The organism is Reella acinonychis, assembly GCF_052384575.1.
In the GTDB taxonomy this organism is placed as follows: Bacteria; Pseudomonadota; Gammaproteobacteria; order Enterobacterales; family Pasteurellaceae; genus JBQSUQ01.
On sequence record NZ_JBQSUQ010000019.1, the window covers coordinates 57,672 to 115,342 of the forward strand.

A 57,671-nucleotide genomic window follows, 5' to 3' on the forward strand; every position below is an offset into this window, starting at 1 on the left:
CCAGACAATGGAGAGCAAGCATTAGAAATCTGTGATGCCCTTGTACGTTCAGGTGCAGTTGATGTAATCATCGTGGACTCCGTAGCCGCTCTCACACCAAAAGCAGAAATTGAAGGTGATATGGGCGATGCACATGTAGGTTTACAAGCGCGTTTAATGTCTCAAGCATTGCGTAAATTAACAGGACAAATTAAAGCCTCTAACTGTTTAGTTGTATTTATCAACCAAATTCGTATGAAAATTGGTGTGATGTTTGGTAACCCAGAAACTACGACTGGTGGTAATGCATTAAAATTCTATTCTTCAGTGCGTTTAGATATTCGTCGTGTAGGCTCAGTAAAAGATGGTGAGCAAGTTATTGGTAATGAAACACGCGTTAAAGTCGTAAAAAATAAATTAGCAGCGCCATTTAGACAAGTTGACTTCCAAATTCTCTACGGAGAAGGTATTTCAAAAAATGGCGAACTAATTGAATTAGGCGTTAAGCATAAATTATTAAATAAATCAGGTGCTTGGTATTCCTACAATGGTGAAAAAATTGGTCAAGGTAAAGCCAATGCAATGAAATGGCTTGCGACCAATACCGCAATAGCTAACGAATTAGAAGCGAAGATTAGAGCTGAATTAGTGGCTAATCCAGAACAAGCCTTATTGGCGGATATTGAATCCAATTCTGATGAATCTGAAACCTCAGATTTTGAATAACTCATCACAAAAAAGTGCGGTAGAAAATACCGCACTTTTTCTTTTCATCAAAATAAGGAAAAGCCATGTCGTCCCTCGCATTAGGATATGTCTTAAGTTTATTAGCTAGACGAGAATACAGCGAATTTGAAATTCGCTGCAAAATGCAAGAAAAAGCCTTTTCAGAACAAGAAATAGAAGACACTATCAATCACTGCCAACAAAAAAATTGGCAAAACGATCTACGCTTCGCGGAAAATTACTTAAATTATCGTGCACAACGCGGTTTTGGTGTCAATCGGATTAAACAGGAACTTAAACAATTAAAAGGGATAAGATCCGAGGTTATTCAACAAGCTATTGAACAAAGCGAAATTGATTGGAGCCAAATTGCAAAACAAGTGCTACAAAAAAAACGACTACAATTTCCATTAGATCAAAAAGCCAAGCAAAAAATCTGGCGATATATGATATCCCATGGTTTCTATGCTGAAGATTTCGCAGACTTAATTGATAACGTTGAGTGGGAGTATTGAGAAATATGGGGTTAAGAAAATTAAATGAACTGGCGGAAGGTCATGGGAGTTGAACCCACCCAGGACTGCTGGCAGCCCTAACAGGATTTGAAGTCCTGCCGCCTCACCGGAAACGACGACCTTCCTTTGCATCACTGGGAGCAACTTTAGCCTAATTTTCTTTCTTATTCAAGTCTGGCAGAAAATTATTGTATAATAAGGAAAATTCTTGAAAAACAGGACAAAAAATGACCGCACTTTTTCAGCAACTTCCTTCTGTAGACAAAATGCTTAAAACAGCGCAAGGCGAAACATTAATTGCTCAATATGGACATACTGCAGTTGTTACAACCGCTCGTCAATTAATCCAGCAAGCAAGAGAGTTTATCAAGAAAAATAATCAACTTCCTGCACATTTCAATGATATTCACTCCACGATCGCCGAAATTCATCACCAATTAATTCAAAAAAGCCAAGTAAAAATTCAATCTGTGCATAATCTTACTGGCACCGTTTTGCATACCAATCTTGGTCGTGCACTTTGGCCTGAAGCGGCGCAACAAGCAGCATTAACTGCAATGAAACAAAATGTTGCGTTAGAATATGATTTAAATGAAGGTCAACGTAGCCATCGTGATAATTACATTAGTGAATTAATCTGTGAATTAACAGGTGCAGAAGCAGCTTGTGTCGTCAACAATAATGCCGCAGCAGTATTGTTAATGTTATCTACTTTTGCACAGGGTAAAGAAGTCATCATCTCGCGTGGCGAATTAGTTGAAATTGGCGGTGCATTCCGTATTCCAGATATTATGCAACAAGCGGGCTGCAAATTAGTTGAAGTGGGGACAACCAATAGAACCCATTTAAAAGATTATCGCAACGCAATCAACGAAAATACTGCATTTTTGATGAAAGTTCATACCAGTAATTATCAAATTTGTGGTTTTACGAAATCTATCGAAGAGCAAGAACTAGCGGAACTCAGCAAAGAAGTTGGCATACCTTTAATCAGTGATTTAGGCAGCGGCGCGCTGATTGATTTAAGCCAATATGGTTTGCCAAAAGAGCCGACTGTACAAGAAAAACTCAAGCAAGGCGTCGATCTCATTTCCTTCTCGGGCGATAAATTATTAGGTGGTGTACAAGCAGGCATTATTGTGGGTAAAAAATCCTTAATTCAGCAATTACAAGCCCACCCTTTAAAACGTGCTTTGCGTTGTGACAAAGTCATTCTCTCTGGTTTAGAAGCGACATTACGCTTGTATTTACAACCAGAAAAACTGACCGAGAATTTACCAACCTTACATCTATTAACGCAATCTCTTGAACAACTTGAATATAAAGCACAGCAAGTTAAGTCGATTTTAGAACCTAAGTTGACAGACTTTTCATTACAAATCGAAGCAAGTTCGGCACAAATCGGCAGTGGTTCACAACCAACAGCGAGAATTCCATCTGTCGCTCTTACTATTGCTGAAAAAAATAATGGAAAATTAACCGCACTTTTACAAACATTCAAACAGCTTCCAACTCCAATTATTGCAAGAGTGGAACAAGATAAAATCTGGTTAGATATGCGTTCACTCGCCAACCTTGAACAACTATTAGAGAGTTTACAAAGCTTATGATTATTGTTACTTCAGGTCATGTTGATCATGGTAAAACCGCATTATTACAGGCATTAACTGGCACTAATACCGCTCATTTGCCCGAAGAAAAAAAACGGGGCATGACCATCGACTTAGGCTATGCCTACTTGCCTTTAGGTGATAAAACTCTTGGCTTTATTGATGTGCCAGGGCATGAAAAATTCTTAGTCAATATGCTCGCAGGCTTAGGCGGAATTCATTACGCCATGTTAATTGTGGCAGCGGATGAAGGCATACAAGCACAAACACAAGAACATTTGGCCATTCTGAAACAGTTACAGCTTGAGCAAATTCTGGTTGTGATTACCAAAGCAGATCGTGCAACACCAGAACAAATTGCGCAATTACAACAACAAATTCAAGCGCAATATCCGTTTTTAGCACAAAGTCCCGTTTTTATTACTTCTGCCATTAATCAACAAGGCATTGCTGAATTGAGAGAATATCTCGCACAACTCGCAAATTTAGCAGAGACAAACAAACCGTTTCGTTATGCCATAGACCGTATCTTTAGCGTAAAAGGCGCGGGAACGGTAGTAACGGGTACAGCTTTTAGCGGCAAGGTCAATATTGATGATGAGCTAGTGCTATCCAATGGCGAAAAAGTGCGGGTAAAAAATATTCATGCACAAAATCAAGCAAGTCAGCAAGGATTGGCAGGGCAACGTTTAGCGCTCAATATTAATGCAGATTTAGACCGCACTTTAATTGAGCGTGGCGATTGGCTTTTTTCACAAGCGCCACAACAGCCAACGGATCGCATCAGCATTGTGATTAATGCCGAAACAAATCTTAATGAAAGCCAGGCTGTGCATATCTATCATGCGGCAGATCGTACAATTGGTAAGCTATCGATTTTATCCGATAAATCCTTGTATCCAAGCCAACAAGGTTTAGCTGAATTAATTTTAGAAAAGCCTTTATTTTTAACTTTTGGCGATAAATTAATTTTACGCAGCGGCGATAATAAACAACTGATTGGCGGTGCAAAAGTGATCGAAATTGATTCACCTAAACGCCACAAACGTACAGAAACACGTTTGAATTTATTGCGTGATTTGCACCAATCTGACAATGCCACACAGCGTTTAAAACTGTACTTACAAAGTAAAGCTATTTCAGTATCGCAATTATTGTGGACTGAACAATTAACGCCAAGCCAACTTGATGAGATTTTGCAACAAAATCAGGCAGTGCGTTTCCAACAATGGTGCTTTAGTGCGGATTATAAAAATGAAAAAACACAGCAAATTTTAACCGCACTTTCTGATTACCACCAGCAACATGGCGATCAAATAGGCTTAGGTAAAGCCCGTTTATATCGCATAGCAGCTTTAAACCAACCAGAGCAATTAATTTATCATTTAATTGATGAATTGTTAGCTGATGGCAAATTGCAACAAAGTCGCGGATGGTTGCATTTACCAGAACACAAAATCCAATTTGATGAACAAGAAAAACAACTATGGAAAGCCGTTCTCGCTGAATTTGTGCAACAGAATGGGCAGCCACTTTGGGTCAGAGATATCGCCAATGCACTCGGCATTGCCGAAACAATAATGCGTAATTTCTTATACAAAGCAGGCAAACTAGGCTACCTCACACCAATAGTAAAAGATCGCTTTTTCTTAACGGAAACCCTTTACAATTATGCCCGATTAGTCAAAAAAATTGCGGAGCAACAAGGCGAAATCAGCGTTAATCAATTACGCGATGAATTGCAATTTGGACGTAAATTAACGGTGCAGTTAATGGAATATTTTGATCGCTGCGGCTTCTTACGCCGCAAGGGCAATGCACATATGCTACGCGATAAAACAATGTTTGATGAATAAAATGGAAGAAACATATCAAAAATTAGTTAAACGAGCGGCTAATTTAGCCATTGTTGTGGCAGTTAGCCTCATTATTATTAAAGCATTTGCTTGGTGGAAAACAGGATCTATCGCTATTTTGGCAGCAATGACCGATTCACTGGTGGATTTATTTGCCTCCGCCACCAACGTGATTGCATTACGCTTTGCGTTACAACCTGCAGATGATAACCATGCTTTCGGGCATGGCAAAATGGAATCACTAGCAGCTTTAGCCCAAAGTGCTTTTATCACAGGCTCCGCCGCTTTCTTATTATTGCAAGGTATTCAACGCTTTACCGATCCACAACCGGTACAAAGCAGTGAATTGGGTGTAATTATCAGCTTAATTTCTATTGCTTTAACAGCAATGTTGGTGCTTTATCAACGTAAAGTGGTTAAAGAAACACATAGCCCAGCAATTCAAGCAGATTCTTTGCATTACCAAACGGATCTCTATATGAACACTGCAATTTTAATTGCGATGTTATTAAATATGCAGGGCATGATATATGCTGATGCGGTTTTCGCCATTGGTATTGCTTTCTACATTCTCTATAACGCAGGAAAAATGTTGTGGGATGCTATGCAAGCCTTGTTAGATCAAGCATTACCACAACAAGAAGTGGATAAAATTTGGCACATTGCCCTTGAACATTCCGGTATTATCAGTATTCATGATGTGAAAACCAGAAAAGCAGGAGCAAACCGTTTTATTCAACTCCATTTAGAAATGGATGATCATTTGCCGTTAGTTAAAGCGCATGACATTACTGATAGTTTAGAAAAGAAATTATTACAAGCTTTCCCGCTATCTGAAGTCATCATTCATCAAGAACCAACCAGTGTTGTGCAAAAAGAGCGGATGCAAAATGACGCACAATAGCATCGCTAAACATTAAACTCTGGGTTATCTATTGGAAATATGAATAATATAAGGTTTTTTGGAATTATATTTTTTATTGCACTTGGGAATTACATAATCTCATTCTTTATTATTGTATCCAAAAACCCTTAGATTATTTATTTAGCCTGTCTCATTTCTGGAATAGTACATTAGATATTTAGAGATATAGCTAAAGAAAAATTTTTTATTCAACAACCCCACTCAAATCGTTCGTTTTATAATCAAAATTCACCTTTTAGGCCCTATAAACTGAAAAACATGAATATTTTTCACCGCACTTTTCCCTAAAATACCTCTTATTTATTCTAGCCATAATTAGATCACAAGAATAAAACACCAAAACAGAATAAAATATCAATACAAACAATCAAAATAGATATAAAACATATATTTTTGTTTATTTTATATTGACGAACACCTAATTTTGTTTATATTATCCTAAACACAACAAACATAACACTTAACTAGGGGGCGAGCATGAGTCAATCTACTCGTGAAACATTCTCAGGGCGTAAAGCCTTTATTATGGCAGCAATTGGTTCTGCTGTTGGCTTAGGAAACATTTGGCGTTTCCCATATACCACTTACGAAAACGGCGGTGGTGCATTTATCATTCCTTATATCGTGGCATTATTAACCGCAGGGATTCCATTACTCTTTTTAGATTACGCCATTGGCCATCGCCATCGTGGTGGTGCGCCTTTATCTTATCGTCGCTTTAACAAACATTTTGAAACTTTCGGTTGGTGGCAAGTAATGGTGAATGTCATCATTGGTCTTTATTACGCCGTTGTTTTAGGTTGGGCTGCGATTTACACCTATTTCTCTTTCAGTAAAGCTTGGGGTGGAAAACCTATCGATTTCTTCGTTGGTGAATTCTTAAAAATGGGCGATATTGCACAAGGCGTCAGCTTCGACTTTGTCGGCATGGTAGTAGGTCCATTAATTACAGTATGGGTTATTTCCCTTGTGGTATTAGCATTTGGTGTACAAAAAGGGATCTCCAAAGTGTCTAATATTTTAATGCCAGTATTGGTTGTAATGTTCTTAGTGCTTGTTGTTTATTCACTCACTTTACCTGGTGCAGCTAAAGGTTTGGATGCCTTATTCACACCAAATTGGGAAAAATTATCAGACCCAAGCGTATGGATTGCAGCTTACGGACAAATTTTCTTCTCATTATCTATCTGCTTTGGGATTATGATCACCTACGCCTCTTACTTGAAGAAAGACTCTGATCTCACAGGTACAGGTTTGGTCGTCGGCTTTGCAAACTCCAGTTTTGAAGTGCTTGCAGGGATCGGCGTATTTGCAGCCCTTGGCTTTATGGCAACAGCTGCAGGGCAAGAAGTAAGTGATGTGGCAAAAGGCGGAATTGGTCTTGCATTCTTTGCTTTCCCAACCATCATTAATGAACTTAAATTTGGTGAAATTTTTGGTGTGTTATTCTTTGGCTCATTAACCTTTGCTGCATTAACCTCATTTATTTCCGTTATTGAAGTAATTATTTCTGCGGTACAAGACAAATTAAAAATGGATCGCGTCAAAATCACATTTATCGTTGGCTTACCAATGATGGCTGTATCCGTTATCCTATTTGGTACCACAACAGGCCTACCAATGTTAGATGTATTAGATAAATTTATTAACTATTTTGGTATTGTTGCCGTTGCCTTTGTTTCTCTAGTTGCTATCGTTGCCAATGAAAAACTTGGCTTGTTAGGTGCGCATATTAACCAAACATCTTCTTTCAAAGTTGGTTTCTTATGGCGCTTATGCATCATATTAACCACAGGTATCCTTGCCTTTATGTTATTAAGTGAAGGAGCAAAAGTCTTCACCGAAGGCTATGAAGGCTACCCAAATTGGTTCGTCAACACATTTGGTTGGGGTATGGCATTTACTTTGGTTATCGTTTCTTTCTTACTTTCTCGCTTAAAATGGAAAGACGAAGCCTACGCAGAACACAAAGGAGAATAATATGAGCACAAGTGCAATCATTATGATGTCAATAGCCCTTGCTATTATCTGGGGCGGTTTGATCATCTCAGTTACCAAACTACCAAAAGAATAAAAAAACACTAACAAAAACACCGCACTTTATCTTAAAAAAGTGCGGTGTTTTATTTAAAAAGCAGAATTAACAAGCAAAGATTTTACTCTGTCATTTCGCCTTTTTGATATAATCGATAACTCACTTGCCCGGTGGTTTTCTCTTTTAGTAAGGACCAATTGTCTGGCACTGTTAATACTTTATTTCGTTCCGTCTCGATATAAATTAGCGCACCTGAGCTGAGCCAATTATGCTGTTCTAGCAAAGGCACAACTTGCTCAGTTAGTCCCAAATTAAACGGTGGATCAAGAAAAACCACATCAAACTGCGGTGCATTTTGCGCAAGTTTTAGGAAATCTAAACAACTCTGATTCACCACTTTTCCTTGGTTTTCATCGCATTTTAGTGTTTGTAAATTACGTTTTAATTGTGCAGCCACACCTTTATCCAATTCAATAAAAGTGACTGATTTCGCTTGACGAGAAAGTGCTTCAAACCCCAAGGATCCACTACCAGCAAAGGCATCTAAGCAACGGCTATCAACGATATAAGGCATTAACCAATTAAATAGCGTTTCTTTCACTCGGTCACCTGTTGGGCGCAATCCTTCTGAGTTAAGCACCGGCAATTTTCGACCGCGCCAGAGACCTGCAATAATTCGCACTTCCCCTTTCGCTAAATTTGTTGTTTTACTCGACGTTATCGCCTGCGCTTTTCGGTATTTTTTCATACAGATAAATGATAAACTATGCTAATTTTCCCGTATTCTAACAGAAATTAAGAGATTATTATGGCAGATGAGAATAAAAAAGGTGGCTTTTGGTCGTGGTTAGGTTTTAACAAGAAGAAACAACAAGAACCTATCGACACGCAATCAGAAACCGACAATGAAGAAAACCAAATAACAGAATACGTTTCTGAAGCAGAAACCGCTACCTCACAGCCCTCAGATAATCAAAGTGCGGTGCATTTTGACGAAGTTTCAACAGAACAACAGATTACAACTGAAATCCCAGATGAAATAATCGCAACCCCTGAAGAAGTCGAAGAAGTCGAAGAAGTCGAAGAAGTCGAAGAAGTCGAAGAAGTCGAAGAAGTCGAAGAAGTCGAAGAAGTCGAAGAAGTCGAAGAAGTCGAAGAAGTCGAGGAAGTCGAGGAACAACCTATCTCAGCATCGGCTGTTACACAAGAAAAACCAAGCGAAGGTGGTTTCTTTAGTCGTTTATTAAAAGGCTTGGTCAAAACCAAACAAAATATTGGTTCGGGATTTTTGTCCTTTTTCTCCGGCAAAAAAATTGATGACGAATTATTTGAAGAATTAGAAGAACAGTTGCTGATCGCAGATATTGGCGTGCCAACTACAACGAAAATTATCAAAAACCTTGAGTTGCATGCCACTCGCCAGCAATTAAAAGATGCTAATTTACTCTATCAACAATTAAAACAAGAAATGTCGGCGATTTTGAAACCTGTTGCTCAGCCTTTACAGCTTGAAAGCGATAAAAAACCTTATGTTATTTTAATGGTTGGCGTGAATGGCGTGGGTAAAACTACCACCATTGGTAAATTGGCTCGCCAATTCCAACAACAAGGGAAATCCGTTATGCTAGCCGCTGGCGATACCTTCCGCGCAGCAGCTGTGGAACAATTACAGGTTTGGGGAGAACGTAATAATATTCCTGTTATTGCACAAAGCACAGGTTCTGACTCTGCTTCTGTTATTTTTGATGCTATGCAATCTGCAGCAGCACGCAATATTGATATATTAATTGCGGATACAGCAGGGCGTTTGCAAAATAAAAATAATCTTATGGACGAATTGAAGAAAATTGTCCGCGTGATGAAAAAATACGATGAAAGCGCGCCCCATGAAATTATGCTCACGCTCGATGCAAGCACTGGTCAAAATGCTATTAGCCAAGCTAAATTATTTAATGAAGCTGTGGGTTTAACAGGCATTAGCTTAACCAAATTAGATGGTACCGCCAAAGGTGGTGTCATTTTCGCTATTGCTGATCAATTTGGTTTGCCTATTCGCTACATTGGCGTTGGGGAAAAAATCGAAGATTTACGTACATTTAATGCAGATGAATTTATTGATGCATTATTTACTCATGAAGAATAAAGAGAAATAACATGATTCATTTTCAAAATGTGAGCAAAGCGTATTTAGGCGGAAAGCCTGCTTTGCAAGGACTGACTTTCCATTTGCCCGTTGGCAGCATGACTTATTTAACAGGTCATTCTGGCGCAGGAAAAAGCACATTATTAAAGTTAATTATGGGAATGGAACGCGCGAATGGTGGCAGCATTTGGTTTAACGGCCACGATATTACTCGTCTTTCTCACCATGAATTACCTTTTTTACGCCGCCAAATCGGCATGGTGCACCAAGATTATCGTTTATTGCCCGATCGCTCTGTGGCAGAAAATGTCGCCATGCCATTAATTATTGCGGGCATGCATCCTAAAACAGCGGTAGAACGCGCTTCCGCAGCCTTAGATCGCGTGGGATTATACGAGCGCGCCAATCATTTGCCAGTTCATCTCTCTGGTGGTGAGCAACAGCGCGTAGATATTGCTCGAGCAATCATCCACAAACCCCAATTATTATTGGCCGATGAACCAACGGGCAATTTAGACAATGCCCTTTCTCTTGAAATTTTCAACTTGTTTGAAGAGTTCAATAATATGGGAATGACAGTGTTAATCGCCACTCACGACATCGGCTTAATCCAGCAGAAACCTAAACCTTGCCTCACATTAGAACAAGGGCATTTGCGCTAAAAGTGCGGTCTTTTTTTGGAGAGTTTTTATGAAAGTAAATCAAAGCGCGCCATTTTGGGCAAGAATGCAATATGTACTAAATTCGGTATTGAAGGACTTAATCAAGAAAAAATACGGTACCATCTTAACGATTTTAGTGATTGCTGTATCCCTCACCATCCCAACCGTTAGTTTCTTGTTGTGGAAAAATACACATCAAGCCACTACCACATTTTATCCTGAAACCGAATTAACAGTTTATCTGCATAAAAATTTAAACGAAGATGACGCCAATGCCATTGTCAGCAAGATTCAGCAACAACAAGGTATTGAAAGCTTAAATTATATTTCTCGCCAAGAAAGTTTGAAAGATTTTCGCAGTTGGTCAGGCTTTGGCGAAGAATTGGATATTTTAGATGATAACCCACTTCCTGCAGTTGTGATGATTAAGCCCACATCAGATTATCAAGCGTCTGAAAAACGTAAAGAGCTACACGATAGCCTAATGAAAATCAAAGGTGTCGAAGAAGTACGCATGGATAACGATTGGTTAGAAAAACTCGCTGCGCTCACTTGGTTAATTGCTCATGTTGCCATTTTCTGTGCTGTATTAATGACTCTTGCAGTATTTTTAGTGATTGGGAACAGTATTCGTTCTGATGTTTATAGTAGCAAAGCCAATATTCAAGTAGTTAAATTGCTCGGTGCGACCGACCAATTTATTTTGCGCCCATTCCTTTACACTGGCATTATTTACGGTTTTCTTGGTGCATTATTTGCTTGTATTTTCAGTAGCTTAGTGATCGGCTACTTCACAAGTGCGGTCAAATATGTAACAGATATTTTCGCTGTCAAATTTGAATTAAATGGATTGGAAATAACAGAAGTCTTTTTCTTATTAATCATCTGCTCCATTGTTGGCTATGCATCTGCTTGGATAGCAGCAAACAAGCATATAAAAATGTTAGACAAATAATTTCCAACATATATATCTATGATTGGCTCCAAAAGTAGTTGTTAATATTTTAATCGAACAAACACAAATGATATTGATTCTTATTTATAAAACAAATATACTTTGTGCTCTTTTTTCGTTGATTAAATACAACTTCTCAGGGAGCCATTATGCACTTCAATAAAAATAAACTCACCTTAGCTATTTTACTAGCAGCTTCTTCTAGCCTTTATGCTAACCCATCCTCAACATTAGAAATGATTGATGTTACTGCTCATACAGGCACAAAAAACTCAACAGATGTGATTACATTAGCGCAACAAGATCGCAGCACAGAAACTGATTTACGTGGTTTGTTTAGAGAGGAACCATCAATTGGCTTCGCGGCGGGTAACGGTACATCACAATTCTTAACCATTCGTGGAATGGGGCAAAATTCCGTTGATATTAAAGTAGACGGTGCGTCATCCGATAGCCAAATCTTATATCACCAAGCTCGCTTTATTATTGATCCATCATTATTGAAAAGCGTTTCGGTACAAAAAGGGGCAGGATCTGCAAGTGCAGGCATTGGCGCAACCAATGGTGCGATTATTGCTAAAACAGTAGATGCATTAGACCTATTAGAAGGCAGTAAACGCGACTATGGTTTTAAATTAAACGGAGGTTATTCTAGCAATAACGGTCATTCTTATGGCGCAAGCGTTTTTGGTAAAACAGGTCATTTTGATGCATTACTTTCTTTTAATCGTAATGATGAAGAGGATTACAAAGCAGGAAAACATTATGTTAATGGATTAAATGGTAGCAATAAAGTGCCTTACAGTGCACTAGACAAACGCAACTACATTGTTAAATTAGGTGCGACATTTGGTGATCATCGTTTTGTATTAAGTCATTTACAAGATCAACATCGTGGCACGCGTTTAGTACGTGAAGAATTTGCTGCTTTTGATACAGGTCGCCTTACTTTAGCACGCCAATCACCATCCTATCGTGAAACAACTTTAACTAACACGAATCTTGAATATATTGGTAAAAATCTTGGTTTTATCAATGAAGTCACCGCAAATGCTTATGTAATGAAAAACAAACGTTATTCAGCAGATGATAGTGGTTGTGGATATTGTGGCAAAGTATCAGGTCCAACAACAACGGTAATTAATACTCGTGGCGCTAATGTGAACTTTGATTCTTATATTGGTGAAAATGTATTAGTTAAATATGGCGTAAATTACCGTAATCAAGAAATTAAACCTCACAAAAAGCTGGCATTCGTTAAAAACAACCCTGAAAAAACAGATGTTGGTGCTTATGTTGAAATGATCAGTGGAATTGGTGATTTCACCTTAACCACAGGTTTACGTTATGACCACTTTAATATGAAAGCAAATGATGGCGTGAAAGCTTCTGGCGGTAAATTAAATCCAAGTGTTGGATTAATTTATCAAGCAACACCTGAATTAAGCTTTAGTGCAAATCATAACTATGCCTCACGCAGCCCACGTTTATATGATGCATTAATGGTTGGTATTAGACAGATTTCCGTTGATCCAAATATTGAGGCAGAACAAGCTCGCAATACTGAAATTGGTTTCAACTACAATAGTGGCAACTTCACTTTCGAAGGTAGCTACTTCTGGCAAAAAGTAAATAATTTAATTGTAAACCCACAAGATAGACATGATGCCTTAGGCAACGTGATTAGCGGTGTAAAACAAGCAGTTAATGATGGTTATTCGAAAAACCATGGTTACGAATTAAAAGCCTCTTACCGTTATGAAGGCTTAACCGCACGCTTTGGTGTATCTGATAGTAAACCAAGATTTTACTTAAATAACACCAAACCTGATTCCAGACTCAATCCTGAGTTTGCGGTACAAACAGGTCGTACTTGGACAGCTGGCCTATCTTATCGCTTTGATACCCCTGATTTAGAGTTAGGTTGGAAAGGTAACTATGTAGAAAAAGAAAAAGGTTATGCATTAGCTAATGCGGACAAAACAGCTGCAGAAAGTGCTCGTGATAGTTATATTACTCATGACTTCTATATCAGCTGGAAACCATTAAAAGATGAAAAATTAAATGTCAATCTTGCGATTAATAATGCATTTAATAAATTCTATCACCCACATAGCCAACGAGGTGCAACCTTACCAGGTATGGGACGTGATATCCGCTTAAATGTAAACTACACATTCTAACAGTTTAATGAAGTAACTTCTTAATAGCGATTGGCTAACAAGTCAATCGCTATTTTATTTAAAGATTATTTAATAAAGAGAGGTAGATTATCCAATTCCTACATTAAAAATCTGCTTTTTTTATTAAAATGCTTGATTTTAATTCGCCAATCTGTAATTAATGTAAACTTATCAAACACAACTTAAGGAATAAACTATGAAAAATGTCGGATTTATCGGATGGCGCGGAATGGTCGGTTCCGTATTAATGGATCGTATGGTGCAAGAAAATGATTTTGCCAATATCAATCCTATTTTCTTCACTACATCACAAGCTGGTCAAAAAGCCCCTGTTTTTGCAGGAAAAGACGCGGGCGAATTAAAAAATGCTTTTGATATTGATGAACTTAAAAAACTGGACATTATTGTTACCTGTCAAGGTGGTGACTATACCAACGAAGTCTATCCAAAATTAAAACAAACAGGCTGGGATGGTTACTGGATTGACGCAGCATCAGCGCTTCGTATGAAAGATGATGCCATTATCGTTTTAGACCCCGTAAACCAAAATGTGATTACAGAAGGCTTAAACAAAGGCATTAAAACCTTTGTGGGCGGAAACTGTACAGTAAGTTTAATGTTAATGGCCATCGGTGGTTTATTTGAAAAAGATTTAGTTGAATGGGTGTCTGTAGCAACCTATCAAGCAGCTTCTGGCGCTGGCGCAAAAAATATGCGTGAATTACTCGTGCAAATGGGACAATTAGAAGACAGCGTAAAAGCTGAATTAGCAGATCCTGCTTCTTCCATTTTAGATATTGAACGCAAAGTGACTGCAACAATGCGTGAAGATAGCTTCCCAACAGATAACTTTGGTGCGGCTTTAGCAGGCAGCTTAATTCCTTGGATTGACAAATTATTACCAGAAACAGGACAAACCAAAGAAGAATGGAAAGGCTATGCAGAAACCAACAAAATTTTAGGTTTAAGCGACAACCCAATTCCAGTAGATGGCTTATGTGTTCGCATTGGTGCATTACGTTGCCATAGCCAAGCCTTTACAATTAAATTGAAAAAAGATATCCCATTAGCAGAAATTGAACAAATTATCGCTGCACACAATGAGTGGGTGAAAGTCATTCCAAACGACAAAGAAACGACTTTACGTGAATTAACACCAGCAAAAGTAACAGGCACATTGAGTATCCCTGTTGGTCGTTTACGTAAGCTTGCTATGGGCCCAGAATATGTGGCAGCCTTTACTGTTGGCGACCAATTATTATGGGGTGCTGCAGAGCCAGTTCGTCGTATCTTAAAACAATTAGTTTAATTCTTGCTAACCTCAAAAGTGCGGTGGATTTCACCGCACTTTTTTACTTCATTTAAATCCAAATGCAAAGAGAATCGCAATTCCATCATTTTTTACAGCAGCAATTATCACCTTGGCTTGCGCCATTTCCAGTGCAATATATTGAAGGGAAAAAAGGCTGCCGTTTGGCTTATCGCCATTTTCTGCAAACAAATGGCTCAGATAAACTAATGATTTTAGTCAATGGCAGAGCAGAAAATCTATTGAAGTGGTCAGAAGTGGCCTATGATTTTTATCATCAGGGCTATGATGTGTTGTTGTTTGATCATCGTGGGCAAGGTTATTCCCAACGATTATTACCCCATACTGAAAAAGGCTATATTGATGAGTTTCGTTTTTATGCGGAAGATATGGCAAAAATCATTGAAAATATCACCGCACTTTATACCTATCAAACCCAACATTTACTTGCTCATTCTTTAGGTGCATTAATTAGCAGTTTTTATTTAGCAAATGCAGATCATCAGATTAAAAGTGCGGTATTTTCTGCGCCATTTTTTGCTTTGCCGATGAAAAATCTGCTGATGGATGAAATATTGCTAAGCCTGATGATGTTGTTTGGGCAAGGAAAAAAATATGTATTTGGCAAAACGGATTATCAGCCTGTTGATGTGATGGATAATAAGTTAAGCAGCAGCCAAGTGCGTATGCAATGGATGAATGAGATAAATTTAACCTTTCCAGAAGTACATTTGGGCGGCCCTACATTTAAATGGGCGCATTTATGTTTGCAAGCCACGAAAAAATTGCCAACAATCCTTTCTCGCATTGAAATTCCCGTATTAATTCTACAAGCGGAACAAGAGCAAATTGTGAGCAATAAAACTTTGCAAAAATTGACCGCACTTTTGCCACAAGGAAAGTTAATTAAAGTGGCACAAGCAAAACATGAAATTTTATTTGAGCGCGATGAAATCCGCCAACAAGCCTTTGCGGAAATAAAGGCTTTTTTGACTCGTTAATGCAAATTCTTGCCATCATTTTTGTGCAATTTTGACACCACAAAGAGCAGCAATAAACCAAATAATGCACTAGTTAAAAAGGTATAGCTGAATGCTTGTTGCAATGGTTGTTGGTCAATGTATTCACGATAAAAATTAAGCGCAATCGCTGCAATGGCAATGCCTAATCCAATACCTACTTGTTGAACAACACTCAGCATTGTCGCCCCTGCACTTGCGGTTTGTTGGTCTAATTCAGAAATGGTTAATGTGTTGACGGAAGTAAATAAAATAGATAAACAAAAACCATAAAGTGAAACCAATAATAGATATAGCCACAAAGCCGAATCGGTGGTTAAAAATGACATTAAAATGATAGAAATCATCATAAAAAGTGCGGCGTAAATTAAGGTTTTTTTATAACCTAATTTAAATAATAATTTGCGAATAAAGGGTTTAACAGCTAAAGAGCTCAACGCAATGGGGGAAACGAGCCAGCCGGCAATGTCGGCATCATAATGAAATGAGAGTTGTAGCATTAAAGGCAATAAAAATGGAATACCTGAGCCACATAAACGAATAAATAAATTTGCCCAAGAACCTAATAAATAAGTGCGCACTTTAAATAAACTAAGTGGAATTAATGCATCGCTTTTATTTTTAGCATAAAGGTAATAACTTAATAAAAAAGCCATACCGATTAAAATAATTAATCCTGATTGCCATTGTGGCAAAAAGGCTTCACCGAGTAAATCCAGTCCTAAGGTAAAACCCACCAATCCGCCAGCAAAAAGCAAAAAACCTTGCCAATCGAATTTTTTTACTTCATTCCGCAAATTTGGCATAAAACGGTGCGCCAGTAATACGCCTAATAAACCAATAGGAATATTAATAAGAAAAATCCAATGCCAAGAGGCATAGGTGGACAGCCATCCGCCCAGTACAGGTCCTAAAATAGGCCCAGTTAAGCCTGCCATTGCCATAAGATTTAATACGGGCAGCAATTCATTTTTAGGTATCACGCGAATAATGGCTAGGCGAGAAACTGGCATCATCATTGCGCCACCAAATCCCTGCAAAATGCGGGAGAAAATCAGCATTTCTAAACTGGTGGAAAAAGCACAACAAATAGAACCTAAAACAAAGGTGGAAACAGAAAATCGGAAAATGGTTAATGTACCATATTTGTCAGCCATCCAACCGCTCATTGGAATGAACAAAGCCACAGTTAAAGCATAACTAATCACCGTTAGCTGCATATGCAACGGCGATTGTTGTAAATCCAATGAAATAGCAGGTAATGCGGTGGTTAATATGGTGGCATCAAGGGTTTGCATAAAAAATGCCGTCGCCGCAATCCAAGCTAAAGAACGATAAGTTGTCTGCATAAAAATTTAATGATTTTCCACCGCACTTTTTTGTTGCACATATTGATCAATAAACTGGGCAATTTGAGGGATATTATTGATATCCAAACAAGGAATATCGCCGTCTATTTGATAATCTGTTGCCAATGCCAATACATATTGATCGATGTCAGGCAGAGGTTTTGTCATTGCCTTTCGGTGTAACAAAATTTTTGGCATTTGTTCTTGCTTAAAACCTTCAATTAAAATCAAATCCACCAACTGCTGATCAAATTGTTGGATTAAATAAGAAAAAGAGGCAGGAATAGGCGTTTCTGTCATTAATGCCCAACGTTGATCACAAGCCATAATAACTTGACTTGCACCCGCTTCTTTCATTCGCCAGCTGTCTTTTCCTTCTTTATCTACTTGTGCATTATGGTGGCTATGTTTAATCACCGCGACTTTTAAGCCTAAGGATTTCAATTCAGGCAGCAATTTTTCTAATAAAGTGGTTTTTCCACTTCCACTGTATCCCGTAATACCTAAAAATAGCTTCATTCATTGCCCCTTTTTCATTTTTTACTTGTATATAAATTTTTATGTATTATAGTTTACCTCTGCGTAAATAGACTATAAATAAATTATATTTTGTATTATGCAATCCCCTAAAACTTGAGGAAAAATTATGACTACACAATTAGATGCTTTACGTGAAATGACCGTTGTGGTGGCCGATACTGGCGATATCGAAGCGATGAAATTATACAAGCCACAAGATGCAACAACTAACCCTTCATTAATTTTAAGTGCTTCTGCATTACCACAGTATGCACCATTAATTGATGAAGCCATTGCTTATGCAAAAAAACAAAGTGATTGTAAAAAACAACAACTGATTGATGCGGAAGATAAATTAGCCGTAAACATTGGTTTAGAAATTTTAAAATTAGTACCAGGTCGCATTTCAACTGAGGTGGATGCACGTCTTTCTTATGATACTGAAGCGACTGTTGAAAAAGCGCGTAAAATTATCCGTCTTTATAATGAAGCGGGTGTAGCTAACGATCGTATCCTAATCAAAATTGCTTCTACTTGGCAAGGTATCCGCGCAGCAGAAATCTTAGAAAAAGAAAATATTAACTGTAACCTCACCTTATTATTCTCTCAAGCGCAAGCTCGTGCCTGTGCTGAAGCGGGTGTTTATTTAATTTCACCATTCGTCGGTCGTATTCTTGACTGGTACAAAGCAAACTCAGATAAAAAAGACTATGCACCAGCAGAAGATCCTGGCGTAGTTTCAGTAACTGAAATTTATAATTATTATAAACAATATGGTTATGAAACTGTGGTAATGGGTGCAAGTTTCCGCAATGTTGGTGAAATTACCGAATTAGCAGGTTGCGACCGCTTAACTATCGCGCCATCTTTATTAAAAGAATTACAAGAAAGTAATGCGCCTTTAGTACGCAAATTAACGTTCAATGGCGAAGTAAAAGCACGTCCAGAACCATTAAAAGAATCTGAATTCTATTGGCAACATAATGCTGACCCAATGGCAGTTGAAAAATTAGCTGAGGGTATCCGCAAATTCGCTATTGATATTGAAAAATTAGAAGCGATGTTAGCTGAAAGACTCTAATTTATTTTCCTTTGTTTTGAAAAGTGCGGTTAATTTCACCGCACTTTTTTTATTTATCTCATAAATTTCACTGTGGATAACTTTATAGAAAATTGTCAACAAGCTGTATTTTTTCATTTGATAAGATCTAAAAAAATAGCATCTGTGGATAACTAGCCAAGTTATACAGAATTATTTCACTGTAAAGATCCAAGTTTTACTCAGGTTCAAAAAGATCTAAGTTATTTATATAAAAAGGAAAAAGGATCTTATAAACAACGATCAGTGGATCTAATAATAGTAATAATAAGATCTTTTATATATAGATCTTTATATTATTAGTGATCCATTATTTAGATCCTAACTTATCGATCCCACTTTTAGGATCTATCAATTTTTAGTAGAATACCACGTTATTTTATTTAAGATCGGTGAAAGCGATCCTTTTCATTGTATTAAGGTTTATATGTTTTATACAGAAAATTATGATGTGATCGTTATTGGTGGCGGTCACGCAGGCACAGAAGCAGCTCTGGCACCAGCAAGAATGGGGCTAAAAACATTATTGCTTACTCATAATATTGATACATTAGGGCAAATGTCTTGTAACCCTGCAATTGGTGGTATTGGTAAAGGCCATTTAGTGAAAGAAATTGATGCCATGGGTGGTTTAATGGCAACCGCAGCGGATCAGGCTGGGATCCAATTTCGCACATTAAATAGCAGCAAAGGGCCTGCAGTGCGCGCAACACGTGCACAGGCAGACCGCGTTTTATATCGTCAAGCTGTGCGTATTGCACTTGAAAATCAACCTAATTTAGATATTTTCCAACAAGAAGTTACAGATGTATTAATTGAACAGGATCGTGTTAGCGGTGTTGAAACGAAAATGGGATTAAAATTTCGTGCAAGATCCGTCATTCTTACAGCTGGTACATTTTTAGCAGGTAAAATTCATATTGGTTTGGAAAATTATGAAGGTGGACGAGCGGGCGATCCTGCTGCGGTGAGCTTATCCCATCGTTTACGTGATTTAGGTTTACGTGTTGATCGTCTAAAAACAGGTACACCACCACGTTTAGATGCGCGTACCATTAATTTTGATGTACTTGCAAAACAGCATGGTGATGAAGAATTGCCGGTTTTCTCTTTTATGGGATCGGTAGATCAACATCCACGTCAAATTCCTTGTTTTATTACCCATACCAATGATCATACCCATGAAGTGATCCGTAACAATTTGGATCGCAGTCCAATGTATACAGGGGTGATTGAAGGTATTGGCCCTCGCTATTGCCCTTCTATTGAAGATAAGGTTATGCGCTTTGCTGAACGTAATTCACATCAAATTTATCTGGAGCCTGAAGGTTTAACCTCCAATGAAGTTTATCCAAATGGGATTTCAACCAGTTTGCCATTTGATGTACAAATGGGCATTGTAAATTCAATGAAAGGCTTGGAAAAAACTCGAATTGTGAAGCCAGGCTATGCCATTGAATATGATTATTTTGATCCAAGAGATTTAAAACCAACATTAGAAACAAAAGCGATTAGTGGTTTATTCTTTGCGGGACAAATTAATGGTACAACGGGATATGAAGAAGCCGCAGCACAGGGATTATTAGCCGGTATTAACGCTGGATTATATGTGCAAGATAAAGAGCAATGGTTCCCACGTCGTGATCAGGCTTATACTGGGGTATTAGTAGATGATCTTTGCACCTTAGGCACAAAAGAACCTTATCGTGTATTTACTTCTCGTGCTGAATACCGTTTATTGTTGCGTGAAGATAATGCGGATATTCGTTTAACCCCTATTGCTCATAAATTAGGATTAATTGATGAGGCGCGTTGGGCGCGTTTTAATCAAAAAATGGATAACATTGAGCAAGAACGTCAACGTTTAAAACAAATTTGGATTCACCCTCAATCAGAACATTTGGCAGAAATTAATCAGTTAGTAGGCAATCCATTAACGCGTGAAGCCAGCGGCGAAGACTTATTACGTCGTCCAGAAATTACCTATGAAAAATTAACTAAAACTGCAGCATTTTCACCCGCACTTGAGGATAAACAAGCAGCAGAACAGGTGGAAATTGCCATTAAATATCAAGGCTATATTGAACATCAACAAGATGAAATTGAAAAACAGAAACGTCATGAAAATACGGCAATTCCAGATCGTTTTGATTATAGCTTAGTTTCAGGATTATCTAACGAAGTGCGTTCTAAATTAGAACAATATCGCCCTGTTTCTATTGGACAAGCAAGTCGAATTTCAGGCGTTACTCCTGCTGCAATTTCAATTTTGTTAGTGAATTTGAAAAAACAAGGTATGTTAAAACGAGGCGAATAATGAACCTTGAGCAACAGTTAAGTGAAAAGTTAGAAACTTTATTAAAACAGACCGCACTTTCTCTTACAGATCAGCAAAAAAAGCAGCTGGTACAGTTAGTTTTGTTACTGGATAAATGGAACAAAGCCTACAACTTGACTTCAGTGCGAGATCCAAAAGAAATGTTAGTTAAACATATTTTGGATAGCGTAGTTGTTAGTTCTTATTTACAAGGGGATCTTTTTATCGATGTGGGTACAGGCCCAGGCTTGCCCGGCTTGCCTTTAGCCATTATTAACCCAGATAAAAAATTCTTCTTGTTGGACAGTTTAGGCAAGCGTATTAGTTTTATTCGTAATGCAGTACGTGAATTAGCACTAACTAATGTAGAACCAGTGCTAAGTCGTGTGGAAGAATTTAAGCCCGTTCATCAATTTGATGGGGTTTTAAGCAGGGCTTTTGCCAGTTTGAAGGATATGACCCATTGGTGCCAACATTTGCCTAATCAGCAAGGGTTGTTTTATGCATTAAAAGGGCAATATCATGAAGACGAAGTGGAACTACTTGATTCACATTTTGTTATTCAAAAAGTAGTTGAATTAGCGGTGCCAGACTTAGTTGGTGAGCGTCATTTGGTACTAATCAAAAAGAATAATTAAAATTTATTTACTAATTTGTTGAAATTTTGTGACAAATACCTCATTTTAGGTGATTTTAAGTTTAAACTTTCATTTTTGTATCGTATAATTCCGCTGTTTTATTTAATGAATTACAGTTATTAAGGTTTATTATGTCTGCTGTAATCCATAAAGCCAAACAACATTATTTAAAATCCTTGCTTGTTGAAATGGGGTTTATCCTTTTTTTGAGCTTAATGGTTTTTCTGTTTAAACCAGCTCACGCAAGGGATTTTTTAGTAGGTATGTTGGTGGGCTTTTTACCTCATACATTAATGGTTTATTGGTTCTTTTTTCGTCATCAAGCGAAAAATCAAGCAAAAATGACCGCACTTTATCGAGGTGAAGGTCTCAAATGGTTGGCAACCATCTTGTTAATTATGTTGAGCATAAAATTAATCACTAATCTTAATGTGATGGCTTTTTTTATGGGCTATGTTTTATTATTAGTGTTAAATAATTTTATTCCATTTTTGCTTTCTTTTAGAAAATAACAGAATTTTTATAATTTGTTGAAAAGGATAATTTATGGCTGGAACAACTGCAGATTATATCACGCACCATTTAAGCTTTTTAGCTTCTGGTGAAGGGTTTTGGGCTGTACATTTAGATAGTCTGTTTTTCTCAATCATTTCAGGTGCTATTTTTCTTTTCGTTTTCTCTCGAGTAGCGAAAACAGCCACATCAGGCGTACCAGGAAAATTGCAATGTTTTATCGAAATTGTGATTGAATGGGTTGATGGATTAGTAAAAGATAATTTCCATGGACCAAGAAACGCTATCGCCCCTATTGCTTTAACAATTTTCTGCTGGGTATTCATCATGAATGCTATCGACTTAGTTCCAGTAGACTTCCTTCCTCAATTTGCAAATTTATTTGGTATTCATTATCTTCGCGCTGTACCGACAGCAGACATTAGTGCCACATTAGGTATGTCAATTTGTGTTTTCTTCCTTATTCTATTTTATACCGTCAAATCAAAAGGTTTTGGCGGTTTAGCGAAAGAATATACATTGCATCCATTTAATCATTGGGCATTCATTCCAGTTAACTTTTTACTTGAAACAGTTACTTTACTTGCGAAACCAATTTCGTTGGCATTCCGTTTGTTTGGTAATATGTATGCAGGTGAATTAATCTTTATTCTTATTGCAATTATGTATATGGCAGATAGTTTTGCCTTAAAAGCATTAGGGATTCCGTTACATCTTGTTTGGGCAATTTTCCATATTTTGGTTATTACATTACAAGCCTTTATTTTTATGATGTTAACGATTGTTTACTTAAGTATGGGCTATAACAAAGCCGATCACTAATTTAACGATTTTTTATAAACAAACTGGACCTTAGGTCTTAATTTTCAATCTTATGGAGAACATTATGGAAACTGTAATCACTACAACAATCATCGCATCTGCAATTCTTCTTGCTGTAGCTGCATTAGGTACTGCATTAGGTTTTGCTATCTTAGGTGGTAAATTCTTAGAGTCATCAGCTCGTCAACCAGAATTAGCAAACAGCTTACAAACTAAAATGTTTATCGTAGCTGGTCTTTTAGATGCTATTTCAATGATTGCTGTAGGTATTTCATTACTTTTCATCTTCGCAAACCCGTTCATTGATTTATTGAAATAAGTCGGGATTGAAATTAACCGTTATTCGATTGAATAACTTAACCGACTTTTAGGAGGGCGTTGTGAATTTAAATGCAACACTAATTGGCCAACTCATCGCTTTCGCACTTTTTGTTGCGTTTTGTATGAAATTTGTATGGCCACCACTTATTAAAGCGATTGAAGATCGCCAAGCGAATATTGCTAATGCTTTAGCTTCTGCTGAAGCGGCTAAAAAAGAGCAAGCAAGTACTAAAGTATTAGTGGAAGAAGAAATTTCTAAAGCAAAATTACAAGCACAAGAAATTATTGATTTAGCCAATAAACGCCGTAATGAAATGCTTGAAGAAGTGAAAACGGAAGCGGAAGCATTAAAAGCCAAAATTATTGAACAAGGCTATGCTGAAGTGGAAGCTGAACGTAAACGAGTTCAAGAAGAATTACGCGTTAAAGTCGCCTCTCTTGCCGTTGCTGGTGCTGAGAAAATTGTGGGTCGCCATATTGATGAAGCGGCAAACAACGACATTATTGATAAATTAGTTGCAGAACTATAAGAAGGTTGAGCTTATGTCAGAATTAACTACGATAGCTCGCCCTTATGCAAAAGCAGCATTTGATTTTGCAGTAGAACAAAGTGCGGTTGAAAAATGGACTGAAATGCTTTCTTTCGTTGCAGAAGTGGCGAAAAATGAGCAAATTCAAGCATTTTTAACTGGTTCCTTTTCTGCACAGAAAGTTGCGGATACCGTTATTTCTATTTGTGGCGACCAACTTGATCAATATGGGCAAAATCTGATTCGATTAATGGCTGAAAATAAGCGTTTAACGGTGCTTCCAGCAGTTTTTTCTGAATTTCAACATTATGTGGAAGAATATCAAGCAACAGCTGAAGTTAAAGTTATTTCAGCTCAACCATTAAATGCAACGCAAGAACAGAAAATTGTCGCCGCAATGGAAAAAAGACTTGCTCGTAAAGTGAAATTAAATTGCAGTGTTGATAGCTCACTAATTGCTGGAGTTATCATTCGTACCGACGACTTTGTAATTGACGGCTCAAGCCGCGGACAATTAGCTCGTTTGGCAAACGAATTGCAATGATAAGAGGAATTCAAAATGCAACTAAATTCAACTGAAATTAGTGAATTGATTAAAAAACGTATTGCCCAATTTGATGTTGTGAGCGAAGCTCGCAATACGGGTACAATCGTTTCTGTGAGTGACGGTATCATCCGTATTCACGGTTTAAGTGATGTAATGCAAGGGGAAATGATTGCATTACCAGGTAATCGTTATGCGATGGCTCTTAACCTTGAGAGAGATTCTGTCGGTGCGGTAGTTATGGGTCCTTATGCTGACCTTGCTGAAGGTATGGAAGTTCAATGTACAGGCCGTATCCTTGAAGTTCCAGTTGGTCGTGGCTTGTTAGGTCGTGTTGTTAATACTTTAGGTGAACCTATTGATGGTAAAGGTGAAATCCAAAATGATGGTTTCTCACCAGTTGAAGTAATTGCACCGGGTGTTATCGATCGTAAATCAGTCGATCAGCCAGTACAAACAGGTTATAAAGCCGTTGACTCAATGGTACCAATCGGTCGTGGACAACGTGAATTAATTATCGGTGACCGTCAAACAGGTAAAACCGCATTAGCAATCGATGCGATCATCAACCAACGTGATTCAGGCATTAAATGTATCTATGTAGCAATTGGTCAAAAAGCATCAACTATTGCGAACGTTGTGCGTAAATTAGAAGAGCATGGTGCATTAGCAAACACAATCGTTGTTGTTGCTTCAGCTTCTGAATCTGCCGCATTACAATATTTAGCGCCTTATGCTGGTTGTGCAATGGGTGAATATTTCCGCGATCGCGGTGAAGACGCATTAATTGTTTATGATGATTTATCAAAACAAGCCGTTGCTTATCGTCAAATTTCATTATTATTACGTCGTCCACCAGGTCGTGAAGCTTTCCCTGGCGATGTATTCTACTTACACTCTCGTTTACTTGAGCGTGCATCTCGTGTTAATGAAGATTATGTTGAACGTTTCACTAAAGGTGAAGTAAAAGGAAAAACAGGTTCTTTAACCGCGCTTCCTATTATTGAAACGCAAGCAGGTGACGTTTCTGCTTTCGTACCAACCAACGTAATTTCAATTACCGATGGTCAGATCTTCTTAGAATCTAACCTATTTAACTCAGGTATTCGTCCTGCGGTAAACCCAGGTATCTCGGTTTCTCGTGTGGGTGGTGCTGCACAAACTAAAGTCGTTAAAAAATTAGCTGGTGGTATTCGTACTGCGCTTGCTCAATATCGTGAATTAGCGGCATTTGCTCAGTTTGCTTCAGACTTAGATGATGCAACTCGCAAGCAGTTATCCCATGGTGAAAAAGTAACTGAATTATTAAAACAAAAACAATACTCGCCGTTAAGCGTATCTCAACAGGCGTTAGTGTTATTTGCCGTAGAGTTTGGTTATTTAGAAGATGTTGCATTAAATAAAATTGCTGGATTTGAGACCGCACTTTTAGATTATGCCAATAGTCAATACGCTGATTTTATGCAAGAACTGAATAAATCAGGCAACTACAACGATGAAATTAAAGATACGTTGAAAGCCATTTTAGACAGTTTCAAAGCAAATGGTGCGTGGTAATAACGGAAACGGAGAAATAACATGGCTGGTGGAAAAGAGATAAAAACCAAAATTGCCAGTGTACAGAGTACACAGAAAATTACCAAGGCAATGGAAATGGTGGCAACATCGAAAATGCGTAAAACGCAAGATCGTATGGCTGCATCTCGCCCTTATTCTGAAACCATTAGAAATGTTATCAGCCACGTCTCAAAAGCAAGTGTTGGATATAAACACCCATTTTTAGTTGAACGTGAAATTAAAAAAGTGGGTATCCTGTTAATTTCAACGGATCGAGGTATGTGTGGTGGTTTAAATATTAACTTATTTAAGACCGCACTTAACGAGATTAAACAATGGAAAGAAAAAGGCGTTACTGTTGAATTGGGCTTAATTGGCTCAAAAGGTATCGGCTTTTTCCGTTCCCTTGGTTTGAATGTAAGAGGACAACATTCAGGTTTAGGCGATAATCCTGCGTTAGAGGATTTAATTGGTGTTGCAAACTCAATGTTTGATGCATATCGCAATGGCGAATTAGATGCCGTTTATATTGCATACAATAAATTTGTCAACACAATGTCGCAAAAACCATTATTCCAACAGCTTGTGCCATTATCAAAATCAGAAACTGATGAATTAGGCGAAAGACAACAGTCTTGGGAATATATTTATGAACCTGAGCCAAAAGTGTTATTAGATAGCTTATTGGTTCGTTATTTAGAATCCCAAGTTTACCAAGCTGTGGTGGATAATTTAGCTTCAGAACAAGCGGCTCGTATGGTGGCAATGAAAGCAGCAACAGATAATGCAGGTAATTTAATCAATGACTTGCAGTTGGTGTATAACAAAGCTCGTCAGGCAAGTATCACAAATGAATTAAACGAAATTGTTGCAGGCGCTGCAGCGATTTAATGGAGAAGACGGTAATGTCAGCAGGAAAAATTGTACAGATTATCGGTGCGGTAATCGACGTTGAATTCCCACAAGATGCAGTACCAAAAGTTTACGATGCATTAAAAGTTGAATCAGGATTAACTCTTGAAGTTCAACAACAATTAGGTGGCGGTGTGGTACGTTGTATCGCATTAGGTTCATCTGATGGTTTAAAACGTGGTTTAAAAGTAGAAAATACAGGTCATCCTATTTCTGTTCCAGTTGGTACTAAAACACTTGGTCGTATTATGAACGTACTAGGTGAACCAATTGATGAAAGAGGTGATATTGGTGCGGAAGAGCACTGGGCGATTCATCGTGCAGCACCAAGCTATGAAGAACAATCTAATAGTACAGAATTACTTGAAACTGGTATCAAAGTAATTGACTTAATTTGCCCATTTGCGAAAGGGGGTAAAGTTGGTTTATTCGGTGGTGCTGGTGTAGGTAAAACGGTAAATATGATGGAGTTAATCCGTAATATCGCGATTGAGCACTCAGGTTACTCAGTATTCGCTGGTGTAGGTGAGCGTACTCGTGAAGGTAACGACTTCTATCATGAAATGACAGAATCTAACGTATTGGATAAAGTATCTCTTGTTTATGGTCAAATGAATGAGCCACCAGGTAACCGTTTACGTGTTGCATTAACAGGCTTAACCATGGCAGAAAAATTCCGCGATGAAGGTCGTGACGTATTATTCTTCGTGGATAACATTTATCGTTACACCCTTGCGGGTACAGAAGTGTCAGCGTTATTAGGTCGTATGCCATCTGCGGTAGGTTACCAACCAACCTTAGCAGAAGAAATGGGCGTACTTCAAGAGCGTATCACTTCAACTAAAACAGGTTCTATCACTTCTGTTCAAGCGGTTTACGTGCCTGCCGATGACTTAACTGACCCATCGCCAGCAACAACCTTTGCGCACTTAGACTCAACAGTTGTATTAAGCCGTAACATCGCTTCTTTAGGTATTTACCCAGCGGTTGACCCATTAGATTCAACTTCTCGTCAGCTTGATCCATTAGTAGTTGGTGAAGAGCATTACAATGTTGCTCGTGGCGTACAGGGTATCTTACAACGCTATAAAGAATTAAAAGATATCATTGCTATCTTAGGTATGGATGAGCTTTCAGAAGACGATAAATTAGTGGTAGCACGTGCGCGTAAAATCGAACGTTTCTTATCACAACCGTTCTTCGTTGCGGAAGTCTTCACTGGTTCTCCAGGTAAATATGTGCCATTAAAAGAAACAATTCGTGGCTTTAAAGGTATTCTTGAGGGCGAATACGACCATATTCCAGAACAAGCGTTCTATATGGTGGGTTCAATCGAAGAAGTTATTGAAAAAGCGAATAAAATGTAATCACTTCAACTGATTACCAGATTGAAGGAGATCCAAATGGCAACATTTAACTTAATTATCGTAAGCGCAGAGAAAAAAATCTTCGAAGGTGCGGTAAAAAGTATTCAAGCAACAGGTGTGGAAGGTGAATTGGGTATTTTAGCCAATCACATTCCATTACTAACGGCGATTAAACCAGGTATTGTGAAATTCACTCTTGAAAATGATAGCGAAGAAGTGATTTATGTTTCAGGTGGATTTTTAGAAGTACAGCCAAACGTGGTTACCGTATTGGCTGATGTTGCAATCCGCGGTGAAGATCTTGACCAAGAACGCATCTTGAATGCAAAACGCAAAGCAGAAGAAAATATTGTAGCGAAATCAGGTGATGCGAACCATGAATTAATGGTGGCGAAATTATCACAAGAACTCGCAAAACTTCGTGCTTACGAATTAACAGAGCGTTTAACTCAAAAACGTCGTTAATTTTAACCGCAGTTTTAAATGCTATCTTTATGATCTGACACCAATAGTTAGATTTATTTAATTCGAGGACTGATTCCTAGGTATAGGAATTAGTCCTTTTTGTTTTTCTTGAATACGCTGATTATTTAATGATATATAAAGACATTTGGGGTATCACTTAATGCAACAAAATATATGGTAGGATAAGTAGGAAAAGAGCTTAAGGTAGGGCCTATGTGGAAAATGATTTAACTCAGAATGGATATGTAAATGGCTCACTGTTTGTAAATCAAGGAGCAGACGAATACAGCTTATAGTTCCATATAATCCAATTAGAAACTATGTCACAGTCATTTGATTTTATCTATAAAAAACATAAGTATAATAGAAAAAGTTTTATGTACATCTGTTATTTTATAATACTCTTGTTTTTTTCAAGCTAAGTGAAATAGGGTATATCAATATCAGATAAATAAGTATAACAACGAGGTTAATAATGAAAAATAAGGTTGTTTTATTGTTTTATAGTTTTGTTTGTGCTTTTTTATCTCTTTTTTGTTTGTTCGTTTGTTTTTCTGTTTTGATTAACATCCAATACTCAAAAAATATTTTTGAAATTGATTTTGTTAATGATTTTTTTTGTGATCCTGTTTATATAAAATCTGTGTTTTTTCTAACAGGCTTATTTTTTGTGACGTTATATTTGGTATATAGAAGTAGATTATAAGAGGATGAAGTAACAATTTAACGGTTAAAAATTTACAAAGTACTTTGTATTCTCCTCAATAGAGCCTGTGTCCAAACGGATATTAGATATTGGTGTAATGGAAAAATGTTGCTGGTAATACTGCTTCAGGCGCATTAAATATGGAGAAATTGGTTATGTATCAGGTAAAGCAATAGAGCTACCTTTAAATATAACCCTGCTCTTACATGGTTAAAATATACTTTTCAGCCGTTAAATGATGAACTTCCTTTTATTTATTCTCACAGAAAGAATATTGTTCCTGAAATATGGGGGAATAGTGTGGGAGAGGTATTTAATAGAGGGTTTCAAATTCAATACGAATCCTAAATAAAGGTGGTAAAAATGAATAAGCTGAAATTTGCCCTATGTATGGTTATATATTCATTACTTGTTAGTTTTTTAGTAATATATGGTTCATTTTTTTTAGCTAATATGTTGTATAATTTTAATAGTGGAAATTCTCTTTTAGATTTTGATTTTTATGACTTTTTTTTGAATGGTTTTAAAACCAGAATCAAGATGATCATATTGTTGTGGGGACTGTTGTTTGTTTCTTCGTATTGTGGTTATGGAAAAAAATACAATATATTCTAATATTTCTTCTCATGGAAGAAATATTTTCCTGAAGAAAATATCAGATACACTTGGCAAACTCAAGGGGATGGAAAAACGGTTATGAATACTCTATCGAAATATCCATTAACAACAGAGCTTGTCACAACAGTAGCAGTGAATACAAAAAGGAGATGGTAATGAGTAAGAGAAGCTTTTTTTTATTTGTGCTAATTTATTCTTTTTTTACTGCTTTTTTTGCCATTTTTTTTTCTCACACTTTATTTGAAATATTACACCATTTTGAAAATGGTTTATCTATTTTAGATATTGACTTATTGGTGTTTTTTACTGATGATTTGATAATTAATATTAAGTTTATACTATCTCTTTTTATTTTGCTTTTTGTAATATTTTTCTTCGGTTATGGAAAGTTCTATAATATTCTTTAAATATAAGCTCCTGACCTTATATCTTAATTACATTATAAAATGATAAATTTAATTGTTTAATGTTATTGCTGAAATGCTGATAGTTTCGCTAGGTGAGTAACAGGAGATAAATAATGAAGAAATATCTTTTTTCTTTAAATTTAACTATTATTTTTTTATCTCTTATCTATGGAATTTTTTCTGGTGGAATAAAAAATAATTTTAATAACAGACAGGAAGGTGAAAGGCTTTTTATTTTATTAAATGTTAAGTTTGGGAATGAAATTATACTCAAAAAAACGGGGTTTAGATATTTTAACTTTGAACTTGTTTTAAATAATAATAAACTTGTAGAGCTTCGTGAAATTCTTTCAAGAAAAGGGTATTCAACAGTAAATAATGGAACTTATTGTAAAAATGGAAATGCTGTTTTTTTATCTTTTTATAAAATTAATACGGAGCTTAGATATGAGTACGAATCTGACTATTGCCGTTAAATATCCTTTAACAACAGAGCTTGCTACAACAGCAGCAGTGAATACAGGATATCAATTATCACAGGATAGACCTTATAACCCTTATGATTTGCTACAAGCTGAATTTTCAACGGTACTCACTCGAAATAAGACTTTAGATAAACAAGTGAGTATTAATGTGATGTTATCAACATTAAATACAGAAAATCCAAATGATTATGGTTGGAATGCATTGGGAGCTATTAGTGGAACTGTTGGAGGAGGGGTATCACGATATAAATTAGGCAACAAATACACAGATTCATTTTTTAAACCAATAGTATCTTCTTATGGTAGTGAGTTTTTTGGAGACTCCAATAGAATAAAGAAAATATATTTTAAATTAGAGGATGCTAAAAATGAGATTGAATAGATTTTGGCGATCTAGTGTTTTTTTTTACATCTATCTGTATGTATTTCTTCTATGTAGAGATATTTTCTTCTTAATATATGTATATATTAGGAAAGGAATTATTTATTGGGATAATGTAGCTTTTAAGGAAGCCTTTGTCAGCTCACTGATTTTATTTATCCCAATATTTCTTATTCAATATTTATACTATAAATTTGGAAAAGACTCTGAATATCAAAAGCAAAAACGATTAAAAGAAAAACTCACTTATAAAATCATTAATGAACGATATGAAGAGAAAAAAAGAGAAAAGCGTTGATGTGCTATTTTGATAGAATAATTGGAGCTAAATTACCAAGATATATAATCAACAGACAAACATCTCTGACAAAAAGTGCGGTAGGAAATTAGATTAATTTTCACCGCACTTTTATTTAATTAAAGAATAAATCGACTTAAATCTTCGTTTTCGACGACATCATTTAATGCGTTGGCAACGTAGCTTTCGTCAATAATGATTTTCTCGCCTGAACGTTCGCTTGCATCGAAAGAAATACCGTCCATTAAGCGTTCAAGTACGGTATGTAAACGACGGGCACCAATATTTTCTGTTTTTTCATTTACGCGGAAAGCGGACTCAGCAATTTTGCTAATGCCTTCTGCAGTGAACTCAATATCAACACCTTCAGTTTTCATTAATTCACGATATTGCAAGGTTAATGAGGCGTTTGGTTCCGTTAAAATACGCTCAAAATCTTCTTTAGTAAGGGATTTCAATTCCACACGAATAGGTAATCGACCTTGCAACTCAGGCAATAAATCTGATGGACGTGCTACTTGGAAAGCGCCCGAACAAATAAACAAAATATGATCGGTTTTGACCATACCATGTTTGGTATTGACGGTTGAGCCTTCAATAATAGGCAGTAAATCGCGTTGCACCCCTTCACGAGACACGTCGCCACCACTGTGCTCCCCTTTCTTGCAAATCTTGTCAATTTCATCAATAAATACAATGCCATGCTGTTCAACAGCTTCAATGGCCTTTTGTTTTAGTTCTTCATTATTGACTAATTTTGCTGCTTCTTCGTCAATCATAATTTTTAACGCATCTTTAATTTTCATTTTGCGTTTTTTTGTTTTGTTCGGCGACATTCCCTCAAATAAAGATTGTAATTGAGAAGTCATTTCTTCCATGCCTGGTGGTGTCATAATTTCTACACTAACAGGCGCAGAAACATCAATCTCAATTTCTTTATCGTCTAGTTGGCCTTCGCGTAATTTTTTACGGAAAATTTGACGGGTTGAGTTGCTGTTGCTTTCTTCCGCATTTCCCCATTGATCCTTCGCTGGTGGCAATAACACATCTAAAATACGATCTTCTGCTGCATCTTGTGCTTTCATTCGGTTTTTTTCAACAGCTTGTTGACGCACTAATTTCATTGAAACATCGGCTAAATCGCGAATAATTGAATCCACTTCTTTACCCACATAACCGACTTCAGTAAATTTTGTCGCTTCTACTTTGATAAAAGGAGCATTAGCCAATTTTGCCAAACGGCGAGCAATTTCAGTTTTACCCACCCCAGTTGGTCCAATCATTAAAATATTTTTAGGTGTTACTTCTTGGCGTAAATCTTCTGGTAATTGCATGCGGCGCCAGCGGTTACGCAACGCGATAGCAACTGCGCGTTTCGCTTCATTTTGTCCAATAATATGTGCATCTAATTCTGATACGATTTCACGAGGTGTCATTGACATAATATATTTCCTTTTCTATCCCTTATTTTTTAAGGCATATTTTATAATTCTTCAATAATGTGATTATGGTTAGTGTAAATATCAATATCGCCAGCAATATTGAGCGCTTGTTTGACGATTTCCGCTGCGCTGAGATTATTTTCTGTGCGCAACAAGGCTAAGGCTGCCGATTTTGCATAGTTTCCGCCTGAGCCAATAGCAAGCACATCAAATTCAGGTTCAATCACATCGCCGCTGCCAGAAATTAATAAGAAATCGCTGTCATTTGCTACAATCATCATGGCTTCTAAGCGACGTAATGCACGTTCTGTGCGCCATTCTTTTGCTAATTCCACCGCACTTTTGACTAAATGTCCTTGATGTAATTCTAATTTTTTCTCAAATAAATCACGCAAGATAAAGGCGTCTGCTGTTGACCCTGCAAACCCTGTGACCACTTGATCTTTATAAAGGCGGCGAACTTTACGCACTGTTCCTTTTTCTACACAATTACCTAAAGTGGCTTGTCCATCGCCACCAATCGCGATTTTGCCATTTTTACGCACACAAACGATGGTTGTCATGTTGTTATCCTTTTATTGAAAATTTACCTATAAATGAGGGTTAAAAGAGCGATTTTCAAGAGAAATGCCAATAAAAAATCCACCATTAAGTGCGGTGGATTTTTGGTAAGTTTTATTTATTCATCATCCGTAAAGCGCGTTGCTTTGTAAGTTGGTTTCATGAGATTTTCCACAGAGAGAATATCATCAAGCTGTGCTTCGGTGAGCAAGCCGCGTTCAAGCACCACTTCTTTCACGCCTTTGCCCGTTTGCGCACAAATTTTGCCAACAATATCGCCTTCGTGGTGTCCGATAAATGGATTGAGATAGGTCACAATGCCGATGGAATTAAAGACGAAATGTTCGCAGATGTCGCGATTTACGGTAATACCATCAATACATTTATCGCGTAAATTGACACAAGCGTTGGATAAAATTTCAATAGATTCAAACATGGCTTGACCAATAACAGGTTCCATTACGTTAAGTTGTAATTGCCCTGCTTCAGCAGCGAAGGTTACCGTTGTGTCATTACCAATCACTTTAAAGCAAACTTGATTGACCACTTCTGGAATCACTGGGTTGACTTTGGCTGGCATAATGGAAGAGCCGGCTTGCAACTCAGGTAAGTTAATTTCATTTAAGCCAGCACGAGGACCTGATGAAAGTAAACGTAAGTCGTTACAAACTTTCGATAATTTCACCGCACTTCGTTTTAATGCGCCATGTACCATAACATAAGCACCACAGTCGGAGGTGGCTTCAATGAGGTTTTCAGAAAGCACACAAGGCAGTTGTGATACTTCGGCTAAGTATTTTACTGCTAATTCTGAATAGCCTTCAGGCGTGTTTAACCCAGTGCCAATGGCGGTCGCCCCTAGATTGACTTCTAGCAATAATTCTGCTGTACGTTTTAAGTTACGCACTTCTTCTTCTAACAAGACAGCAAAGGCTTTAAATTCCTGACCAACAGTCATTGGCACTGCATCTTGTAATTGCGTGCGACCCATTTTTAAGACATCAGCAAATTCTTCGGATTTTTTTTCAAAACCCTGTTGTAAATAATGAATTTTATCAATCAGTTTCATAACGCTGTTATAGACAGCGATACGAAATCCTGTTGGGTAAGCGTCATTTGTGGATTGGCTTGCGTTCACATGATCCATCGGGTTAATAATTTTATATTCCCCTTTTTGATGGCCTAATAACTCTAACGCGAGGTTTGCCACCACTTCATTGGTATTCATATTAACAGAGGTGCCAGCACCGCCTTGATAAACATCGGACGGGAATTGATCCATACAACGACCTTTTACTAAAATTTCGTCGCAAGCTTGCACAATGGCATTACCAATTTTTTTCGGAATGACGCCCAGTTCTGCGTTAGCAAGTGCGGTGGCTTTTTTTACCATCACCATGCCACGCACAAATTCAGGTACATCAGAAATGCAATTGTTTGAAATGGTAAAATTTTCAACTGCTCTTAAGGTATGAATACCCCAATAAACTTCATTAGAAACTTCTCTTTCGCCTAATAAATCCACTTCGATACGAACATTATTCATTTTTCCACCTCTTTTTTAACTATGTGATGAAGGAATTAAATTTGGAGCAGATCATAGCGAATTATGGAGTGTAAAAGTTTGATCTTGATCACATAATTAGCCCACTATTCCGTATATTATTTTATCTGTCGGATTAAAAAATTTAGGGGATAAAAACCCCTGTTTTAGTAGGTGATTAAGCCAAAAGAGAGTATGATCACTAAAAATTTTATCTGTAATTTGAGATAAAGTGCGGTGTAAATTTCAACAGTTTTTATATTAGAAAAATAGGAGGGGCTTATGTCGATTATGTTCTTAGTACAATTTGCCATTGTACTGTTATGTATCCTAATTGGTGCGCGTGTTGGCGGCATTGGTTTAGGGGTATTTGGTGGTTTGGGTTTAGCCATTCTTTCTTTTGGATTTGGTTTAAAACCAGCAGGTCTACCAATTGACGTTATGTTTATGATTATGGCGGTGGTTGCAGCAGCTTCTGCTATGCAAGCCGCAGGTGGTTTGGATTATATGATCAAAATCGCCACTAATATTTTACGTCGCAATCCAAAATACATTACTTTTATGGCTCCTGCAGTAACCTGGACATTCACTGTATTAGCAGGTACAGGTCATGTGGCTTATTCTGTATTGCCTGTGATTGCAGAGGTAAGCCGTCATAATGGTATTCGTCCAGAGCGTCCACTTTCAATGGCTGTAATTGCATCGCAATTTGCGATTGTGGCAAGCCCAATTGCCGCTGCGGTGGTGGCAGTTGTTGCTTTCCTTGAACCACAAGGTATCCATTTAGGCGATGTACTAATGGTAACCATGCCGGCAACAATTTTAGGTTTAGGCTTAGCTTGTGTCTTTGTGAATAAAATGGGCAAAGAGCTAAAAGATGATCCACATTATCAAGCGTTATTACAAAATCCTGAATATGTAAAAGCCAATAGCGTTAATACTGATTTAAATGAAATTAAAATCAAACCTACCGCAAAACCTTCAGTGGCATTATTCTTAATTGGTGCCTTGTTAGTGGTTATTATGGGTGCAGCACCTTCATTACGCCCAGTCTTTGATGGCAAACCAATGGGTATGGCACATACCATTGAAATCGTTATGTTGACCATTGGTGCGTTGATTATTTTATTCTGTAAACCAGATGGTAATGAAATTACGCGTGGTTCTGTTTTCCATGCGGGTATGCGTGCAGTTATCGCCATTTTTGGTATCGCATGGTTAGGTGATACCTTAATGCAAGCGCACATGACAGAAGTAAAAGATATGGTGAAAGGTTTGGTTGAAACTGCACCATGGGCATTTGCGTTCGCATTATTTGTGTTGTCTGTATTGGTGAATAGCCAAGGTGCAACTGTGGCAACCTTGTTCCCATTAGCTGTGGCATTGGGTATTCCTGCGCCAATCTTAATTGGGGTATTTGTTGCGGTAAATGGTTACTTCTTCATTCCAAACTATGGACCAATCATTGCTTCTATTGACTTTGATACTACTGGCACCACAAAAATTGGTAAATTCATTTTTAACCATAGCTTTATGATCCCAGGCTTGCTCAGTATGTTCTTCAGTATCTGTTTCGGCTTGCTATTTGCTAACTTGTTTTTATAAGTAGCATTTGTGAAATAAAAAGTGCGGTGGATTTTAATAAAGTTTTGCTGATTTAATCCTCGTGCATAGGACCAAAAGGGCGTATATAATACGCCCTTTATTATGGCAGTTGACAAATTTTAATATGAAAAAAATTCTTGTACTTATTTTGTCTATATATTGTGGTGTTGTGGTGGCGAAGGATGAGCCTGTTCGTATTCGTATTGACAATCACAGTTATGCATTAATTGCACCAGTGGCACAACCGCAGCGATTAATGGAAAATCAAAATAAATTACAACGGTTGTTAGATGAACAGCAACGCATTTCTGCGGTTATCAGAGCAACCAATGATAAACAGTTACTTGATCAACAATTCGAGGCATTAGCTCAATTGATGCTTGAGCAAGATAAGTTAGTGCAGGCTATTTTCAAAGGAGGGATTTATTCAAAACCGTTTTTAGTGAAGTTTATTTCGTTTCGTAAACATTTTTCTCATACATTAAAAGGCGATTTTGCCCATTTTGTGAAAACAGGGTTGGCAGATGAGAAAAATGCACAACGTTTTTTGACAGTATATGATGCCACGACCTCCGAATATGAAAGTGCGTTTTTGGTGTTGACTAAGAAATTTTTGTAATTCTTCCAATAAAAAAGTGCGGTGTTTTTCACCGCACTTTTGTCTATCTTGCTTTATTTTTTCTCTTCAGGTTTGGCAATATCATCCGGGATGAACCCTTTTTGTACTGCTTTCATATGTGGTAAGTTGTGTGCAATCCCTTTGTGGCAATCAATACAGGTTTTGCCTTGTTCTTCGGCTTTAGCATGCATTTGTTGTGCCACTGTTTTTTGTTGCGTGAAGTCCATATCCTCAAAGTTATGGCAGTTGCGACATTCTTGAGAATTGTTAGCTTTCATTCGTGCCCATTCACGTTCAGCCATCTCTAAACGATGTGCTTCAAATTTTTCTTTGGTATCCACTTTGCCAGTGATGTGAGCATACACTTCTTTTGCCGCTTCAATTTTACGAATCCATTTTGGACCAAATTCATGTGGCAAGTGGCAATCTGAACAAATCGCTTTTACGCCACTGCGGTTTGAATAATGGATAGTTTGGCGATATTCGGGGACGACATCGTTCATATGGCAGTCTGAACAGAATTGCTCAGTGTTAGTGTATTCCAATGCGGTGTTTAATCCTCCCCAAGCTAAAATTCCCCCTAATGCAGAAACAACGATTAAGGTGCCTACTGCCATTTTGCTTGGACTACGAAACCATTTACAGAATTTTTTTAGCATAATCGTTTTCCTTATTTACCTTGAGTTTGACGAATGTTGTCAAATTTGTTTTGAATAATTGGATCTACATCTGTTTGTTGCACATGGCATTGCAAGCAGAAATAACGACGTGGTGAGGTTCCTTCTGTGCGTTTACCATCACGATCCATGAAATGCGATTCAGGTACACGAGGTGCGCCTGTTGTTGGTGCAAAATCAGGGGAATGACAACCTAAGCATTGGTTAACATTTTTGGTTACTTGCAAGCCACGAATGCTATGTGGAACCAATGGCGGTTGATGAGGGAATGTGGTAGGAATGTTTCCCGCATCTTTATAGGGCGTTGTAAATGCAGGTGCAACATTTTCTGCAGCACCTTCAACCGTTTGATCAATGTTAGGCGTAGCGATAGCAACGCTAGCCAACGCGGTGAAGATAAGGGCGAGATATTTTCTCATTTTTGTTCACTCCATTAAGACGAAAATTAGTTTAACTCGTTTTTATTTTAATTTGGGGTTCAAATCGACTACCGAAAGCAAAGACGTTTTCTGCGCAGACATCAATACAGCGTCCGCAAGTAATGCAATCAGGCGATAGAATAATTTGGCTATCTTCTGCTTTACCATGTAGCGGTAAGCGTAGCACCTGTGGTTCTGGGCATACGTTGTAGCAATCCATACAGCGATCGCAACGTTCTCTGTCAATGACTTTGACTTTGATAAGACTTTTGCGACCAATCAATGCGTAGGTGGCGCCAATAGGACATAAATGTCCACACCAGCCATGTTCTACCACGAGCAAATCAAAGAAGAAGACAATGGCGACTAACCATAATGTTGCCCCTAAGCCATATAGGAATACTCGTCCTAATGCAGCAACTGGGTTAATCCATTCCCACAATAATGATCCACTAATAGCGCTGCCGACCAGAATCATCACTAAAATGGCATAACGCAGATGGCGAGGAATTTTTGCACTTTGGCGAATGCCTAATTTGCGGCGTAACCAAGCTGCAGCATCCGTTACCATATTCATTGGACATACCCAGCTACAAAATGCTTTTGTCGCGACAATGGCATAGAATGACACAATAATTAATGCGCCAATGAGGGTACTCCATTCAGGTAAATAGCCTGTTACCAAGCTTTCTGCGGCAATTAATGGATCAGTAAAAGGCACGACATCAAACAATAGGCTGCCACTGTAATTGCCTTTTAAAATCCAAAAATGCCAGAAAGGTCCACTTAAAAACATCGCGATAATCCCCAATTGAGATAAGCGACGTAAAATCAAAAAGCGGTAAGCTCGCCACCAACCTAATTTTTGTCGAGCTTCTTGTCCGGCGTCTTTCGGTTTGTTGGGGATATATTTCATGTTAGTCATTATTTAACCCCCTTCAAATTCAGATCTAAATCTGGGAAATGTTCCGCTTCAGGCACAGTGGTTGAACTTGGCACATAATCCTGTGTCGCTCGATTTGGCGTGGCGACTTTGGTGTTTGGACGCACTTTCATTGGTTGATACACAGGCTCTTGCATACCCTCAGGCGTACGCACTTCCATTGTTTTGAAGCCGTTTGGATGACGTTCTTCAATTAAGGATTTTCCTGCATTTTGTTTTTCTTTCCAACCTAAGCGATAATGACGACCTAGCATACCTTTAGCTAAATCCATTGGTAGCACCTTGATTGCCGCTTCTTCCAACACGCAAGCTTGTTCACATTTACCACAACCTGTACAAGCATCGCTATGTACGGTTGGGATTAATTTAGCGTGAATTTGCGTTCTATCATTATGAATTGGCTCAAGGGTAATGGCCTTATCAATCACAGGGCAAACTCGATAGCAAACATCGCAACGTAAACCTTGCCAGTTTAGGCAAGTTTCGTGGTCTAACAAGACGGCTAATCCCATGCGTGCATCATTAATGTCTTTTAATTCCTCACTTAATGCGCCGCTTGGGCAAGCATTCATGCAAGGAATATCAGGACACATTTCACAGGGCTTATCACGAGCAACATAGTAAGGTGTTCCTGCTTCCATTGGAGACAACAAGGAGGCTAAATGCAGCATATCGTAAGGACAAGCTTGTACACATTGACCACAACGGGTGCAGGCTGCGAGAAAGTCTTTTTCCGCTAAAGCACCCGGTGGGCGTAGTGCAACGCCTTCTTTTGCATTGGCTTGATGTTGTTGCAACCCTAGAATAATGCCCACACCGCACACACCAGCAGCGGTACGGGTGGCATTTTTCAAGAATTGACGACGATTTGGATCCAATTTCATAGTTTCTCCGTAAGATTTTTCCCTACAAGTGCGGTTAAATTTCATCAAGTTTTAACCGATTGTTAGGGTGCGTGTTATACGCACCTTACGTTGTGGTCATTAGGCTTTTTCTACTTTAACCGCACATTTTTTGAAGTCGGTTTCCCCTGAGATTGGGTCTGTTGCGTCAAGAGTTAATTTATTCGCTAACTGACCGGCATCAAAGAAGGTAGTGTAAACTAAGCCTGTTGGGACTTTGTTACGTCCGCGTGTATCCAAATGCGAAATCATTTCTCCGCGACGGGTAATTAATTTCACTTTATCGCCATGGCGTAAGCCGCGTTTTTTCGCATCATCAGGGTGCATCCACACTAAGTTATTTGGGAAAGCGCGGTGTAATTCAGGTACGCGGCGTGTCATGGTGCCCGTATGCCAATGTTCTAGTACACGTCCTGTACATAACCATAAATCATATTCTTCATCAGGACTTTCTGCTGGTGGCTCATAAGGGATACCAAGAATAATGGCTTTTTTATCTGGATAGCCATAGAAAGACACCTCTTCGCCTGCTTTGACGTAAGGGTCATAGCCTTCACGATAGCGCCATAAGGTTTCTTTACCATCCACCACAGGCCAACGTAAACCACGCACTTGATGATAGGTTTCAAAATCCGCTAAGTCATGGCCATGGCCACGCCCAAATTGCGCATATTCTTCAAACAAGCCTTTTTGTAAGTAGTAGCCGAAGTGATCTGCTTCATCATTTAGATAGCCTGGAATATTGGTTGGTACCTTAAATTTATCCACTTCACCATTGGTATAAAGTACGTCGTAAAGGGTTTTTCCACGATATTCAGGCATTTGTGCTAATAGTTCTTCGCTCCATACTTCCTCTGTTTTGAAATATTTCGCAAATTCAACGATTTGCCATAAGTCAGAACGAGATTCAGCAGGGCCTTTCACTTGTTGATACCAGAATTGTGTGCGGCGTTCTGCATTACCATAAGCCCCTTCTTTTTCCACCCACATACAAGTTGGTAAAATTAAGTCAGCTGCCACCGCACTTACAGATGGATAAGGATCAGAAACCACGATAAAGTTCTCTGGATTACGCCAACCCGGGAAAATTTCATCATTGATGTTCGGGCCACCTTGCATGTTGTTGGTACAAAGTTGCCACAAGAAGTTAAGTTTTCCGTCTTTTAATGCACGACTTTGCATAACCGCAGGATAGCCTGGTTTAGTGCTAATGGTACCTTTTGGCAATTTCCATGCTTTTTCTACAATTTCAACATGTTTTGGATTGGTAACCACCATGTCTGCAGGTAAACGGTGGACGAAAGTGCCTACTTCACGCGCAGTACCACAAGCAGAAGGTTGACCTGTTAATGAGAATGGTCCACAACCAGGTTTAGAAATTTTACCTGTTAATAAATGTACGTTGTAAATCATATGGTTAACCCACACACCTCGTGTATGTTGGTTAAAGCCCATGGTCCAGAAAGACACCATGCTTTGTTCTGGATCAGCGTACATTTTGGCGAGAGTTTCTAATTGATCTTTTGGTATACCTGAGATTTCATGTGCTTTTTCTAAGGTGTAAGGTTCAACGATTTTTTTGAATTCTTCAAAAGAAGAATCATGCATTTTACCCGCAGTTTTAGCGTTTTTCGCTGCTTTTTGTAGCGGATGTTCAGGGCGTAAGCCATAACCAATATCGGTTTCACCACGTTTGAATTTGGTGTGTTTATTCACAAAATCCCAATTTACTTTATCATTTTGGATAATGTAGTTGGCAATATAGTTAAGAATAGCTAAATCTGAATGAGGTTTGAAAATAATTGGGGTATCTGCCAATTCAAAGGAGCGGTGTTCAAAGGTTGACATCACGACCACACGTACTTTGTCATCAGATAAACGGCGATCAGAAATACGGCTCCATAAGATTGGGTGCATTTCTGCCATATTTGAGCCCCAAAGGACAAAAGCATTGGTTTTCTCAATGTCGTTATAACAACCCATTGGCTCATCCATACCAAAGGTACGCATGAAAGCAACAGCGGCAGATGCCATGCAGTGACGTGCGTTTGGATCAATGGTGTTAGAACGCAAGCCACCTTTCCATAATTTGACTTTGGCATAGCCTTCGAAAATAGTCGTTTGACCAGAGGAGAACATGCCAATAGCATTAGGTTCGCCTTTTTTCAGAATGTTTTTGACTTTTTCCGCCATGATAGTGAAGGCTTGGTCCCAAGATACTGGTGTGAAATCCCCCTCTTTATGGAATTTACCGTCTTTCATGCGCAATAATGGGGTTTGCACGCGGTCGGCACCATACATAATTTTAGAGAGGAAGTAGCCTTTGATGCAGTTTAAACCGCGGTTTACATCTGCATCTGGGTCTCCTTGTGTTGCTACCACTTTACCGTCTTTTGTTCCTACCAGTACGCTACAACCTGTACCACAGAAGCGGCAAGGGGCTTTGTCCCATTTAATGCCACTATCATCCGCCATCACATTTTTCACAGGAATTGTCATTCCCGCTGCGGTTGCTGCCGCGATAGCAGCGTTAGCTTTCATAAAATCTCTACGATTGAGTTCCATAATGTTTCCCACGTTTAACATAAAAAATATTGGCTTTCTTAATCTGTATCAGAAAAGTGCGGTGTAAAAATGTCACGTTTTCTGTATCACAAGAAGGCCTCCTAGGGTTCATCAATATAGTTAGATATTAAGGAAACAACGATCACACCATTAATATCTTTTACTTCATCAATTCTATCGGCTAAGGCAAGTTGTCTATCACTTTCAATGGTAACGATAATTTTGCCTTCTTCAGGTTTAACACCATGAATTTCCGCATAAGGAATTTTTAAAATATCTTCTTGTACTTGTGCTAATTTGGCGGGTTTGGCTTGCACGATCAGGCTGCAAACATACCAATTTTCACTTTGATCTAATAACTTCATTCTGTTCTCATCAGGCTAATGGCTTGCGTTGGACAAGTGCGCAAACAGGCACCGCAGCCATTACAATGTTCTAAATTTAAGATTAATTCCACAATGCCACCCAATGCTGGTTTAAATCGAATGGCTCGACTTTCACAACAATCGCCACAAGTGCGACATTCAACTCGTTGATTTAATAAACAATTTTCTCCAATCTGCACTTTATGTTGCCAAGGTATTTCTGATGTGGAACGAAAAATGGGTTCAGGGCAAACTTCAACGCATCGCTGACAAAAAGTACATTCGCTTTGACTGAAATCCACTTCAGGATAACCACCTGCACCAGATTTAATAATCTGTGTTTCACAGTGACTGATGCATTGATGACAGCGCGTGCATTTATCGGTAAACATCGTTAAATCAGCCCAAGGTGGACGGATAGCAAGATGACCTTGTTGTTTTGCTTGATCGTTCTTTAAGGTATTAAGAAAATGTCCACGAAGGAAAGCACGACGAGGCAGCGCTTGGTTAGCTAAGTTGCTCAATAAATGCTCTAATTGTCAATTTTATCATAGTGGCAGATTATCGATTTTTTCCCTATTTTGTTGATTACTAGAATGGGGTATTTCAGATTTTATTCGTGATTTTATTGATAAAAGTCAAAAAATATCAAAGAAAGGACTATGGGAGAGGTTTGATGAAATCGTTAATAGAAAGAAAAGTGCGGTGAAAAAATTGCTTTTTTTACACCGCACTTTGTTGATTAACGACGTGGTAAATAACGTGATGGATCAACAGATTTGCCTTTATAGCGAATTTCAAAGTGAAGTTTTACGCTATTGGTTCCTGTATTCCCCATTTTACCGATTTGTTGTCCTGCACGAACTTCTTGTTGATCGCTAACAGAAATACTGTCGTTGTGTGCATAAGCACTTAAGAAGTCGTCATTATGCTTGATGATGATGAGGTTACCATAACCACGCAATGCATTACCTGCGTAAACAACACGTCCTGGTGCTGCTGCATAAACCGGTTGGCCTCTTGTGCCAGAGATATCAATCCCTTTATTGCCACCATCTACACTGGAGAATCCTTGTACCACTTTACCAGTGGTTGGCCATTGCCAGTTGATGTTTGATTGTGGCGCAACTGTACTTGCACCATAACCAGAACTTGCAGCACCAGCTACTACACCGCCAGTAGCCGCTGCAGTGCCTGCAACAACTCCTGTATTTGTTGGAGGTGTGGTGCCTGCGCTTGCTACAACGCCTGTATTTTGTGGCAATGTATTGGCAGAACCAGCACTTGCTTTAACTGGGCCGGTTACTGTGCCATCAGAACCATATTGTGTTCCATTCGCTGCATTAGTGTAAGTGACTTCCGGTTCTTTAGTGACAGTTACTGTTTTACAATCTTGTTTCGTTTCTGTGACTGTGGCTGAACCATTTGAAGTTTTTAATGTTTGGCCAACGCTCAATTTGTAAGGTTCGCTCATATTATTTAATGCGGCTAGCTCTTTGACATCAATACCTGCAATATAGGCGATTAGGAACATGGTATCGCCTTTTTTCACTGTGTAGCTGCTGCCTTTATAAAAACCTTTATCTATTTTGCTGTAATCTGGCGCATTAGTTGTCGAATTACGTGGGATTTGTACTTCTTGACTTTGATTACCAGCAGGTTTAGTTACTTTCACAGGTGTACAAACGGTTTTCGTTGTTGTTATTGGCTGAGCATTTTGCTGCACTTGTTGCAAGCTCGGTGTTGTAGGCGCTACAGGTACTGTCGTTGGCGCTTGATTAGCATAAGTACCCGCTTGGTTAGCAACAGGTTGTGTGACTACTTGATCATTCATACCAACAGGCATGCTGCTTGGTTGCACTTGTGGTTCCCAAGTGGCATTAGCCGAATTATCAACAGGTTGCATAATACCTGGTGTTAAACTGCCATCTGCACTTTCAACTGGGGCTGGTGTATTTGAATTGCTACAAGCTGCTAAAATGAATGTAGCCAAGGGTAATAGTAAAAATGTCTTTTTCATTATTTATCTCTTTTTTAAATTTAAAATTATTGCATATTCGCAGGCATGCTGCTTTTTTCAATTTCAGGCATAAAGCTGCCGCCTTCTACTGCACCAGTTCCTTCCACTGCTTGCATAATGCCGTTAGGTAATGCATCAGGATCAGCAGGGGGTTCTGAACTGGAACAGGCGTTCAAGCCGCATAATATTGTTAATACACAAATCCACTTTTTCATAATCCACTTTCCATTGTTGAATTTTATTTTAAAACTAAGTAGGCAATAACAGCGAGAATAACAACTGACCAACCAATAATTTCGATTGATTGGCGTAATTTACCCGCAAATTTTTCTCCGCCCCATGCAGCAAGTTTTGCTACTAATAAGAAACGCATAAAACGAGAAACAAAGGCTGTTGCTAAGAATGGCAGAAATGCCATTTGCATCACACCCGCTGCGATAGTGAAAACCTTATAAGGAATAGGTGAAAATCCAGCCACGAAAACCACTAAAATTCCCCATTGTTCAAACCAACTAATCGCTTTTTCCCAACTCGCTTGATAGCCCCAACTTACAATATATTGTTGTACGAAATCAAAAGCGTAATAACCAATAGCGTAGCCAATCGCGCCACCTAATACGGAAGCAATTGTGGTATAAATCGCTAATTTTGTTGCTTGCTTCGGTTTTGACATCGACATGGGAATGAGCATGACGTCAGGCGGAATCGGGAAAAAAATGGCTTCGATAAAGCTGACAAAGGCTAACCAAAAATCAGCAAAACGATGTTGTGACCACTTCATCGTTTTATCGTACATTGCACCAAAAATTTTCACTTAATTTATCCTTTTATTTGGCGGAAATTTAACTTCCGCATTATTCACTTTTTAACCAATTTTGTAAAGCTGCGATTGAATGATGGGCAGTCATATCCGCTTGAATAGGCGTGATTGCCACATAGCCCTGTTTAATCGCATCAAAATCAGTACCTTCACCATTATCTTCAGGCAAACCCGGTGGTCCAATCCAATAAATGCGATCGCCGCGAGGATCTTTTTGTTGAATGATTTCTGCGGCAGAAAAACGGCTGCCTAAACGGCACACTTTAATACCTTTAATTTGGTCGTAAGGTAAATCAGGCACGTTAATATTGATAATTTCGCGATTTTTCAGTAATTGACCATGTAAGCGCGGAATTAAATCACTGACAATTTTCGCCGCGCTTTCATAATGTTGACGTCCATCTAAAGAAACCGCAATGGCAGGTAAACCCAAATAACGCCCTTCAAATGCGGCGGCAACGGTACCTGAATACAAGGTGTCATCACCTAAATTTGAGCCTGCGTTAATGCCAGATACAACTAAATCAATTTTACCTGTTAAAAAGCCATTTAATGCCAAATGCACACAATCAGCTGGTGTACCATTGAGGCAGTAGTCACCATTATTGAGTTGGCGTGGACGTAATGGTTCAACCAAGGTTAAAGAGTTTGATGCCGCACTACGATTGCGATCGGGCGCGACAATAATGACATCGGCAAATTTGCGTAATTCAGCAGCGAGAACTTGAATTCCCTCCGCGTGATAACCGTCGTCATTGGATAATAAAATATTCATATTTTTTCAAGTTCAGTTAAAAAAGTGCGGTTAATTTTCGTTAGTTTTTATGTGGACAAGTTCCCTAATCAATGCTGTTGCATAGCTGCCTGCGGGCAAATAAAAATTCAGTCTTAATCCTTCGGGAACAAATTGCCAACTCAAATGTTGCGCTTGCATTAATAAAGGGCGGCGCGCCGAATTCATCCGTTCTTTTTGCATTAAGTTTTGCAATTCGCTATGTTGGGCAACAATATTGTTTTCAAGTTCACAGGCGGTTGGATTTTTTTCACCAATGAGCGGCGCGGTGAGTAAAATATCCTGCTCTGTTAGACGTTGTTGTAATGTTGGTAAATCTTCATGTTGATCAGCAACAAACCAACTGTGGTTACCATTTAGTTGCAAAATATCTTGTGGCATGACTTGTGTGGCTAAGCCCATTTCAATGCGATTAGATACCACTAAATTGAAAATTTCACTGCGCGCTGCTGACAAGTAAAAACTGCGCTTTTTGCGATCTTTTACTTGTATTTCGCCTTTTGCCCAACGCATTGCTTGTGTCAGATTATGTCCATCACGTCCAAAGCGTTGTTCGGTGAAATAGTTGGGGAAACCTAAAAACTGTAAGTTTTTTAACCGCACTTTGAGTTCGTCAGTTTCTTCCACATCTCTTAATAAGATCTCAAAATAATTACCCGCGAGGCTACCTGTACGGATTTTGCGGTGGTGGCGAGTAACAGCTAAAATTTCTACACCTTCTAATTGGAATTGGCTGAAGTCGGGTGTCGGCTTGCCCGGCATTTGTAAGCAAAACCATTGTTCAGTAATGGCATGGCGATCTTTTAAGCCAGCGTAACCCATATTGCGCGCAGATATGCCACAGAATTGTGCCAATTTTTCGCCCACAAATAAGGTATTCGCATTGGTTTTACGTACTTTCACAGCCACGAATTCACCATCGCCAGACATCTCGTAGCCTAAATCTTCTTTCACGATAAAATCGGCGAACTCCGCTTTTAAAAGTGCGGTTTGTTTTGGTGCAGTTTGTAAATAAGCGAGATCTTGCATTAGTTTTTTACCAATAGGGCGACAGCTTCCGCAGCAATGCCTTCGCTACGTCCTGTGAAACCGAGTTTTTCAGTGGTGGTGGCTTTGACATTCACCTGAGTGATATCGCATTCTAAATCAGCAGCGATGACCGCGCGCATTGCGTCAATATGCGGTCGCATTTTGGGCGCTTGTGCAATAATGGTGACATCTACATTTCCGATTTTGTAACCTAGTTGTTGAATTTGTGCAAAAGCTTCACGTAATAAAATACGGCTGTCGATATTTTTGAATTGCATATCGGTGTCGGGAAATAATTTGCCAATATCGCCTAACGCCATTGCGCCCAATAAGGCGTCTGTGAGCGCGTGCAAAGCAACATCGCCATCACTATGAGCGATAAAGCCGGTGTGATAAGGCACTTCCACCCCACCAATAATTAACGGGCGATTTTCACCAAAGGCGTGTACATCAAACCCATGTCCAATTCTAATCATATTGTTGTCCTTTTTATCTTTGGCTTAAATAAAATTCAGCCAATTTGAGATCTTCTGGTCTGGTTACTTTGATATTATCTGTGCGTCCAGCCACTAAGTGTGGTTTAAAACCAGCGAGTTCCATGGCGGAGGCTTCGTCTGTTACTTCAAAGCCTTGTTGTTTAGCTTGCTCTAAGGCTTGAATTAATAAATCAGCGCGGAAATATTGTGGCGTTTGTGCCAGCCAAATATAGTTACGATCTTCAGTTTGTTGAATTTGTTGCTGATGATTCGCTCTTTTAATGGTATCAATGGCAGGAACAGCGAGGATCGCACCGTTTTCATCATGCACTGCCAATAATTTATCCATATCTTGATGGGTTAAGCAAGGGCGTGCCGCATCATGTACCAACACCCAAGTTTGCTGAGGTTGTGAAATTTGTTTTAAGCCATTTAATACGCTTTCAGCTCGCGTTTCTCCGCCTTTGACAAGACGTACTTTCGGGTGATGGATAAAGGGGAATTGTGCTAAATAAGGGTCTTGTTCTGCAACCGCTAAAATAATTTCCTGAATCCCAATAGGATGCGTTAATAATGTGGTTAGGCTATGTTCTAAAATAGTTTTACCTAGAATCTGCAAATATTGCTTGGGTTTATCGGCTTGCATGCGGGAACCCACACCAGCAGCAGGCACCACAGCAACGATATTATGAGAAAGTGCGGTCATTTTTAGCTAAGTTTTATTTATGTTCTTTGACGATACGATAGAAGGTTTCATTGGGTTTTATCATTTCATATTGCTGTCTTGCGCGCTCTTGAATGGCATTAATACCATATTTTAAGTCTTTGATTTCGGCAGCAATAACTTGATTACGCTGAGACAATTTTAAATTCTCTGCTTTATGTACTTCAATTTCTTCACGCGTTTGAATGTAGTCCAAATAACCATTTTTATGAAACCAAAAGTCATATTGGAATAAACAAAGTACGGCGATGAGTAAAATGATAAAAATACGCATAAATTTCTATTTTAAAAGGGATGTAGCCATAGTTTAGGGGAAAATGCGGCGTAAAACAAATAGAAAAGCCCTATAAATAGGGCTTTAGATATTATTAATGACCTTTATGGCTGGTGCTGTATAACACTTTGTCCGTATAAGCCATTGCCACTGCAGAAACTAAAAAGCCTAGATGTAAGAATAATTGCCACATCATTGTTTTTTCCGGCATATTACTTGCATTCACAAAAGTTTGTAACATATGAATTGAGGAAATACTGATGATGGACATCGATAGTTTTACTTTCAACACAGAGGCATTGACGTGGTCTAACCATTCTGGCTCATCAGGATGAGTTTCTGTGTTTAATTTAGACACAAAGATTTCATAGCCACCAATAATCACCATCACTAATAGATTTGCAATCATCACCACATCAATTAAGTTTAATACCGAAAGCATAATGGCATTGCTATCTAACTCATTGATTTCTGTTAATAATTGCCAGAGTGATTTGACAAATTTATAAGCATAAATACCTTGTACAATAATTAAACCAAGGTAAATAGGGACTTGTAGCCAACGGCTAGCAAAAATAATCTTACTAATAATATTCGGTTTGCGTTCCATAATAAATTTCCTAAATGCAATTAAGGGTGGGGAAAGTACATTTTTTTGCACAAAATAGCAACGCTTTTTTGTGTTCTTTATCATTTTATCTGGTTGCTTGTTTCCGTTTCTCCGCTATATAATGCCGAAATATTTAATTTTAAGTACAAAAATGACTTAAAATTTATTGTTATCACTAAAGGGAAAAACTCCATTATGTTAAAAAAATTATCTCTTATTGCGTTATTCGCTTGTTTATCTGCTTGTTCATCTTTGACTTCATACGTGCCTTTTATGGGAAACAGCAAGCCTGTTATTGATTTGGATGAAGATAAAATTGATCAAAAATCCTATGCGGTAGCGTATTCAACGACTGTTCAAACGCATAAGGGCATGGTAAAAGAAGATTATGATGTGAATTCTTTTGCAAGCGGTGTAAATGATTGGTATGTCGGCAGAATTTTAGTGCCAGTTGATCAAATTAAAATGAAGCTTGCGTCTGGTATTGATAGCAATGTGCATGCTTATTATAGTGGTGTCGTTTTTGCTGCTGAATTGCAAGGGAATTTTAGTCGTTTGAGCCAAGATTGTTGGAGTAAAATTGATCGATCAAGTATGACTCAAGGGATTTATGATGCCATGATTGATTTGAAAAAAGATCGTGCTAAATCAGAAGATGATGAATACTTAACAAAAGGCAGTGAGCAACTGCTGAATGTATGTAAATAAGTAGAATAAGCTAGACGAGTTCTAGCTTATTTTTTTCATGTTAGTGATTAATGGACGAAATATCACTGTTGTGAGTTTAGGATAATAAATGATGAAAAAAGTTGTAATCATCACCTTAAATACCGCCTATGATTTGGTTGGACGTTTGCCTCGTTTGCAACTGGGCGAAGTGAATAGCGTTGAAACCTTGGGTTTATTTGCTGCAGGAAAAGGCATTAATGTGGCTAAAGTGTTACATGATCTGGGCGTATCTGTTGCGGTGGGCGGTTTTATGGGTAATGACAATTCAGGTGGGTTTGAACGCTTATTTGATCAATTACAATGGCAAGATTATTTTCATCGTGTCGCTGGACAAACAAGAGTTAATGTCAAAATCACAGAAACAGACGCAGAGGTAACGGATTTAAATTTTTCTGGTTATCAAATTCAACCACAAGATTGGCAACGGTTTGTACGAGATTCGTTACAATATTGTGCCGCATTTGATGTGGTCGCTGTGGGTGGTAGCTTGCCTCAGGGCGTATCGCCGACACAATTTGCTGATTGGCTTACTGAATTAACCGCATTGGGTGTTAAGGTGGTATTAGATAGTTCTAATGCCGCTTTTATGGAAGGCATAAAAGCGAAACCCTGGTTAGTCAAACCAAATCACAAAGAACTTGAAACATGGTATGGCAAGCCTTTGAATTCTCTTGAAGACATTATTGTTGCTGGCACTGAATTGCAAAAACAAGGCATAGCGAATGTGGTGGTGTCAATGGGTAGCCAAGGGGCATTATATATTAGTGAGCAAGAAATCATTCATGCCGAAGCATTGCCTTGTGAACATATCATCAGTACAGTGGGTGCGGGAGATTCCATGGTGGCAGGATTAATTTATGGAGAGCTAAATGGTTTTTCACTGCAAAAAAGTCTGGCATTTTCTACCGCAGTTTCAACGCTAGCGCTATCACAAAGTAATGTGGGTATTGCTGATCTCGCTTTAGTGGAGGAACTTGCTGTAAAAACAAAACTGCAGGCCATTGAGAGAAAATAACAAAACTTGATGAAATTCCACCGCACTTTTTATGGACAAAATGAACTTTAACTCCTCCTTGAGTTCTTATTGACATAAACATAATAATATTTGTTGTGGCAAGAAGAATGAAAACACAAACACGTCCCCTTTTATTTCCGATTTTTTGCTTTATTGGCATAAATCTTATTGTTCTTACCCTTTCTCGCCTTGGTTTATCCCTTTGGCAAGCTGAACGTATTAATGCTGTCGATGGTTGGTTCTTGCTATTTTTGCAAGGTTTCCGCATTGACATTGTATCCATGTGCTATCTCTTTGGCTTGCCAGCCTTATTGACGGTATTGCTATGGCACAACAATGGCTTGGGGCGAATTTGGCAGTCCATTTTGCGTGTTTGGTTGACGTTCGCGAGCGTTTTTATTCTTTTTATGGAACTAGCAACGCCAGCATTTATTGAAACCTATGATTTCCGTCCGAATCGCTTGTTTATTGAATACTTATTGTATCCAAAAGAAGTCTTTACGATGTTAGCAAATGGGCATTTGACGGCAGTGGTATCCAGTCTTGTGCTGACGATTATTGCAGCGATTTTATATTGGAAATTGGCTGGTTGGGCTGTCAAAAATCTGCGCACTATCAGCTGGAAAACACGTCCAGTTCTAGCTATTGTTATCGTTGCTGTTGCTTTTGTTGGTGCGCGTTCCACATTAAGCCATCGTGGTATTAATCCTGCTATGGTGGCATTTTCAGGCGATCCTTTAGTGAATTCCTTGGTGCTAAATTCAGGTTATTCTGTTTTATATGCTGTTCAGCAATTAAAGGATGAAGATAAATCGTCTGAACAATATGGCAAAATGCCAGTAGAGGAAATGTTGCACATTGTTAAACAATCTCGTGGTCGTCCTGACGCAGATTATATTTCAGCAACCTTGCCCACCTTAACTTACAATAAAGCCTCCTATCAAGGTAAACCCAAAAATATTGTTATTTTGTTGATGGAAAGTCAAGGCGCACAGTTTATTGGCACCTTAGGTGGCAAACCGCTGAGCCCTGAGTTTGATAAATTAGCACAACAAGGTTGGTTATTTGAAAATCTCTATGCGACGGGTACCCGTTCAGTGCGTGGTATTGAAGCGGTAACTGCAGGCTTTACACCAACACCAGCGCGTTCCACAGTAAAACTAACCAAAAGTCAAAATGGCTTTTTCACTATCGCTGAGTTATTAAGCCAACAAGGCTATAAAACGTCCTTTATTTATGGTGGTGAGAAACATTTTGATAATATGGCAAGCTATTTTTATGGTAATGGTTTCCAAACAATTATCGATGAAAAAGACTATCAGAACCCGAAATTTACTGCAACTTGGGGCATGAGTGATGAAGATTTGTTTGATAAAGCGCATGAAACTTTCACCGCACTTTCTCAAGGCGATGCACCCTTCTTTAGTTTAGTTTTTACTTCAAGCAACCATGATCCTTTTGAATTTCCAGATGGCAAAATTGAGCTTTATGATCAGGAAAAACAAACTCGTTACAATGCGGCGAAATATGCAGATTATGCGCTCGGTTATTTTTTCCGATTAGCGAAACAATCAAACTATTGGAAAGACACCATTTTCCTCGTTATCGCAGATCACGACTCTCGTGTTGCTGGCGCGGAGTTGGTACCAATTAATCATTTCCATATTCCAGCGTTAATTTTGGGAGAAGGCATTGAAGCAAAACGCGATCATCGTTTAGTCAGCCAAATTGATATGCCAACAACCTTGTTGTCTTTAGCGGGTGTGAGTGGGCAATATCCAATGATTGGTTATGATTTGACACAGTCAGCCGATCCTAATCGTGCTTTTATGCAGTACGATCAAACGCAAGCGATGATGAAAGGCAATGATGTGATCATTTTACAGCCTAATAAACAGCCTCAGAGTTATGAATACGACAAAAAAGAAGGGAAGTTTATGGCTAAATCCTTACCAGAGGAAATGAAAAAAGAAGCCCTAGCCCATGCCCTGTTAGGCAGCTATTTATACAATAACCGCTTGTATAAAAGTAAAGATTGATTATGTCATCATTTAGTATTAAATTAATAAAACGTTGAATTAATAAGATAGGAAGATTGTATGAACAATGACAAACCCATTGAATGTGTAGGCTGTAACACCTTTGATATTGGTTCAGTAATAGATAATAGTGAACTTGAAGTGAAGTTTTCTAAACAATATCCAACTCAGCAAGAGGCTGAGCAAGCATTAGCAAAATTAGTGCAAAAAGCACGTGATACGGAAACGGATCCTTGCCAGATTCAACATGAAATCAAAGCGGTTGATGGTGGCTTTTTATTAGATGCAAGTTTCACATTCAGCTGCCAAGCAGAAGTGGTGATCTTCCAATTAGGTACAAGAACCGTCTAAGCGATAATTTGATCGTTAAAGTGCGGTGGAAATTCTCGGATTTTTCTGAAGTCGGTCATTTAGGGATGTAATGCATATTCGTTACATCCCTAAAATATATATATGATTTAAACATTATTTATAGGTAAATATTTATGACAACTCAACCGAGCGTTGCGATTATCACATCAACCATTGGTCGCCTAGAACTTGCGCGGGCGATCGAAAGTGTCAAAAAACAAACTTATCCTTGTAAGCACTATATTTTTGTTGATGGTGAACAATTTGCTGATAAAGCTAAAGCGGTAATTGAGCAATATGATAATCTTATTGTGACCTATTTGCCAATGAACACAGGGGTAAATAGCTGGGTAAATAGTAGCATCAATGCCATTGCGCCCTATTTAGTCAAAGAAGATATTGTTTGCTATTTAGATGATGATAATTGGTATGAACCTAATCATGTTCAAAGCATTGTTGAATCCTTTGCGATTTGTCCAACAGCTGATTTCGTGTATAGCTTACGTAATCTGTATGACATCGCAGGTAATTTTATCTGTCATGATGATATTGAATCGCTGGGTATTTGGGAATCAAAAACAAAAGAAAAATTTTCATTTAAGTTAGAAATTGATGGTTATCAATTTTGGTTAGCCCCTCAGTTAAAAGGAACCTATCATATAGACACTAACTGTTATGGGTTTACTCGACAATCTGCTATTACAATAGCGCCGATCTGGTTTTCTGGCAAATATAATGATAGAAATGTTTTTCAAAAGATTTCTCAACTTAAGTGGACAGTCGTGCCAACGCGCAAATATTCGGTAAACTATACCGTAGATTTAGAACGATATATGTCCTTTAAAGAGTTTAAAGATGCTGGGTTAACTGACGAACAGGCTACTCGTGCCCAAATTACGATAATTCAAAAAATTAATGAACTACATATAGAGCGTTATGGTGGTAGAAGACCTTGGACAGAGCCAAATGCTTGGCCAGAATCCTAGTTATTTTACTTAAAAGGAAATTTGTAAATTTTGCGTTTTTGACATTTCTTTTTTTAATGCCACATATTGAAACTCAGTTCGTGGCTTTGATATTCAATTTATTTTAAGTTATTTTTAACTCAGGAAGCACATTTTTATTATTGCTCTTGGATTTGCTGCACTTAGCGCATCATCTTTTGCACATAAACATGATAATGGTTGTTTTGTAAATAATAACCAGCCTGTCAGCACAGTGGCACAAGCGAAAACATTGGACGATGATCAACTTGTGGTATTACAAGGCAAGATTGTTAAACAAATTGGAAAAGAGGATTTCTTATTTCGCGATGCAAGTGGCGAAATAGCAGTGGAAATCGACAAGGAACTGTGGAAAGGTGAGCAAATCACGCCAAATGATGAAGTGAAATTTTACGGTGAAGTAGACAAATCGGCTAATAAATCGAGGTTGAAGTTCATCAGATTGAAAAAGTAAAATAATCTCAATGGGCGAACTGATGTTCGCCCGATTTATTTTCACACTTAAATCGCAATGCGATCTTATTTTGATCCTAACGCCTCATTCTTTCCATTCTTGAAAATAACCGAATTTTCCACCGCACTTTTGAGAGTTAACTGAGGAATTTCGCGGTAAAAGCTGCTTAATTGTTGACAGCGATCCTTTTCGCGATTAGAATTTAGCGTCTATTTCTTTATGGAATAGATTTTAACAAACATATTCGTTTAGAATTTTTAATGAAAACTGGAGCTTATTAATGGCAACTATCAACCAACTAGTACGCAAACCGCGTGTGAGCAAGGTTGTAAAAAGTAACGTTCCTGCATTAGAGGCTTGCCCGCAGAAACGTGGCGTGTGTACTCGCGTATACACTACTACACCTAAAAAACCGAACTCTGCATTACGTAAAGTATGCCGTATTCGTTTAACAAATGGTTACGAAGTAACTTCTTATATTGGCGGCGAAGGTCATAACCTTCAAGAGCACAGTGTTGTGCTTATCCGTGGTGGTCGTGTTAAAGATTTACCGGGTGTGCGTTATCACACCGTACGTGGTGCATTAGATTGCGCAGGCGTAAAAGATCGTAAACAAGCACGTTCAAAATACGGCGTTAAACGTCCTAAAGCTTAATGGAGCTCCGTTAAGTAAGGCCAAACGTCTAAATTAAATATTTAAACCATAAACTCCAGTCAACGGCGATAATAAATCGCAAAAGATGAGTTTTGGATATCCTGAATTATAAAAAACGGAGAAATAGCAATGCCACGTCGTCGTAGTATTGAACCTCGTAAGATTCTTCCAGATCCAAAGTTCGGATCAGAATTACTTGCGAAATTTATTAATGTTTTAATGGTAGATGGTAAAAAATCTATCGCAGAATCAATCGTATATAATGCATTAGAAACTTTAGCGCAACGCACTGGTAAAGAAGCATTAGAAGCATTTGAAGTTGCATTAGAAAACGTACGTCCAACTGTTGAGGTTAAATCTCGTCGTGTTGGTGGTTCTACTTACCAAGTACCTGTTGAAGTGCGACCAACTCGTCGTAACGCATTAGGTATGCGTTGGATCGTTGAAGCAGCACGTAAACGTGGTGATAAATCAATGGCTTTACGTTTAGCTAACGAATTATCTGATGCAGCTGATAACAAAGGCGCAGCAGTGAAAAAACGTGAAGATGTTCACCGTATGGCAGAAGCAAACAAAGCGTTTGCTCACTACCGTTGGTAATCGGTTAACAATTATATTCGAGGCTTCATCTCAGATTTTGTGGTGGAGCCTTACCCATATAAAGAATTTCAATATTAAATTCAAAACAAGGTAATAATAATGGCTCGTGTAACTCCTATTGAGCGCTATCGTAATATCGGTATTAGTGCTCACATCGACGCAGGTAAAACAACTACCTCAGAGCGTATCCTTTTCTACACAGGTGTAAGTCACAAAATCGGTGAAGTACACGATGGTGCAGCGACGATGGACTGGATGGAACAAGAACAAGAGCGTGGTATCACAATCACCTCTGCTGCAACGACAGCGTTCTGGTCTGGTATGTCACAACAATATCCACAACACCGTATTAACGTTATCGATACTCCAGGACACGTTGACTTCACAATCGAAGTTGAGCGTTCAATGCGTGTTCTTGATGGTGCGGTAATGGTTTACTGTGCAGTTGGTGGTGTTCAACCACAATCTGAAACTGTATGGCGTCAAGCAAATAAATATAAAGTACCACGTATTGCATTCGTAAACAAAATGGACCGTACTGGTGCTAACTTCTTACGTGTTGTTGAGCAAATCAAAACTCGTTTAGGTGGTAATGCAGTTCCTTTACAACTTCCTGTTGGGGCAGAAGACAACTTCAAAGGTGTTGTTGACTTACTTAAAATGAAAGCTAT

At 38.4% G+C, this 57,671-nt stretch carries 61 protein-coding genes and 1 tRNA gene (2 of these 62 cut by a window edge); 39 read left to right on the top strand and 23 right to left on the bottom strand.

Annotated elements, in window-relative coordinates:
• Nucleotides 1-705 carry the 3' portion of a recombinase RecA gene (gene recA, locus ACT2CV_RS09225; protein WP_464973973.1) on the top strand. Its footprint begins 357 nt before the window's first position, so 705 of the gene's 1,062 nt are visible here — the last part of the coding sequence; its start codon lies beyond the left edge, outside the window; it ends in the stop codon at nucleotides 703-705.
• 65 nt (nucleotides 706-770) lie between these two features.
• Nucleotides 771-1,220, top strand: a complete 450-nt coding sequence (gene recX, locus ACT2CV_RS09230; protein WP_464973333.1) for a recombination regulator RecX — start codon at nucleotides 771-773, stop codon at nucleotides 1,218-1,220.
• Nucleotides 1,221-1,250: 30 nt separating this feature from the next.
• On the opposite strand, the gene ACT2CV_RS09235 is transcribed toward recX, so the two are convergent.
• Nucleotides 1,251-1,345, bottom strand: a tRNA-Sec gene (locus tag ACT2CV_RS09235).
• A gap of 102 nt (nucleotides 1,346-1,447) precedes the next feature.
• On the opposite strand from ACT2CV_RS09235, the gene selA reads away from it, so the two are divergent.
• The 5 genes from selA (at nucleotide 1,448) to ACT2CV_RS09260 (ending at nucleotide 7,685) form a co-directional block, all read left to right on the top strand.
• The gene (gene selA, locus ACT2CV_RS09240) at nucleotides 1,448-2,830 is read left to right on the top strand and encodes an L-seryl-tRNA(Sec) selenium transferase (RefSeq protein ID WP_464973332.1); all 1,383 of its coding nucleotides are present in this window, start codon (nucleotides 1,448-1,450) and stop codon (nucleotides 2,828-2,830) included.
• A complete protein-coding gene (gene selB, locus ACT2CV_RS09245) occupies nucleotides 2,827-4,686 on the top strand; it encodes a selenocysteine-specific translation elongation factor (RefSeq protein ID WP_464973331.1) in 1,860 nt (619 codons plus the stop codon). Before selA ends, selB begins: the two co-directional genes overlap by 4 nt.
• Nucleotide 4,687: 1 nt before the next feature.
• A complete protein-coding gene (locus tag ACT2CV_RS09250) occupies nucleotides 4,688-5,590 on the top strand; it encodes a cation diffusion facilitator family transporter (protein WP_464973330.1) in 903 nt (300 codons plus the stop codon).
• A 498-nt stretch (nucleotides 5,591-6,088) separates the two neighbouring features.
• The gene (locus ACT2CV_RS09255; protein ID WP_464973329.1) at nucleotides 6,089-7,591 is read left to right on the top strand and encodes a sodium-dependent transporter; all 1,503 of its coding nucleotides are present in this window, start codon (nucleotides 6,089-6,091) and stop codon (nucleotides 7,589-7,591) included.
• Nucleotide 7,592: 1 nt separating this feature from the next.
• Nucleotides 7,593-7,685, top strand: a complete 93-nt coding sequence (locus ACT2CV_RS09260) for a methionine/alanine import family NSS transporter small subunit (RefSeq protein WP_464973328.1) — start codon at nucleotides 7,593-7,595, stop codon at nucleotides 7,683-7,685.
• 82 nt (nucleotides 7,686-7,767) lie between these two features.
• On the opposite strand, the gene rsmD is transcribed toward ACT2CV_RS09260, so the two are convergent.
• Nucleotides 7,768-8,394: a 16S rRNA (guanine(966)-N(2))-methyltransferase RsmD gene (rsmD, locus tag ACT2CV_RS09265; protein WP_464973327.1), complete on the bottom strand. Its 627-nt coding sequence runs from the start codon at nucleotides 8,392-8,394 to the stop codon at nucleotides 7,768-7,770.
• A gap of 60 nt (nucleotides 8,395-8,454) precedes the next feature.
• Between rsmD and ftsY the strand changes: the two genes are divergently transcribed.
• The 6 genes from ftsY (at nucleotide 8,455) to ACT2CV_RS09295 (ending at nucleotide 15,899) form a co-directional block, all read left to right on the top strand.
• A complete protein-coding gene (ftsY, locus tag ACT2CV_RS09270) occupies nucleotides 8,455-9,789 on the top strand; it encodes a signal recognition particle-docking protein FtsY (protein WP_464974063.1) in 1,335 nt (444 codons plus the stop codon).
• An 11-nt stretch (nucleotides 9,790-9,800) separates the two neighbouring features.
• Nucleotides 9,801-10,451, top strand: coding sequence for a cell division ATP-binding protein FtsE (gene ftsE / locus ACT2CV_RS09275; protein ID WP_464973325.1), 651 nt, complete (start codon nucleotides 9,801-9,803; stop codon nucleotides 10,449-10,451).
• Between the two features lie 28 nt (nucleotides 10,452-10,479).
• Entirely contained in the window at nucleotides 10,480-11,406 is a 927-nt protein-coding gene (gene ftsX, locus ACT2CV_RS09280) for a permease-like cell division protein FtsX (RefSeq protein WP_464973324.1), read from the top strand.
• Between the two features lie 149 nt (nucleotides 11,407-11,555).
• Nucleotides 11,556-13,589, top strand: a complete 2,034-nt coding sequence (locus tag ACT2CV_RS09285; protein ID WP_464973323.1) for a TonB-dependent siderophore receptor — start codon at nucleotides 11,556-11,558, stop codon at nucleotides 13,587-13,589.
• A 196-nt stretch (nucleotides 13,590-13,785) separates the two neighbouring features.
• Nucleotides 13,786-14,898 carry an aspartate-semialdehyde dehydrogenase gene (gene asd / locus ACT2CV_RS09290; protein WP_464973322.1) on the top strand — a complete coding sequence of 371 codons (1,113 nt, stop codon included), beginning with the start codon at nucleotides 13,786-13,788 and terminating at the stop codon, nucleotides 14,896-14,898.
• A 62-nt stretch (nucleotides 14,899-14,960) separates the two neighbouring features.
• Entirely contained in the window at nucleotides 14,961-15,899 is a 939-nt protein-coding gene (locus ACT2CV_RS09295; RefSeq protein ID WP_464973321.1) for an alpha/beta fold hydrolase, read from the top strand.
• Here ACT2CV_RS09295 and ACT2CV_RS09300 read toward each other — a convergent pair.
• Nucleotides 15,896-17,272 carry an MFS transporter gene (locus tag ACT2CV_RS09300; RefSeq protein WP_464973972.1) on the bottom strand — a complete coding sequence of 459 codons (1,377 nt, stop codon included), beginning with the start codon at nucleotides 17,270-17,272 and terminating at the stop codon, nucleotides 15,896-15,898. The two genes, ACT2CV_RS09295 and ACT2CV_RS09300, sit on opposite strands and share 4 nt — an antisense overlap.
• On the bottom strand, nucleotides 17,273-17,785 hold the full coding sequence (gene mobB, locus ACT2CV_RS09305) for a molybdopterin-guanine dinucleotide biosynthesis protein B (protein WP_464973320.1): 513 nt from the start codon (nucleotides 17,783-17,785) through the stop codon (nucleotides 17,273-17,275).
• A gap of 127 nt (nucleotides 17,786-17,912) precedes the next feature.
• Between mobB and tal the strand changes: the two genes are divergently transcribed.
• The 15 genes from tal to ACT2CV_RS09380 all read left to right on the top strand — a co-directional run bounded on the left by tal (nucleotide 17,913) and on the right by ACT2CV_RS09380 (nucleotide 31,468).
• Nucleotides 17,913-18,866, top strand: coding sequence for a transaldolase (gene tal / locus ACT2CV_RS09310; protein ID WP_464973319.1), 954 nt, complete (start codon nucleotides 17,913-17,915; stop codon nucleotides 18,864-18,866).
• 445 nt (nucleotides 18,867-19,311) lie between these two features.
• On the top strand, nucleotides 19,312-21,201 hold the full coding sequence (mnmG, locus tag ACT2CV_RS09315; RefSeq protein ID WP_464973318.1) for a tRNA uridine-5-carboxymethylaminomethyl(34) synthesis enzyme MnmG: 1,890 nt from the start codon (nucleotides 19,312-19,314) through the stop codon (nucleotides 21,199-21,201).
• Complete coding sequence (gene rsmG, locus ACT2CV_RS09320; protein WP_464973971.1) at nucleotides 21,198-21,839, top strand: 16S rRNA (guanine(527)-N(7))-methyltransferase RsmG; 642 nt, start codon at nucleotides 21,198-21,200, stop codon at nucleotides 21,837-21,839. The genes mnmG and rsmG overlap by 4 nt, the downstream gene beginning before the upstream one ends.
• A 131-nt stretch (nucleotides 21,840-21,970) precedes the next feature.
• Nucleotides 21,971-22,351 (top strand): ATP synthase subunit I, encoded by a 381-nt coding sequence (locus tag ACT2CV_RS09325; protein WP_464973317.1) that lies wholly within the window; start codon nucleotides 21,971-21,973, stop codon nucleotides 22,349-22,351.
• Nucleotides 22,352-22,385: 34 nt separating this feature from the next.
• Nucleotides 22,386-23,174, top strand: coding sequence for a F0F1 ATP synthase subunit A (gene atpB, locus ACT2CV_RS09330; protein ID WP_464973316.1), 789 nt, complete (start codon nucleotides 22,386-22,388; stop codon nucleotides 23,172-23,174).
• A gap of 64 nt (nucleotides 23,175-23,238) precedes the next feature.
• The gene (gene atpE, locus ACT2CV_RS09335; RefSeq protein ID WP_464973315.1) at nucleotides 23,239-23,493 is read left to right on the top strand and encodes a F0F1 ATP synthase subunit C; all 255 of its coding nucleotides are present in this window, start codon (nucleotides 23,239-23,241) and stop codon (nucleotides 23,491-23,493) included.
• Between the two features lie 61 nt (nucleotides 23,494-23,554).
• Nucleotides 23,555-24,025 (top strand): F0F1 ATP synthase subunit B, encoded by a 471-nt coding sequence (gene atpF, locus ACT2CV_RS09340; protein WP_464973314.1) that lies wholly within the window; start codon nucleotides 23,555-23,557, stop codon nucleotides 24,023-24,025.
• A gap of 13 nt (nucleotides 24,026-24,038) precedes the next feature.
• Nucleotides 24,039-24,569, top strand: coding sequence for a F0F1 ATP synthase subunit delta (atpH, locus tag ACT2CV_RS09345; protein ID WP_464973313.1), 531 nt, complete (start codon nucleotides 24,039-24,041; stop codon nucleotides 24,567-24,569).
• A 15-nt stretch (nucleotides 24,570-24,584) separates the two neighbouring features.
• Nucleotides 24,585-26,126, top strand: a complete 1,542-nt coding sequence (atpA, locus tag ACT2CV_RS09350; RefSeq protein ID WP_464973312.1) for a F0F1 ATP synthase subunit alpha — start codon at nucleotides 24,585-24,587, stop codon at nucleotides 26,124-26,126.
• A 21-nt stretch (nucleotides 26,127-26,147) separates the two neighbouring features.
• Nucleotides 26,148-27,017 carry a F0F1 ATP synthase subunit gamma gene (gene atpG, locus ACT2CV_RS09355; protein WP_464973311.1) on the top strand — a complete coding sequence of 290 codons (870 nt, stop codon included), beginning with the start codon at nucleotides 26,148-26,150 and terminating at the stop codon, nucleotides 27,015-27,017.
• A gap of 14 nt (nucleotides 27,018-27,031) precedes the next feature.
• Nucleotides 27,032-28,405, top strand: coding sequence for a F0F1 ATP synthase subunit beta (gene atpD, locus ACT2CV_RS09360; protein ID WP_464973310.1), 1,374 nt, complete (start codon nucleotides 27,032-27,034; stop codon nucleotides 28,403-28,405).
• A 36-nt stretch (nucleotides 28,406-28,441) separates the two neighbouring features.
• Nucleotides 28,442-28,870, top strand: a complete 429-nt coding sequence (locus ACT2CV_RS09365) for a F0F1 ATP synthase subunit epsilon (RefSeq protein ID WP_464973309.1) — start codon at nucleotides 28,442-28,444, stop codon at nucleotides 28,868-28,870.
• Between the two features lie 1,479 nt (nucleotides 28,871-30,349).
• Nucleotides 30,350-30,601, top strand: coding sequence for a hypothetical protein (locus tag ACT2CV_RS09370; protein WP_464974064.1), 252 nt, complete (start codon nucleotides 30,350-30,352; stop codon nucleotides 30,599-30,601).
• A 113-nt stretch (nucleotides 30,602-30,714) separates the two neighbouring features.
• The gene (locus tag ACT2CV_RS09375; protein ID WP_464973308.1) at nucleotides 30,715-31,077 is read left to right on the top strand and encodes a hypothetical protein; all 363 of its coding nucleotides are present in this window, start codon (nucleotides 30,715-30,717) and stop codon (nucleotides 31,075-31,077) included.
• Complete coding sequence (locus ACT2CV_RS09380; RefSeq protein WP_464973307.1) at nucleotides 31,049-31,468, top strand: hypothetical protein; 420 nt, start codon at nucleotides 31,049-31,051, stop codon at nucleotides 31,466-31,468. The genes ACT2CV_RS09375 and ACT2CV_RS09380 overlap by 29 nt, the downstream gene beginning before the upstream one ends.
• A 417-nt stretch (nucleotides 31,469-31,885) precedes the next feature.
• On the opposite strand, the gene hslU is transcribed toward ACT2CV_RS09380, so the two are convergent.
• The 3 genes from hslU to aspA form a co-directional block, all read right to left on the bottom strand.
• Nucleotides 31,886-33,211: an HslU--HslV peptidase ATPase subunit gene (gene hslU / locus ACT2CV_RS09385; protein WP_464973970.1), complete on the bottom strand. Its 1,326-nt coding sequence runs from the start codon at nucleotides 33,209-33,211 to the stop codon at nucleotides 31,886-31,888.
• 38 nt (nucleotides 33,212-33,249) lie between these two features.
• A complete protein-coding gene (hslV, locus tag ACT2CV_RS09390; RefSeq protein ID WP_464973306.1) occupies nucleotides 33,250-33,771 on the bottom strand; it encodes an ATP-dependent protease subunit HslV in 522 nt (173 codons plus the stop codon).
• Nucleotides 33,772-33,887: 116 nt separating this feature from the next.
• Nucleotides 33,888-35,315: an aspartate ammonia-lyase gene (gene aspA, locus ACT2CV_RS09395; protein WP_464973305.1), complete on the bottom strand. Its 1,428-nt coding sequence runs from the start codon at nucleotides 35,313-35,315 to the stop codon at nucleotides 33,888-33,890.
• Nucleotides 35,316-35,594: 279 nt separating this feature from the next.
• On the opposite strand from aspA, the gene ACT2CV_RS09400 reads away from it, so the two are divergent.
• Together ACT2CV_RS09400 and ACT2CV_RS09405 are read left to right on the top strand one after the other, a co-directional pair.
• Nucleotides 35,595-36,917 carry an anaerobic C4-dicarboxylate transporter gene (locus ACT2CV_RS09400; protein WP_464973304.1) on the top strand — a complete coding sequence of 441 codons (1,323 nt, stop codon included), beginning with the start codon at nucleotides 35,595-35,597 and terminating at the stop codon, nucleotides 36,915-36,917.
• A 124-nt stretch (nucleotides 36,918-37,041) separates the two neighbouring features.
• Nucleotides 37,042-37,536 (top strand): hypothetical protein, encoded by a 495-nt coding sequence (locus tag ACT2CV_RS09405; RefSeq protein WP_464973303.1) that lies wholly within the window; start codon nucleotides 37,042-37,044, stop codon nucleotides 37,534-37,536.
• Nucleotides 37,537-37,589: 53 nt separating this feature from the next.
• Here the strand turns inward: ACT2CV_RS09405 and ACT2CV_RS09410 are convergent, their stop codons facing one another.
• From ACT2CV_RS09410 to ACT2CV_RS09485, 16 genes are all read right to left on the bottom strand, one after another.
• Nucleotides 37,590-38,195: a cytochrome c3 family protein gene (locus tag ACT2CV_RS09410; RefSeq protein ID WP_464973302.1), complete on the bottom strand. Its 606-nt coding sequence runs from the start codon at nucleotides 38,193-38,195 to the stop codon at nucleotides 37,590-37,592.
• Between the two features lie 11 nt (nucleotides 38,196-38,206).
• Nucleotides 38,207-38,632, bottom strand: a complete 426-nt coding sequence (locus tag ACT2CV_RS09415; RefSeq protein WP_464973301.1) for a nitrate reductase cytochrome c-type subunit — start codon at nucleotides 38,630-38,632, stop codon at nucleotides 38,207-38,209.
• Nucleotides 38,633-38,663: 31 nt separating this feature from the next.
• Nucleotides 38,664-39,557 carry a quinol dehydrogenase ferredoxin subunit NapH gene (napH, locus tag ACT2CV_RS09420; protein ID WP_464973300.1) on the bottom strand — a complete coding sequence of 298 codons (894 nt, stop codon included), beginning with the start codon at nucleotides 39,555-39,557 and terminating at the stop codon, nucleotides 38,664-38,666.
• The gene (gene napG / locus ACT2CV_RS09425; RefSeq protein WP_464973299.1) at nucleotides 39,557-40,459 is read right to left on the bottom strand and encodes a ferredoxin-type protein NapG; all 903 of its coding nucleotides are present in this window, start codon (nucleotides 40,457-40,459) and stop codon (nucleotides 39,557-39,559) included. The genes napH and napG overlap by 1 nt, the downstream gene beginning before the upstream one ends.
• A 99-nt stretch (nucleotides 40,460-40,558) precedes the next feature.
• A complete protein-coding gene (napA, locus tag ACT2CV_RS09430; RefSeq protein WP_464973298.1) occupies nucleotides 40,559-43,042 on the bottom strand; it encodes a nitrate reductase catalytic subunit NapA in 2,484 nt (827 codons plus the stop codon).
• A gap of 101 nt (nucleotides 43,043-43,143) precedes the next feature.
• On the bottom strand, nucleotides 43,144-43,407 hold the full coding sequence (locus ACT2CV_RS09435) for a chaperone NapD (RefSeq protein ID WP_464973297.1): 264 nt from the start codon (nucleotides 43,405-43,407) through the stop codon (nucleotides 43,144-43,146).
• Nucleotides 43,404-43,931: a ferredoxin-type protein NapF gene (napF, locus tag ACT2CV_RS09440; RefSeq protein WP_464973296.1), complete on the bottom strand. Its 528-nt coding sequence runs from the start codon at nucleotides 43,929-43,931 to the stop codon at nucleotides 43,404-43,406. The genes ACT2CV_RS09435 and napF overlap by 4 nt, the downstream gene beginning before the upstream one ends.
• A 218-nt stretch (nucleotides 43,932-44,149) precedes the next feature.
• Complete coding sequence (gene nlpD, locus ACT2CV_RS09445) at nucleotides 44,150-45,427, bottom strand: murein hydrolase activator NlpD (protein ID WP_464973295.1); 1,278 nt, start codon at nucleotides 45,425-45,427, stop codon at nucleotides 44,150-44,152.
• A gap of 26 nt (nucleotides 45,428-45,453) precedes the next feature.
• Entirely contained in the window at nucleotides 45,454-45,642 is a 189-nt protein-coding gene (locus ACT2CV_RS09450; RefSeq protein ID WP_464973294.1) for a hypothetical protein, read from the bottom strand.
• 23 nt (nucleotides 45,643-45,665) lie between these two features.
• Complete coding sequence (locus ACT2CV_RS09455) at nucleotides 45,666-46,241, bottom strand: YqaA family protein (protein ID WP_464973293.1); 576 nt, start codon at nucleotides 46,239-46,241, stop codon at nucleotides 45,666-45,668.
• Between the two features lie 40 nt (nucleotides 46,242-46,281).
• A complete protein-coding gene (gene surE, locus ACT2CV_RS09460) occupies nucleotides 46,282-47,022 on the bottom strand; it encodes a 5'/3'-nucleotidase SurE (protein ID WP_464973292.1) in 741 nt (246 codons plus the stop codon).
• Nucleotides 47,023-47,052: 30 nt separating this feature from the next.
• Complete coding sequence (gene truD / locus ACT2CV_RS09465) at nucleotides 47,053-48,069, bottom strand: tRNA pseudouridine(13) synthase TruD (RefSeq protein WP_464973291.1); 1,017 nt, start codon at nucleotides 48,067-48,069, stop codon at nucleotides 47,053-47,055.
• Nucleotides 48,069-48,545, bottom strand: a complete 477-nt coding sequence (ispF, locus tag ACT2CV_RS09470) for a 2-C-methyl-D-erythritol 2,4-cyclodiphosphate synthase (RefSeq protein WP_464973290.1) — start codon at nucleotides 48,543-48,545, stop codon at nucleotides 48,069-48,071. The genes truD and ispF overlap by 1 nt, the downstream gene beginning before the upstream one ends.
• 13 nt (nucleotides 48,546-48,558) lie before the next feature.
• Nucleotides 48,559-49,251, bottom strand: coding sequence for a 2-C-methyl-D-erythritol 4-phosphate cytidylyltransferase (gene ispD, locus ACT2CV_RS09475; protein ID WP_464973289.1), 693 nt, complete (start codon nucleotides 49,249-49,251; stop codon nucleotides 48,559-48,561).
• Nucleotides 49,252-49,264: 13 nt separating this feature from the next.
• Nucleotides 49,265-49,543 (bottom strand): cell division protein FtsB, encoded by a 279-nt coding sequence (ftsB, locus tag ACT2CV_RS09480; protein ID WP_464973288.1) that lies wholly within the window; start codon nucleotides 49,541-49,543, stop codon nucleotides 49,265-49,267.
• Between the two features lie 94 nt (nucleotides 49,544-49,637).
• Complete coding sequence (locus tag ACT2CV_RS09485; RefSeq protein WP_464973287.1) at nucleotides 49,638-50,153, bottom strand: TIGR00645 family protein; 516 nt, start codon at nucleotides 50,151-50,153, stop codon at nucleotides 49,638-49,640.
• Nucleotides 50,154-50,348: 195 nt separating this feature from the next.
• Here ACT2CV_RS09485 and ACT2CV_RS09490 point away from each other — a divergent pair, with 195 nt between their 5' ends.
• The 9 genes from ACT2CV_RS09490 to fusA form a co-directional block, all read left to right on the top strand.
• Nucleotides 50,349-50,861, top strand: coding sequence for a hypothetical protein (locus tag ACT2CV_RS09490; RefSeq protein WP_464973286.1), 513 nt, complete (start codon nucleotides 50,349-50,351; stop codon nucleotides 50,859-50,861).
• A 91-nt stretch (nucleotides 50,862-50,952) separates the two neighbouring features.
• A complete protein-coding gene (gene fruK / locus ACT2CV_RS09495; RefSeq protein WP_464973969.1) occupies nucleotides 50,953-51,897 on the top strand; it encodes a 1-phosphofructokinase in 945 nt (314 codons plus the stop codon).
• 107 nt (nucleotides 51,898-52,004) lie between these two features.
• Nucleotides 52,005-53,936 (top strand): LTA synthase family protein, encoded by a 1,932-nt coding sequence (locus ACT2CV_RS09500; RefSeq protein WP_464973285.1) that lies wholly within the window; start codon nucleotides 52,005-52,007, stop codon nucleotides 53,934-53,936.
• A 60-nt stretch (nucleotides 53,937-53,996) separates the two neighbouring features.
• A complete protein-coding gene (locus ACT2CV_RS09505; protein WP_464973284.1) occupies nucleotides 53,997-54,287 on the top strand; it encodes a YfcZ/YiiS family protein in 291 nt (96 codons plus the stop codon).
• A gap of 134 nt (nucleotides 54,288-54,421) precedes the next feature.
• Nucleotides 54,422-55,273 carry a glycosyltransferase family A protein gene (locus ACT2CV_RS09510; protein WP_464973283.1) on the top strand — a complete coding sequence of 284 codons (852 nt, stop codon included), beginning with the start codon at nucleotides 54,422-54,424 and terminating at the stop codon, nucleotides 55,271-55,273.
• Between the two features lie 139 nt (nucleotides 55,274-55,412).
• Entirely contained in the window at nucleotides 55,413-55,745 is a 333-nt protein-coding gene (locus ACT2CV_RS09515) for a NirD/YgiW/YdeI family stress tolerance protein (RefSeq protein ID WP_464974065.1), read from the top strand.
• A 280-nt stretch (nucleotides 55,746-56,025) separates the two neighbouring features.
• Nucleotides 56,026-56,400, top strand: a complete 375-nt coding sequence (rpsL, locus tag ACT2CV_RS09520; protein WP_464973282.1) for a 30S ribosomal protein S12 — start codon at nucleotides 56,026-56,028, stop codon at nucleotides 56,398-56,400.
• Between the two features lie 129 nt (nucleotides 56,401-56,529).
• Nucleotides 56,530-57,000, top strand: a complete 471-nt coding sequence (gene rpsG / locus ACT2CV_RS09525; protein ID WP_464973281.1) for a 30S ribosomal protein S7 — start codon at nucleotides 56,530-56,532, stop codon at nucleotides 56,998-57,000.
• 99 nt (nucleotides 57,001-57,099) lie between these two features.
• On the top strand, nucleotides 57,100-57,671 hold the 5' end (the start) of the coding sequence (fusA, locus tag ACT2CV_RS09530) for an elongation factor G (RefSeq protein WP_464973280.1). The gene runs 1,531 nt beyond the window's last position; 572 of the gene's 2,103 nt are visible here — the first part of the coding sequence; it begins with the start codon at nucleotides 57,100-57,102; its stop codon lies off the right edge, out of view.

Excerpts from the sequence above, each read along its gene's own strand:
- recX (WP_464973333.1), top strand. The coding sequence starts at position 771 with ATGTCGTCCCTCGCATTAGGATATGTCTTAAGTTTATTAGCTAGACGA.
- selA (WP_464973332.1), top strand. The coding sequence starts at position 1,448 with ATGACCGCACTTTTTCAGCAACTTCCTTCTGTAGACAAAATGCTTAAA.
- selB (WP_464973331.1), top strand. The coding sequence starts at position 2,827 with ATGATTATTGTTACTTCAGGTCATGTTGATCATGGTAAAACCGCATTA.
- ACT2CV_RS09250 (WP_464973330.1), top strand. The coding sequence starts at position 4,688 with ATGGAAGAAACATATCAAAAATTAGTTAAACGAGCGGCTAATTTAGCC.
- ACT2CV_RS09255 (WP_464973329.1), top strand. The coding sequence starts at position 6,089 with ATGAGTCAATCTACTCGTGAAACATTCTCAGGGCGTAAAGCCTTTATT.
- ACT2CV_RS09260 (WP_464973328.1), top strand. The coding sequence starts at position 7,593 with ATGAGCACAAGTGCAATCATTATGATGTCAATAGCCCTTGCTATTATC.
- rsmD (WP_464973327.1), bottom strand. The coding sequence starts at position 8,394 with ATGAAAAAATACCGAAAAGCGCAGGCGATAACGTCGAGTAAAACAACA.
- ftsY (WP_464974063.1), top strand. The coding sequence starts at position 8,455 with ATGGCAGATGAGAATAAAAAAGGTGGCTTTTGGTCGTGGTTAGGTTTT.
- ftsE (WP_464973325.1), top strand. The coding sequence starts at position 9,801 with ATGATTCATTTTCAAAATGTGAGCAAAGCGTATTTAGGCGGAAAGCCT.
- ftsX (WP_464973324.1), top strand. The coding sequence starts at position 10,480 with ATGAAAGTAAATCAAAGCGCGCCATTTTGGGCAAGAATGCAATATGTA.
- ACT2CV_RS09285 (WP_464973323.1), top strand. The coding sequence starts at position 11,556 with ATGCACTTCAATAAAAATAAACTCACCTTAGCTATTTTACTAGCAGCT.
- asd (WP_464973322.1), top strand. The coding sequence starts at position 13,786 with ATGAAAAATGTCGGATTTATCGGATGGCGCGGAATGGTCGGTTCCGTA.
- ACT2CV_RS09295 (WP_464973321.1), top strand. The coding sequence starts at position 14,961 with ATGCAAAGAGAATCGCAATTCCATCATTTTTTACAGCAGCAATTATCA.
- mobB (WP_464973320.1), bottom strand. The coding sequence starts at position 17,785 with ATGAAGCTATTTTTAGGTATTACGGGATACAGTGGAAGTGGAAAAACC.
- tal (WP_464973319.1), top strand. The coding sequence starts at position 17,913 with ATGACTACACAATTAGATGCTTTACGTGAAATGACCGTTGTGGTGGCC.
- mnmG (WP_464973318.1), top strand. The coding sequence starts at position 19,312 with ATGTTTTATACAGAAAATTATGATGTGATCGTTATTGGTGGCGGTCAC.
- ACT2CV_RS09325 (WP_464973317.1), top strand. The coding sequence starts at position 21,971 with ATGTCTGCTGTAATCCATAAAGCCAAACAACATTATTTAAAATCCTTG.
- atpB (WP_464973316.1), top strand. The coding sequence starts at position 22,386 with ATGGCTGGAACAACTGCAGATTATATCACGCACCATTTAAGCTTTTTA.
- atpE (WP_464973315.1), top strand. The coding sequence starts at position 23,239 with ATGGAAACTGTAATCACTACAACAATCATCGCATCTGCAATTCTTCTT.
- atpH (WP_464973313.1), top strand. The coding sequence starts at position 24,039 with ATGTCAGAATTAACTACGATAGCTCGCCCTTATGCAAAAGCAGCATTT.
- atpA (WP_464973312.1), top strand. The coding sequence starts at position 24,585 with ATGCAACTAAATTCAACTGAAATTAGTGAATTGATTAAAAAACGTATT.
- atpG (WP_464973311.1), top strand. The coding sequence starts at position 26,148 with ATGGCTGGTGGAAAAGAGATAAAAACCAAAATTGCCAGTGTACAGAGT.
- atpD (WP_464973310.1), top strand. The coding sequence starts at position 27,032 with ATGTCAGCAGGAAAAATTGTACAGATTATCGGTGCGGTAATCGACGTT.
- ACT2CV_RS09365 (WP_464973309.1), top strand. The coding sequence starts at position 28,442 with ATGGCAACATTTAACTTAATTATCGTAAGCGCAGAGAAAAAAATCTTC.
- ACT2CV_RS09370 (WP_464974064.1), top strand. The coding sequence starts at position 30,350 with ATGAGTAAGAGAAGCTTTTTTTTATTTGTGCTAATTTATTCTTTTTTT.
- ACT2CV_RS09375 (WP_464973308.1), top strand. The coding sequence starts at position 30,715 with ATGAAGAAATATCTTTTTTCTTTAAATTTAACTATTATTTTTTTATCT.
- ACT2CV_RS09380 (WP_464973307.1), top strand. The coding sequence starts at position 31,049 with ATGAGTACGAATCTGACTATTGCCGTTAAATATCCTTTAACAACAGAG.
- hslV (WP_464973306.1), bottom strand. The coding sequence starts at position 33,771 with ATGACAACCATCGTTTGTGTGCGTAAAAATGGCAAAATCGCGATTGGT.
- aspA (WP_464973305.1), bottom strand. The coding sequence starts at position 35,315 with ATGAATAATGTTCGTATCGAAGTGGATTTATTAGGCGAAAGAGAAGTT.
- ACT2CV_RS09400 (WP_464973304.1), top strand. The coding sequence starts at position 35,595 with ATGTCGATTATGTTCTTAGTACAATTTGCCATTGTACTGTTATGTATC.
- ACT2CV_RS09405 (WP_464973303.1), top strand. The coding sequence starts at position 37,042 with ATGAAAAAAATTCTTGTACTTATTTTGTCTATATATTGTGGTGTTGTG.
- ACT2CV_RS09410 (WP_464973302.1), bottom strand. The coding sequence starts at position 38,195 with ATGCTAAAAAAATTCTGTAAATGGTTTCGTAGTCCAAGCAAAATGGCA.
- ACT2CV_RS09415 (WP_464973301.1), bottom strand. The coding sequence starts at position 38,632 with ATGAGAAAATATCTCGCCCTTATCTTCACCGCGTTGGCTAGCGTTGCT.
- napH (WP_464973300.1), bottom strand. The coding sequence starts at position 39,557 with ATGACTAACATGAAATATATCCCCAACAAACCGAAAGACGCCGGACAA.
- napG (WP_464973299.1), bottom strand. The coding sequence starts at position 40,459 with ATGAAATTGGATCCAAATCGTCGTCAATTCTTGAAAAATGCCACCCGT.
- napA (WP_464973298.1), bottom strand. The coding sequence starts at position 43,042 with ATGGAACTCAATCGTAGAGATTTTATGAAAGCTAACGCTGCTATCGCG.
- ACT2CV_RS09435 (WP_464973297.1), bottom strand. The coding sequence starts at position 43,407 with ATGAAGTTATTAGATCAAAGTGAAAATTGGTATGTTTGCAGCCTGATC.
- nlpD (WP_464973295.1), bottom strand. The coding sequence starts at position 45,427 with ATGAAAAAGACATTTTTACTATTACCCTTGGCTACATTCATTTTAGCA.
- ACT2CV_RS09450 (WP_464973294.1), bottom strand. The coding sequence starts at position 45,642 with ATGAAAAAGTGGATTTGTGTATTAACAATATTATGCGGCTTGAACGCC.
- surE (WP_464973292.1), bottom strand. The coding sequence starts at position 47,022 with ATGAATATTTTATTATCCAATGACGACGGTTATCACGCGGAGGGAATT.
- truD (WP_464973291.1), bottom strand. The coding sequence starts at position 48,069 with ATGCAAGATCTCGCTTATTTACAAACTGCACCAAAACAAACCGCACTT.
- ispF (WP_464973290.1), bottom strand. The coding sequence starts at position 48,545 with ATGATTAGAATTGGACATGGGTTTGATGTACACGCCTTTGGTGAAAAT.
- ispD (WP_464973289.1), bottom strand. The coding sequence starts at position 49,251 with ATGACCGCACTTTCTCATAATATCGTTGCTGTGGTGCCTGCTGCTGGT.
- ftsB (WP_464973288.1), bottom strand. The coding sequence starts at position 49,543 with ATGCGTATTTTTATCATTTTACTCATCGCCGTACTTTGTTTATTCCAA.
- ACT2CV_RS09485 (WP_464973287.1), bottom strand. The coding sequence starts at position 50,153 with ATGGAACGCAAACCGAATATTATTAGTAAGATTATTTTTGCTAGCCGT.
- ACT2CV_RS09490 (WP_464973286.1), top strand. The coding sequence starts at position 50,349 with ATGTTAAAAAAATTATCTCTTATTGCGTTATTCGCTTGTTTATCTGCT.
- fruK (WP_464973969.1), top strand. The coding sequence starts at position 50,953 with ATGAAAAAAGTTGTAATCATCACCTTAAATACCGCCTATGATTTGGTT.
- ACT2CV_RS09500 (WP_464973285.1), top strand. The coding sequence starts at position 52,005 with ATGAAAACACAAACACGTCCCCTTTTATTTCCGATTTTTTGCTTTATT.
- ACT2CV_RS09505 (WP_464973284.1), top strand. The coding sequence starts at position 53,997 with ATGAACAATGACAAACCCATTGAATGTGTAGGCTGTAACACCTTTGAT.
- ACT2CV_RS09510 (WP_464973283.1), top strand. The coding sequence starts at position 54,422 with ATGACAACTCAACCGAGCGTTGCGATTATCACATCAACCATTGGTCGC.
- rpsL (WP_464973282.1), top strand. The coding sequence starts at position 56,026 with ATGGCAACTATCAACCAACTAGTACGCAAACCGCGTGTGAGCAAGGTT.
- rpsG (WP_464973281.1), top strand. The coding sequence starts at position 56,530 with ATGCCACGTCGTCGTAGTATTGAACCTCGTAAGATTCTTCCAGATCCA.